The organism is Pseudoduganella sp. GW821-FHT11H04, assembly GCF_058807935.1.
Map to the genome: position 1 here is coordinate 390445 of NZ_JBXARE010000003.1, position 57671 is coordinate 448115.

Here is a 57671-nt window from a genome sequence, read left to right on the forward strand (position 1 = left end):
GATGCGCAGGTCGGCCGGGTTGATATGGACGTCTTCCACTTCATCCGCTTCCGGCATCACCGCCACGGTGCAGGCGGAGGTGTGGATGCGGCCTTGGGTCTCGGTGGCCGGCACGCGCTGCACGCGGTGGCCGCCCGATTCGAATTTCAGCTTGGAGTAGGCGCCATTGCCGATAATGCGCGCGATTACCTCACGGTAGCCGCCAAGGTCGCTCTCGGAGGCCGACACAATCTCCACCTGCCAGCGCGAACGCTCGGCGAAGCGGGTGTACATGCGCAGCAGGTCGCCAGCGAACAGCGCCGATTCATCGCCGCCGGTACCGGCGCGGATTTCGAGGAAGATATTACGCTCGTCGTTTTCATCTTTCGGCAGCAGCATCTTCTGCAGGTCCAGCTCCAGGCCGGCCAGGCGCGACTTGCCGCCTTCGATTTCTTCCTGCGCGAATTCCTTCATGTCCGGATCGGACAGCATGGCTTGCGCTTCGTCGATATCGCTCAGCGTCTGCTGGTAATCCTTGTACAGCGCCACCAGCGGCTGCAGCTCGCTGTGCTCGCGCGTCATCTTGCGGTAGCTGTCCATATTCGACGTGGCGCCTTCGGACATCAGCAGTTCGTCCAGTTCGACCAGGCGGTTCGCGAGTTGGTCCAGCTTGGCCAGCATTGATGGTTTCATACGTTCCTGTATTCGGGGGATAGCACGGGTAGCCGCGCGGTGCGGCAGGAGAAGGTGTGGCGCCGCTAACGGCGGCCGCGGAACAATTGTGGCAGCAGCTCGGCCAGTTGGGCGCGCTCGTCGCCCTGTGCGCGGTGCAGTGCTTGCTGCGGGCCGTGCATGAATTTCGCGGTCAGGCCTTTGGACAAAGCCTCCAGCACCGCATCAATCGGCTCGCCCTTGGCCAGCAGCTTGCGCGCGCGTTCCAGTTCCAGCAGGCGAATCACTTCGCTGTTCTCTTGCAGGCCCTGGATCACCGGTACCACGGCGCGGTCGTCGATCCAGTGCATGAAGGACTGCACTCGGGTTTCGATAATCGCTTCCGCCTGCGCCACGGCGGCCTGGCGGTTTTCCATGCCGGTCTGCACCACCTTGCCCAGGTCGTCCACGGTATAAAGGAAGACGTCGTTCAGGCGGCCCACTTCCGGCTCGATATCGCGCGGCACGGCCAGGTCGACCATGAACATCGGCTTGTGGCGGCGTGCCTTGATGGCGCGTTCCACCATGCCCAGTCCAATCAGCGGCAGCGAAGAAGCGGTGCAGGAAATGACGATATCGTATTGCTGAAGCTGGGAGCCCAATTCGGCCAGGCGCATGGCCTTGCCGTTGAAGCGGTGCGCCAGCGCCTCGCCGCGTTCCATGGTGCGGTTGGCCACCGTGATCGATTTCGGATTCTGCGCCGCGAAGTGCGTGGCGCAAAGCTCGATCATTTCACCGGCGCCGATGAAGAGCACATTCTGTTCGGAGATCTTGTCGAAGATGCGCTGCGACAGCCGCACGGCAGCAGCCGCCATCGACACGCTGTGCGCGCCGATTTCGGTGGTGCTGCGCACTTCCTTGGCAACGGCGAAGCTGCGCTGGAACAGCTGGTGCAGGTAGGTGCCAAGGCCGCCCGCTTCGTCGGCGGTACGGATCGCATCCTTGATCTGGCCAAGGATCTGGGTCTCTCCCAGCACCATCGAATCCAGGCCGGAAGCGACGCGGAAGGTATGGCGCACTGCATCGTGCTGCGGCAGCATATACAGGTGCGGGCGCAGCTCGGCGTAATTCAGTTTGTGGAAATCGGCCAGGAATTGCGCGCCGGCGTCGAGCGGATTGGCGGCATTGCTGGCCGCGTACAGCTCGGTTCGGTTGCAGGTGGACAGGATGGCCGCTTCGTCTCCGCCCTTGGAATTGGCGCAGGCAAACCAGTTGCGCGCCGCCGCGACTGCCGTACCCAGCTGCTCAGGCGCGAACGCCAGCCGTTCGCGCAAGGCGACAGGCGCAGTGGTGTGGTTGAGGCCGACGGCGAGAAGTTGCATTTCGGTATAGGCGGACGATTCCAGACGCCATTATACCTTGCTGTGGTTTCCCTCTCAGGAACCCAGCTTTTCCAGGCGGTAGCCGTAGCTGTAAACAGGCACCAGGCGGAAGCCATTTTCTGGCTTTAATTGCAATTTATTGCGGACGCGGGAAACGTGGGTGTCCATCGTGCGCGATGGGATCTCGGTTTCACGGATCCACACCGCTTCGTGGATGTAGGCGCGCGACAGCGGGCGGCCAATGTTGCGGAAAAACAGCAAGGCCAGGTAGAACTCTTTGTGGGTGACGTCCAGGACTTGGCCGTCCATCAGCAGGCGGCCAGGGCGGGTTTCAAAGACGTATTGGCCGAATTGCAATTGCTCGGCGCCATTCTGGCTTGGATAGGCGCGCCGCAGTTGCGCTTGCACGCGGGCAACCAATTCGGAACGGCGCAGGGGCTTGACCAGGTAGTCTTCGGCGCCGACCGCCAGGCCAGTTACGATATCGTCTTCGCCGGAACTGGTGGTGAGGAAGATGACCGGGCCATTTTCCGGCAATTTCTCGCGGGCCTTGCGAATCACTTCGCCCGGGTCCATATCAGTTACCTGCCAGTCGAGGATCAGCATATCGACGCTGTCCTTGCGCATATTGGCCAGCAAATCCTTGGCTGTCTGGTAGCCGTGACAGGCATGGCCAGCGGAAGTCAGGACCTGGCAGATCAGGTCTGCCTGGCTTCGGTCAGCATCAAGGACAACGATTCTCATGTTCTTTACAGCAAAATGTTAAGAAGCAGTCACACGAATATAACAGAGATTTACAAGAAATAGTTACCAATTTGATCAAATATTGCCAGAAAGTACTAATTTCTGTGTCTCGCGCGAGGCTGTTCCTTGATCACAAGGTACACTGCTTGTGGGGCTAGCACAATGGAACAGATGGTGTCTGGCGGCCCTTTGGGAGAGCGAAAACATGAGAAATGAGTGGACTGTATTGCCCTCAAATGAGGCCGATATCGATGCGGTTCGCGAGCGCTGCCGGCGCCTGGTGCGTCGTCGCGCGGCGGTATCGGCGGGTGTTGCTGCTGTGCCAATTCCGGGCGTGGACTTGCTGTCGGATTTGCGTTTGTTCACCCAGTTGATTGATGAGGTGAACCATGAGTTCGGCCTTTCACCGGCTCAAATCGAGCGGATGCAGCCGAAATTGAAGATGATCGCGTACGAGGCTGTGGTAAGCCTGGGCGGGATGCTGGTGGGAAAGGTGGTGACGCGGGAGTTGGTGACGGTGGTGCTCAAGCGCAGCGCGGGGAAGGTCGCGGCCAAGCAGGCGGGTAAGCTGGTGCCAATTGCCGGTCAAATTGCCTCAGCTACTATTGGTTTCTTTGCGTTTAGGCAGATTGGGTATCAGCACGTGGACGCTTGCGCGAAGGTGGCAAGGCAGGTGCTGGCGGGCCAGAACCGGTAATTCGGTGTCTGACCCGCAGGGTCAGACACCTGGCCTGCGGCAGCCGCGTAAAGGTGTCAGACCCTGTGGGTCTGACACAGGTTTACCGGGTTTAGGCGTCCGGCAAAACCACGTTAACGTCGAGAACTTCCAGATTCCCCTGGCGATCCAGGGAAATCTTGATATCGTCCGCCGACACCTTGGTGTACTTCGAAATCACATCAATCAGCTCTTTGTGCAGCGCCGGCAGGAAATCCGGTCCAGCACGGCCATTGCGCTCGCGCGCAATGATGATCTGCAAGCGCTCTTTCGCCGCACTGGCCGTTTTCGGCTTGTTAGGGAACAGGAAAGAAAGCAGGGCCATTATTTAGCTCCAAAGATACGCTTCAGGAAACCAGGCTTTTCATAGTCGGTAAACTTCAGCTCAACTTCTTCGCCCAGGAAGCGCGACACCACGTCGGTGTAGGCTTCGGCCACATCAGTACCGGTGAAGTGGATTGCCGGGTTACCCTGGTTGGAAGCATGCAGTACCTGCTCCGACTCAGGGATGATGCCGATCAAAGGAATGCGCAGGATTTCCTGAACGTCTTCAAACGACAGCATTTCGCCCGCTTCTACGCGCTTTGGCGAGTAGCGGGTGATCAGCAGGTGTTCCTTGACCGCTTCGCCGCCGGACTGGGCGCGGCGCGACTTGGCCTGGATGATGCCCAGGATGCGGTCGGAGTCACGCACCGACGACACTTCCGGGTTGGTCACGATCAGGGCTTCGTCGGCGAAGGTCAGCGCCATCAGGGCGCCGTGTTCGATACCGGCCGGCGAGTCGCAGATGATGAAGTCGAACTCCATCTTGATCAGCTCGGCGAGGACGGCTTCCACCCCGTCTTCAGTCAGCGCATCCTTGTCGCGGGTCTGGGACGCCGGCAGGATGTACAGGTTTTCGCAGTGCTTGTCCTTGATCAGGGCCTGGTTCAGGGTCGCTTCTTTATGCACCACGTTGATCAGGTCATACACAACGCGTCGTTCGCAACCCATGATCAGGTCCAGGTTACGCAGGCCGACGTCAAAGTCGATGACGACGGTTTTATGGCCGCGCATGGCGAGGCCGGTGGAGAAACTGGCGCTGGAAGTCGTTTTGCCGACACCGCCCTTGCCGGACGTAACTACAATAATTCGTGCCACAAAGAATCCTTTACTGAACTGTTATTTTGCGGAATTGACAGATTGTATATCCAGACTCTCGCCGTTTAACCGGATTTGTACCGGTTTGCGTGCGTTTTCGGTCGGGAAACCATCTTCAAAAGTACGATAAACACCTGCGATCGAGACCAGTTCAGGGCTCATCGACAGAGCGAAAATGCGGGCCGAGGCGTCGCCGGAGGCGCCGGCCAGGGCACGGCCATTCAAAGTGTTGTAAACGTGAATACTGCCATCCGCGATGATCTCGGCGCCGTTGTTGACGACGGCCATCACGATCAGGTCGCCGCCGCGCGCGTAAATGCGCTGGCCGGCCCGGACCGGGGTGTCGATGATCATGGTACCGCTGAAAGCTGGTGCCGCCGGGGCCGCTGTGGGAGCCGGGGCCGGCGCTGAGGCCGGAGCTGGCGCTGGCTTTTTGGCAACGGCAGGCGCCTCTTCGCGCTTGCCGCTGTCCAGTTGCAGGCCGTGTTGCTGGATTTCTTCCACCATGTCCGGCGTGGCGTTGCGCACGGCCACCGGATTCAGGCGGTATTTTTTCAGGAGGGCGATGGTTGCCGCCCAGTCGATTCGTCCGCAGCCTGGCGCCAGGTCACCCACATCGATGACCGCCAGGTCACCTTCAAAGAAATCGGAAACGCCGCCAGTCATCTCATGCATGGCGGCGTCGAGGGCGACGAGGTCGCTCGTGTACATGATGGCGGACACGGCAACGACGGTGGAAATCTTGATTTCGATAGGCTTTTGGAAGGTGCTCTTCGGCATAACAATCGCAAAGTAACGGGCATGGCCCAGGCTGGTTGCATTGTACTTTGCTTAAGCTTGCTTGGGGAGGCTTGTCCCAGCGTTTATGCGGGTCCGCGGACTGGTTGCCAGGAAATGTTGCCGTGATAAAATTTCAAGAAAATTAACTAAAACAGATGATATGGGCTCGAAGATCAAAATTGGCGATGTTGTCTTTGTGGTTCCTGCGGGCAGTTCGGCTTCGGCGCCTCCGGCGGACGATACGCCGCCCCAGGCCAGCAAATCAGATACGCCTGAGCCGCTGGAAGAGACGCCATATGTCTATCGCCCGAATGACGCCTTTCAATCGGCAGTGGACGAGGCCAGGGCAATTGCGAGCATCAGTTCGGAACAGAAGCCCTGGGTGATTAAGACGTGGTTCGTCCTGTTCGTCCTCGGCCCGTTGATCTATGGGCAGCTGTTCGCGCTGGCGCTTGCTCAGCATGAACATGGCTGGACCTGGATTCGCACTATTGCTGGCGTTAACTTGCTGATTCTGCCGCTTTGGTCCATTTACTACGGCATCTGGCAGCGCAAGGTGAAGAAAGAAGCCGCGCCGATGCTGACGGCCTTACTCATCGCGTTAGTCCTTGCGTGCGGAGCGATCTTACTGTTCGCCAAGAACGAGCCGAAAACGGCCACTCCCGATTATTCAGACTCGCACGCTGTCGCACAACTAGAGGAAGCTGGTTCCAATATTTCCAAGATCCACAATATCGCTTTCTACATGAATTTTCCAACGTCCGCCGGCGCATGGCGGACGTTCGACCAGTTGAAGGCGATGAAATACGAGGTCGAAATGAGGCTGCCCCAGGAAGGCAATCCGCAATGGCAGGTGGTCGTCACCCGCAACATGATTCCCAATGTCAAAGAACTGGAAAGCCTGCGGGCCTTGTTCGATGACAACGCAGCTTCCCATGGCGGCGCGTATGACGGATGGGATATGGAGATCGTGAAATGAAGGCGCGTTTTTAATCATGGCGCTCCAGATCGAACTGGTGCAGCTCACGCTCGAGGAATTGCGCGGACTGACTGAATCAAGGCCGGACGAACGGTTCGGATGCACAGAGGAGGGGGCGCTTCCGCCGCCGCATGTCGCAGGCCGCGCAATGGCGCAGGTGGAAGCTGGTATGCCTGCTTATTGGTGTGTGCCGTTCCTGATTGTCGCCAAGCCAGAAGGCTCGGTTCTCGGAGGATGTACTTTCAAAGGCTCGCCTTCAAATGGCGCGGTCGAAATCGCATATGGGGTCGCCAAGTCGGCTCGTGGGCGGGGCATCGGCAGCGCCGCCGTAGGCCAGCTGTTGAAGCTGGCAGCGGCGGATCACGCCGTACGGCGGGTAGTTGCCGAGATACTGCCCTCCAACATCGCGTCTACAAAAGTCGTTGCGCGCCTGGGCTTCACAGAGCGCGAAACTTTTGTCGACGCGGACGGCGAAACAGTGGTGCGTTGGATCTATTCAGTCAATTAATACAGCCCAAATAGTCGGCCAGTCATGCCGACGATTAGTATCGTCAGCCCAACAAAGCCCGCCACCTCTGCTTCGACGTTTGTAATGCAACGTCGGACGGGATGGCTTATGAAAGTTCCATTTCCCCGCGAAGTTTTTGGGCGGCGGCGACCATGTTTTCCAGCGCGGCTGCAGTTTCCGGCCAGCCGCGTGTTTTCAGGCCGCAGTCCGGGTTGACCCAAAGCTGGGCGGGGGGCACGACGCGGGCTGCTTTGCGTAGCAGCTCCGCCATTTCCTCGCTGCCGGGCACGCGCGGGGAGTGGATATCGTACACGCCTGGGCCGATCTCGTTCGGGTAGCGGAAGCTGGCGAAGCCGCCCAGCAATTCCATGGCGGAGCGGCTGGATTCGATGGTGATCACGTCGGCATCCAGCGCAGCGATTGCCGGCAGGATGTCATTGAACTCGGCGTAGCACATATGGGTGTGGATCTGCGTCGCATCGGCCGCAACGGCAGCGCTGATGCGGAAGGCTTTCGTTGCCCAGGCCAGGTAAGCATCCCAGCGGCTGCGGCGCAGCGGCAAGCCTTCGCGCAGGGCAGGTTCGTCGATCTGGATGACGGCGATGCCGGCGTTTTCCAGGTCGTGCACTTCATCGCGAATTGCCGCAGCAATTTGCAGCGCAGTTTCGGCGCGCGGCTGGTCGTCGCGCACGAAGGACCATTGCAGGATGGTGACAGGGCCGGTCAGCATGCCTTTCATCGGCTTGTCTGTCAGGCTCTGCGCGTACACAGTCCATTCGACTGTCATTGCCTGCGGGCGCTGCACATCGCCATAAATGATGGGCGGCTTCACACAGCGCGAACCATAGGATTGCACCCAACCGTTAGCCGTGAATGCGAAGCCGTCGAGCTGTTCGCCGAAATATTCGACCATGTCGTTGCGTTCGGCTTCACCGTGCACCAGGACATCCAGGCCTAGCGCTTCCTGGCGGCGGATGGCGTGCTCGATTTCTTCACGCATCGCTTGCTGGTAGTTCAGCGCCGGCAGTTCACCGCGTCTAAAGGCCGCGCGCGCGGTGCGGATTTGCTGCGTTTGCGGGAAGGAGCCGATTGTCGTGGTCGGGAAGACCGGCAGTTTGAGGCGAGCCTGCTGCTGGCGCTGGCGTTCCGCAAACACGGAGCAGCGACGGTCGGCGGCGCTGTCGGAAGCAAGCGCCGCCATGCGTGCTTTGGTTTCAGCATGGTGGGCACGAGCACTGGACCGGCGTGTTTCGTGCGCTGCACGTGCGGCAGCGAAGCCGCGGGCCACTTGCCCGGATACGCGCTCGTCGGCCGAAAGGGCAGCTTTGAGCAGGTTGAGCTCCGCCAGTTTTTCTTCCGCAAACGTCAGCCATGAACGCAGTTCTTCGTCGAGGATTGGCTCTGCAGCGAGGCTGTACGGGACGTGCAGCAGCGAGCAGGAGGTGGAAAGCCAGACTGGGCCGCTGCGCTTGGCGAGCACCGGCAGCAGCGTTGCGAGGATCGCATCGAGATCCGCGCGCCAGATGTTGCGGCCATCGATCACGCCGATGGACAAGACCTTATGCGCCGGCAGCCAATCAGCAACGCTAGTCAGTTCGCTGGCGGCGCGTACCGCATCGACGTGCAGGCCGGCGACCGGAAGGCGGCAGGCCAGGCTGACGTTTTCTTCCAGTGGCGAAAAATAGGTAGCCACCATAAGTTGCGCACCAGCCTGGTTAAGCAGCCAGTAGGCAGGCTCGAAAGCATTACGCCACGCATTCGGCAAGTCGAGGCCAAGGATCGGTTCATCCAGCTGTACCCATTCGGCGCCAGCGGTACGCAACTGCATCAGCAGACGGCTGTATTGCGGCAACAGGTTTTCAAGCAGGTCGAGTCGATTAAAACCACTCGCCGCGTCGCGCTCCTTGCCCAGCCAGAGGAAGGTGAGGGGACCCAGCAGGACAGCCTTGACTGGATGGCCGGCGGCGCGCGCTTCGGCAACTTCATCAAGCAGGTGTTGGCTGTTCAGCTCGAAGGCGGTGGACTCGTTGAATTCCGGCACAAGGTAGTGGTAGTTGGTGTCGAACCACTTGGTCATCTCGAGCGCTGCACCACTATGGCCACAGCCGCACGCTTCATGTGCATGGTCGCCGCGCGCCATGGCGAAGTAATGCGCCAGCGGCGATTCCTCGCCCGAGAATTCAAAGCGCGCCGGCTCGCAACCGAGCAGCTGGATATGGTTCGCTACATGGTCGTACAGGGCGAAATCGCCCACAGTGACGTAGTCGAGGCCATGTTGGCGCTGGGTCTCCCAATGCCGGGCACGGAGATTGCTGGCTATGTCTTGCAGCGCTGCTTCGGACGATTCGCCGCGCCAAAAGCGCTCCAAAGCGAACTTCAGTTCGCGCGCCGCGCCGATGCGCGGAAATCCCGGGATATGAGTTTGTACTAGTTTCATTTTTGTCATGCGTTAGAAATATTCGTGAAGTACAGTTTGCGGCATGGCGGCATATAATAAAAACGAAACTTTTTATGCATTCACTTGAAAACTTTTCATACATGCTCGAGATTCGTCACCTGCGCACGCTGTCTGCGCTTCGCTCATCCGGTAGCCTGGTCAAGGCAGCACAGTTGCTGAACCTGACCCAGTCGGCTTTGTCCCATCAAATCAAATTGCTGGAAGATCGCTACGGTACGCCGCTGTTCGAGCGTAAATCGATGCCGATCGGCTTCACGGCGACGGGCGAGAGGCTGTTAAAACTGGCCGATACCCTGCTGCCCGAAGTGGAGCGGGCCGAGCGCGACATGCTGCGCCTGTCGCAAGGCGACACCGGCCAGCTGCGCGTCGCGCTTGAATGCCATACATGCTTCGACTGGCTGATGCCGGTGATGGATGCCTTCCGCACTCGCTGGCCGGATGTGGAAATCGACCTCGTTTCCGGATTCCACAGCGAGCCAGCAGACTTGCTGCGTCATGGACAGGCCGACCTGGTGATCGGCTCCGATTACAGCGCCGACTATTCGACTTTCCCGCTGTTCCGTTTCGAAATCCTGACCGTGATGGCGCAAAAGCACCGCCTCGCAGCGCAGCGCCGACTGGCGGCCCAGGACTTTGAAGGCGAAACCTTAATCACCTACCCGGTGCCCGAAACACGCATCGACCTGATCCGCGAGGTGTTGCGTCCCGCCGGCGTCGAATTCCAGCGCCGCACCGCTGAACTGACGGTCGCCATTCTGCAATTAGTTGCAAGCCGCCGCGGCTTGGCTGCCCTTCCGAACTGGGCAATCAAGAATTATGTGGACTACGACTACGTTATTGCACGTCCAATTGGCGAGACCGGCCTGTGGAGCGACTTGTTCGTTTCGGTGCCGCCCGCCCTACAGCACAAGGCTTACGTGGCCGACTTCGTCAACGTGATACGCGAGCAGTGCGCATCCACACTGGACGGTATCAAGTTATTGTCGTGACATCGTTAAGGGTTTTATGCAAAATGAAAGCGTCCTTGATGTTTATCAAACGTATCGCAGGAATCGCGCACTAACATGAGAAGTCTTGAGGTATCTCAGCCACTAAACTGATCGAAGGAGCATGGCATGTACGCGTTCAATGACGAATTTTCTCGCGCCGCTCAGGCGGCTTTCGACGCGCAACTCGCTAGCTTCGCCAGTATTTGTGATTGGCATCGCGATACCGCATTGGCTTCTCTTGCTGCCATGACCGCAGCTTCCAATGAATTCCTGGCCATCCAGCATCCACAAGATCTGCTGCAAATGGCAACCGACCAAGGCAAGCACGCTATTGACCGTGCGCAAGCATTTGGCCGTGAGGCAACAGATGTGGCCTTAAATAAGCCACTGTTCCGGTAGGTCATTGCTGGCAGCACGTATGACACTTAGCTAGAATGCATTGAAAGATTTTCATACCACTTCCGGAGAAGCAGAATGGATGACGTAGTAATCGTTGCAGCAGGCCGAACCGCAGTAGGCAAATTTGGTGGTTCCCTGGCCAAGACCCCGGCAGCAGAGCTGGGCGCCCACGTAATCAAGGGCCTGCTGGCCCAAACCGGCATCGACCCTAACCTGGTGAGTGAAGTCATCATGGGCCAAGTGCTCACCGCTGGCGTTGGCCAGAATCCTGCACGCCAGGCCGTGATCAAGTCGGGCCTGCCAAACGCCATCCCTGGCTACACCATCAACAAGGTTTGCGGCAGCGGCCTGAAGGCCACCCACCTGGCGGCGCAGGCGATCAAATGCGGCGACGCCGGCATCATCATCGCGGGCGGCCAGGAAAACATGAGCGCTTCGCCGCACGTGCTGAACGGTTCGCGCGACGGCTTCCGCATGGGCGACGCCAAGATGGTCGACACCATGATCGTTGACGGCCTGTGGGACGTGTACAACCAGTACCACATGGGCATCACTGCCGAAAACGTTGCGAAAAAATACGATATCTCGCGCAGCCAGCAAGATGAATTCGCCCTGCAGTCGCAACTGAAAGCAGAAGCGGCACAGAAAGCCGGCAAGTTCAAGGACGAGATCCTCCCGCTGGAAATCGTGCAGAAGAAAGGCAGCATCTTCTTCGACCAGGACGAGTACATCAAGCCGGGTTCCACCCTGGATGCGCTGTCCGGCCTGCGCCCAGCCTTCGACAAAGCGGGTTCCGTCACCGCTGGTAATGCTTCCGGCCTCAACGATGGCGCCGCGGCCGTGATGATGATGTCCGCCAAGCAGGCCAAGGAACTGGGCCTGAAACCGCTGGCGCGCATCAAGGCCTACGCTTCGTCTGGCCTGGATCCTGCTTACATGGGTATGGGCCCGGTACCGGCTTCGCAGCTGTGCCTGAAAAAGGCCGGCTGGTCGCCACAGGACCTGGACCTGCTGGAGATTAACGAAGCCTTCGCTGCGCAAGCCTGCGCAGTGAACAAGGAAATGGGCTGGGACACCAGCAAGATCAACGTCAACGGCGGCGCGATTGCAATCGGCCACCCGATCGGCGCTTCCGGCGCGCGCATCCTGGTGACCCTGCTGCATGAAATGGTTCGTCGTGACGCGAAGAAAGGCCTGGCCTCGCTATGCATCGGCGGCGGCATGGGCGTAGCACTGGCAGTAGAGCGGGAATAAGCAATCGTTTAAATTAACAGGGGAACATAAATGGCACGAGTTGCATTAGTAACGGGCGGCATGGGTGGTCTGGGTGAAGCGATCTGCATCAAGATGGTCGCGCTGGGCTACAAAGTGGTTACCACGTATTCCCCGAGCAATAAGACGCATGAGTCGTGGCTGGCCACGATGAAGGACCAGGGCTACAACTTCACCGCCTATCCTTGCGATGTGTCGGACTATGATTCGGCGGCAACCTGCATCGCCGCGATCGAGCGCGATATCGGCCCGGTGGACGTGCTGGTGAATAACGCTGGTATCACCCGCGACATGACCTTCAAGAAGATGGACAAGGTCAATTGGGATGCAGTGATGAAGACCAACCTGGACTCCGTGTTCAACATGACCAAGCCGGTAACGGATGGCATGGTGGACCGTGGCTGGGGCCGCGTCATCAACATCTCCTCGGTGAACGGCCAGAAAGGTGCTTTCGGCCAGACCAACTACTCCGCGGCCAAGGCCGGCGTGCACGGCTTCACCAAAGCGCTGGCGCTGGAAGTGGCGCGCAAGGGCGTCACCGTCAACACCATCTCGCCAGGCTACATCGGCACCAAGATGGTGATGGAAATCCCGAAAGACGTGCTGGATTCGAAGATCATCCCGCAAATCCCGATGGCCCGCCTGGGCAAGCCGGAAGAAGTGGCAGGCCTGGTGGCCTACCTGGCTTCCGACGAAGCGGCGTTCCTGACCGGTGCCAACATCGCCATTAACGGCGGCCAGCACATGTCCTGATCGCAGTAAAGAGCAACGCAACACCCAAACGCCGTCTGGTCCTCGTGCCGGTCGGCGTTTGTTCGTTTGGAGACCTCATGAAAAAATTACTGCCCCTGTTGCTGCTCGCCGCCTGCAGCCGCGACATCCCGCAAGACAAGCTGCTCGACATCCTCAACCAGCGCGCGCCGCTGGTGGACCATATCGGCCAGGTTACCAAGGTCGAAGTGCTGAGCACCGCCAAAGCCGCCGCTGGCAATGACAGCGAGCGCCACAGCTGCGAAGTGCGCCTGATGCACGTCACCGGCAAGAAAGGCTCGACCTTTGTCAGCTTCCTGCGTCGGGAGACCTCGGGTGACACCGTTTCCGCACTGACCTGGGCCGACGACCGGCATGCTGCGACCGGCAAGATGGGTGAAATGCTTTCCGAGCATTGCAAGCAGTGATATCGTTCCTCCTCAACAATAAAACACTGGGGAGACAACGATGCAGATGTGGGACATGAATTACTGGGCGGTTCTATTGGCGGCGGTTTCAAGCTTCATGCTGGGCGGCCTGTGGTATTCGCCGGTCCTGTTCGGAAAAATGTGGAACGACGAAAATGGCGGCGTCAAACAAGGCAGCCACCCGGCCAAGGTCTTTGGCATAGCCTTCCTGTTCTCGCTGCTCGCCGCAGTCGTCTTCGCCCGCTGGATCGGCCCTGCGCCGGAACTCGCATACGCGATCAAGCACGGCATCATGGCCGGCTTTGGCATTGTGGCCGCCTGCTTCGGCATCAACTACCAGTTCGCCAATCGCAGCTTCAATCTATGGCTGATCGACGGCGGCTACCACACCGCACAATTCCTTGTTTTCGGCCTTATTCTGGGCCTTTGGCATTAATGAAGCGCGCATTTTTCTTTTTCTTTGCAGCTCTGCTGCTAGGCTGCTCACGTTCACCCGAACCGCTATCGCAAGTCGAAGTAAGCAAACCCACGGCGTCCAAACAGATCACCGAAAGCCAGGCCGTCGACTTGCTCATGACTGCACTTAAGCAGCACAAGGTCGCTGATTTGGACTGCCTCTCTTTTGCGGCGGAAAGTGATCCTCAAATCGCCAAGGCAGAAAAGTGGGAGTTCGCCGCTCGCGAAATCCACAACGCAAAATGTGGAGGCGACCCAGACGTATCGCACGTGCGCGATCGCTACGAAGTTAGTTCGTCGGGTACGATCAGAGTCTACGATGTCGTCAATGCCGACTTCACCAATCTCTAAACGTTCTAAATACGGCACCCTCGCAGGCGACGATGAGTTTGCCGCGAGGGTTCTGAAAGTCAATCACGCCGGCGAGAACGGGGCAGTAAACATCTACGCCGGTCAGATTTTTCTCGCTCGACTTACCGCCCCAGGCATGGTTGCGCACCTGAGCGAATTCAAGTCTCACGAAGAGCGGCACCGAGAGATTTTCTGGGTTGAGCTTCGGCGTCGTAAGCGTCCTCGCTGCCGTGGCTATTGGCTTTGCGGCATCGGCGGATTCACTCTTGGTTTAGTAACGTCCGTCTTGGGTCGTACAGCCATCGCAGCAACGACCGTGGCGGTGGAGCGCGTAGTTCTTCGCCATCTGGAGCAACAGCTTAAAGAATTGGGCGATAAGGATGAGGCTGCCGTAAAAGCCATTGAGTCAATCGTTATCGAGGAACGGCAGCATCATGATCAGTCAGCCTCGCTAATCGCAGTTAATGGATTCTGGAATAAAGTCCTGTCCTCGGTGGTCTCGGCATCCACCGAGGCAGTCATTTGGATCGGGATGCGAGCATGAGCTCAAGAGGCGAGACTTCGCTGCTCGCCGTTCGCTAAGTCTTCGTCATGCAGCCGCTGCAGGTTTGACCATAGTTCAGGGCTGGTACCTAAGGCCTCCCCAATGGCCGAAATGCTTGCTTCCGTTATCCGGGAGCCATCGAGGATTGACTGGATCTGTGCTTCGCTTAAGCCGGATTGCTTGGCAAATTGTCCTACGGATCATCCGCGCTCCGCTAATTCCTCTCGTAGAAGTTCGCCTGGTGGGTAGTAGTCACCGCTAGACATTGTCGGCTCCTCAAAAGCTAATGATAGTCTTCTATTTTCTTGGCGACCTCATGCGGAAATCCGTGGAAATACCTTAGATCGATCTCCCAGCGATAATACGCCTGATTTTGGAACAATACCTGCATCGGGCGCCTCCCGTTCAGCATGATCGAGGTGTCATTCTTTATCGTTCGATCGATTGAGGCATTGAGAAAAATCTATCGGACGTCATGCTCCCTTGGCTGCACACCAGGCCGCGATGGGGCGGCAGCCTCGCCTAGTATGACCTTGTACGCTACTATGGCTGTTACCGCTCCTTTTCGCAAAACGACGCCATGCTCTCCCTGCCCGAACTTGATGAACAAACCCTGCTACCAGGTGTAAAAGGCCTGCCAATTGTTGAGCCGCTGCGGCAGCACATGATCGGTGCTCAGCATTGGAATGTGCTGGCGGCTGATACCAGCCTGCCGGTGGCGTTGCTGAAGGCTTCGGCTTTGCAGCACAACCTGGCCTGGATGAAGGCTTTTTGCGAACGCCATGGCGTGCTGCTTGCGCCGCACGGCAAGACGACGATGAGCCCGCACCTGTTCGCGGCGCAGATCGAGAACGGTGCCTGGGGCATTACGCTGGCCACCATCCCGCAGGTGCAGATTGCAGTGCGCTTTGGTGTGCGGCGTGTGATCCTGGCCAATGAGCTGGTGGCGCCTGCCGATATCCGCGCTGTGCTGCATCTGATGCAAGAAGATGCCAACTTCGAATTCTTCGCGCTGGTCGATTCGCTGCAAGGCGTCGAGCGCTTGTCGCGTGAGGTGCAAGCGTTTGGCCTTGCGCGGCCTTTGCCGTTGCTGGTGGAGTTGGGCATGAAGGGTAAGCGTGCCGGTTGCCGCGATCCGGAGGAGGTAATGGCGGTGGCGCGCGCGGTGGCTGCCGCGCCGGGCTTGCAGCTGGCCGGCATCGAAGGCTATGAAGGGCTGGTCGTCACCGACAACCGTGCGGCAGACGTGGAAGTAGTGAACGGCTTCCTGCAACGCATGGGGGAAATGCTGCGGGCTGCGGCGGCGGAAGGTTTGTTCGGCGGCGAGCAGGTCATCATTTCGGCAGGCGGCTCGGCGTATTTCGACCGCGTGGCGCGCGAATTCGCAGGGCTGGCGGTGCAAGGCAAGAAGGTGCTGCCGATCCTGCGCAGCGGCTGCTATGTCACCAATGACCATGGCTACTACGGTGGACTGACCAGCGAGCTGGCGGCGCGCGAGGGCAAGGTCGCTGGCGAAGGACTGCGGCCGGCGCTGGAGATCTGGACCACCGTGTTGTCGCGGCCCGAGCCGAACCTGGCGATCCTGGCCATGGGCAAGCGCGACGCATCGCACGACCTGGGACTGCCGCTGCCGATCGCGGCGCATCGTCCGGGCGAGGGCGGGGCGGCGCTGCAGCTGCCAAAGGGCGCCGTGATCGACAAGATGAACGACCAGCATGCTTACCTGCGCTGGCCGGAAGGCATAAAAGCGGACCTGCAAGTGGGCGACCTGGTGGGCTGCGGCATCTCCCACCCCTGCACGACATTCGACAAATGGCCCCTGATGCTGCTTGTGGATGACACGTACAACGTCCTGCAAGCCATCAATACCTTCTTCTGAGCGGTTACAATCTTGGCTTCACGCACAGAGGAAAACCATGCCTGACGCCCTGCCACACCTGTTCCCGCCTATCCAGCCCCGCAATAGCGGCATGCTGGCGGTCGATGACATCCATACAATTTATTGGGAAGAAGTGGGCAACCCGAACGGCATCCCGGTGGTCTTCCTGCACGGCGGCCCGGGCGCCGGCATGTCGCCGCAGCACCGTCGCTTCTTCAATCCGGACCACTACCGTGTCATCCTGTTCGACCAGCGCGGCGCCGGCAAATCGACCCCGCTGGGCGATGTGCGCAATAACACCACCCAGCTCCTGATCGAAGACATTGAACGCCTGCGCGAGCTGTTCGGCATCGATAAGTGGCTGGTATTCGGCGGCTCCTGGGGTTCCACCCTGGCGCTAGCATACGGCCAGGCCCACCCTGAACGCTGCCTGGGCTTCGTCCTGCGCGGCATCTTCCTCTGCACGCAGAAGGAAATCGACTGGTTCCTGCAAGGCTCCGAATGGTTCCATCCGGAGGTGTACGACGAGTTCATCGCCCCCATCCCGGCGGAAGAACGCGGCAACCTGCTGCAAGCCTACGTCAAGCGCATCATGGACCCGAATCCGGATGTGCATTGGCCCGCCGTGCGCGCCTGGAGCAAATTCGAAGGCCGCCGCGTATTCCTGCTGCCGCAGCCGGATGAACCGCCATCGGACACGCTGGACCTGGGCGTCGGCCGCATGGAATCGCATTACATGGCCAACCTGGGCTTCTTCACCGACGGCCAGCTGCTTGCCAACACCTCGCGTATCGCCCACCTGCCGGCCGTGATCGTGCAGGGCCGCTATGACGTGATCTGCCCGCCGGTATCGGCCGCCCGCCTGCAGCAAGCCTGGGGCGCCAACGCCGTGATGAAGATGATCCCCGATGCCGGCCATGGCGCCATGGAGCAGGGCATCAGCCGCGCCCTGGTCAACGCCACCGAGCAATTCCGCCAGCAAGGACGGTTCGCATGAACATGAATATCCAGCTTGGCGACATCGGCCACATCATCCAGCTGGCGATTGCGCCGGTGTTCATGCTGTCCACCGTCTGCACCAACCTGCTGGTGCTGCTGAACCGCCTGGCGCGTATCATCGACCGCTCTCGCGTCCTGGAAGAACGGCTTGATGTAGCCTATAACGACACATACATGAACGAGCTGGACGTGCTGTACCGCCGCTCGCACCTGATCAACGTTGCGATTGCGCTGTGCACGGCCTGTGGCCTGTTCGTCTGCCTGGTGGTGGGTCTGCTGTTCGTCGGCGACGCTGCCAACGTCGCCTTGGACAAGTACATCGCCGGCCTGTTCATCGCCGCGATGATCTGCCTGATCGGCAATTTCGGCTACCTGCTGCGAGAAATCTTCATCGCCTCGACATTTATGCGTGCCCACCGCCATATGCGGCACATTGAAAGAACCCCGAACTAAGAATCATCATGCACGATTACAAACGCCCACCTACGCTGCACCGCTACGGCCCGCGCAGCGAACTCGAACAAGCCCTGAAAGACGGCCAGTTCGTTCTGCGCCCTGTGGGCAGCTTCCTGACCCTGAGCTTCTCGCAAGCCTGGAACCGCGATCTGTTTGAACACTTCGGCGCCGAAAGCTGCCTGGTGATCCACAATACCGAGGAATTTGGTGAGCGCGTCCACCGCGCCGTACAACGCAGCTTGCCAAATTGGGCGGGTATCGACGGCGCCGTGGAATACGGCGGCCGCGCCGCCCTGGGCGCTGCCTTCACCAAGACGCGTGAGGATGCAATTGAGAAAGAATGGCAATTCGCCTGGCGCTCCATGCAGACCGCTTCCACCATGAACCCGGTGGTGATCCGTATCGGCAGCCTGGAAAACTTCGCGGAAGTGCGCGACCGCGACCACTACACGGCCTAAGCCGAATTATGGGATGCTGGGCACCCCGCCCAGCCCGCGCGCCAGCTCGGACTGTTTTGGCAGGGCAGGCTGGCGCTCAAGGTGGGCCAGCACGGCGATCATCATGCGCTGGATATCGCCGCGGATGATATTGGTACCCAGCAGGCCAGGCACGTAGAAGTTCGGCATCAGGCGGCCGCTGTAGACCACGCGGGTGCCGCCGGTTTCCGGAATCGGTATCAGTTCCCAGCGCGCCTCGTAATGTTTCATATCGCCCGAGACCAGGGCAATGTCGATCGACGACATCGGCTGCTCCGTCGCGCGCACTACCAGATGGATGGAGCGCGACATGAACAGGAAGCGGGCCGTACCAAATTGCTCAATAATGACTTCATTGCCATTACGCGAGAGCACCCGGCACGAGGCCAGGTCGGGTACGAAGTCCTCCATGCTGTCGTAGGAGGTGAGGGTGCGCCAGACTGTTGGCAGCGATGCATGTACCGTGCCGCTGGCGTTCACTTCATAGAGCTGCTGCGCGTCTGCTGTCACCCGGTTGACGGTCACTTCCAGCTTGGGAATCTCCAATCGTGCCGTCTGCCCCGCCCCGAATACAGGCGCGGTAAAACCGAGGAACAATACTAATAACAGTCGCTTCATCCTCCCAGCGTAAGGTAACTGGTGGCAGAATACAAGCGCCGCGCGCTTCCATCGTTAGACAGCGCACTGAACTCCCGCCTGACCGCTATGACCACCAATTTTCCGCATCTCCTTTCGCCCCTCGACCTGGGTTTTACCACCCTGCGCAACCGCGTCATCATGGGTTCCATGCACACCGGGTTGGAAGATCGTTTCTTCAACTATGACAAGCTGGCAGCGTTCTACCGTGAGCGCGCCAAGGGCGGCGTAGGGATGATCGTCACCGGCGGCATCTCGCCGAACCGCCAGGGCTGGCTGCTGCCCTTCGGCGGCACCATGAACTTTATCGGCGACGTCTTCAACCACCGCAAGCTGACCCGCGCCGTGCACGAGGAAGGCGGCAAGATCCTGATGCAGATCCTGCACGCGGGACGCTATGGCTACCAGCCTTTCGCCGTGTCGGCCTCGGACAAGAAATCGCCGATTTCGCCCTTCAAGCCGAAGGCCCTGACGGAAGGCGGCATCGAATCGACCATCAAAGCCTATATACGCGCCGCCAGGCTGGCGCAGAAGGCCGGCTATGACGGCGTTGAGGTGATGGGCAGCGAAGGCTACCTGCTGAACCAGTTCCTGTGCGCCCGCACCAACCATCGCCAGGATCGCTGGGGCGGAAGCATCGAGAACCGCATGCGCCTGCCGGTGGAAATCGTGCGCCGCATGCGCGAGGCTGTGGGCCGCGACTTCATCATCATGTACCGCCACTCCCTGCTGGACCTGGTGGACGGCGGTAATACCTGGGAAGAGGTGGTCACCGTCGCCAAGGCCTTGCAGCATGCAGGCGCAACTATCCTGAACACCGGCATTGGCTGGCACGAGGCGCGTGTGCCGACCATCGTCACCTCGGTGCCGCGCGCCGCCTTCGCCGAAGTGGCGGGCCGCCTGCGCAAGGAAGTGACCATCCCCGTGGTGGCCTCCAACCGTATCAATATGCCGGCGGACGCGGAAGACATCCTGCGCCGCGGCGATGCCGACATGGTCTCGATGGCGCGTCCCTTCCTGGCGGATGCGGAATTCGTCAACAAGGCGGCCGCCAACCGCGCTGACGAAATCAATACTTGCATCGGTTGCAACCAGGCTTGTCTTGATCACACCTTCCAGAACAAACGTGCCAGCTGCCTGGTGAACCCGCGCGCCTGCCATGAGACGGAACTGGTGTACCGCAAGGCCACAGCACGCCGTAAGGTCGCTGTGGTGGGAGCTGGCCCTGCCGGCCTGTCGGCAGCCACGGTGGCGGCGGAGTGCGGCCATGATGTGACCCTGTTTGATTCGGGCGACCGCATTGGCGGCCAGTTCAACATCGCCAAACAGATCCCGGGCAAGGAAGAATTCAACGAGACCCTGCGCTACTTTGGCCGCAAGATTGAGCTGACCGGCGTCAAGCTGCGGCTGAACCACCGCGTCACGCGGGAAGAATTGCTGGCCGGCGGCTATGACGACGTGATCGTCGCCACCGGCATCCGCACGCGCAAGCCGAAGATCGACGGTATCGATCACCCGAAAGTGCTGTCCTACCTCGATGTACTGCGCGACAAGAAGCCGGTAGGCAAGCGCGTGGCGATCATCGGCGCCGGCGGTATCGGCTTCGATGTGGGCGAATACCTGCTGCACAACCCAGAGCATGAACTGCCGCTGGCGAAAGAACATTGGACGGCCGAATGGGGCGTCGACCTGCACGCCAATACCGGCGGCGGCCTGGTGCCGGCCAAGGCGGCGGAACCGGTGCGCCAGCTTTATCTGCTGCAGCGCAAAACCAGCAAGCTGGGTGCAGGCCTGGGCAAGACTTCGGGCTGGGTGCACCGTGCGGTGCTGGCGCGTAATGGCGTGGTGATGATCCCCGGCGTGCAGTACAAGCTGATCGACGATCATGGCCTGCACATCCAGGTCGGCGAGGAAGAGCGCCTGCTGGCAGTGGACAACGTGGTGATTTGCGCCGGCCAGGAAAGCCTGACCGAGCTGATGCCGCCGGAAGGCGAGGCCGCAGCACCGGGCGCGCCGCGCTTCCACAAGATCGGCGGCGCCGCACTGGCAGCCGAACTTGACGCCAAGCGCGCCATCAAGGAAGGCGCGGAACTCGCCGCCAGCCTGTAAAAATGTCCACCTTGGGGTCAGGAACTGGAGTGGACATTTCGCGGCCTTAAGCGATTTCCTTCGCGATATGCGCCGCCATTGATTTGGCCAGCTCCTGCTCGCCGATGAAAATGACACCGGCGCGCGCGCTGCGCAGCAAGGCCGCCTCTTCTTCGCTGTGCGTGCGCACGGCGATCTTGATGTCCGGATTCAGCGCCCGCGCAGTTTCGATCATGGCCCGCACGTGGAAGGTATCGGGCGTCGCCACCACCAGCATGCGCGCCTTGTGGATGTGGGCTTGGATCAGCACCGCTGGCTCGCCCGCGTTGCCCGCAACGGCTGGAATGCCTTGCTGGCGCAGCTGGTCGACCAGCTCGCGGTTCTGCTCGGCCACCACATAGTCGATGCCCTGCGCCGCAAGCGCTTCGGCGATATTGCGGCCCACGCGGCCATAGCCCACCAGCACGACTTGGCCTTCCAGCTTGGAATGCGCGGTCGTCATCGGCAGTTCCGCCAATGGATCGGCAGTGCGGGCGTACTGCGCTGCCAGCGCTTTGTTCTTGCCCAGCAGACGCTCGAGTGGCCCCGCCAGCAAGAACATCAGCGGATTCAATGCGATCGACAGGATGGCGCCAGCCAGGATCAGGCTCTGACCCTCGTGCGGCAGCAGGCCCAGTGAAATGCCCAGCGCGGCCAGGATGAAGGAGAACTCGCCGATCTGCGCCAGGCTGGCAGACACCATCAGCGCGGTGCCGACTGGATAGCGCAGGAGCACCACCAGCGCGAAAGCGGCGATTGATTTACCGAAAAGGATGATGGCTACCACGGCCAGCAAGCGCAGTGGCTGTTCGACCAGGATCGATGGCTCGAACAACATCCCGACTGAAACAAAGAACAGCACCGCGAACGCATCGCGCAGGGGCAGCGATTCATGCGCTGCGCGGTGGCTCAGTTCCGACTCGCGCAGCACCATCCCGGCGAAGAACGCGCCCAGCGCGAAGGAGATGCCGAACAATTTGGTCGCGGCGTAGGCAATACCTACCGCTGCCGCGATCACGCACAGGGTGAACAGTTCGCGCGAGTTGGTGCGCGCAACCTGCCATAAGATCCAGGGGAATAGCTTGCGGCCCACTAGCAGCATGAAGGCGACGAACAGCGCTACCTGACCGAGCGTTAGGGCGAGAGCCTTCCAGATGCTGCCTTCGACGGGCGCCGCGGCATGGCCGATTGCGCCAGCGTCGCCTCCCAGCGCGCCGGCGAGCGCCGGCAGCAGTACCAGGACCAGCACGGTGACCAGGTCTTCCACTACCAGCCATCCGACAGCAATGCGGCCGTTGAAGGAATCGAGCGTGCCGCGCTCCTCCAGCGCCCGCAGCAGCACCACGGTGCTGGCCACCGACAGCGCCAGGCCGAATACCAGTCCGCCGCCAAGGCTCCAGCCCCAGAAGTGGGCCAGCGCCATGCCCATGCCGGTCGCCGCAGCGATCTGCAGGATGGCGCCGGGCAGGGCGACCTTGCGCACCTCCCACAGGTCATCAAGCGAGAAATGCAGGCCGACGCCGAACATCATCAGCATCACGCCGATTTCAGCCAACTGGCCAGCGAGCGCGCTGTCAGCGACAAAACCTGGGGTAGCGGGGCCAATCAGAATGCCGGCTGCGAGATAGCCGACGAGGGCGGGGAGTTTAAGGCGGACGGCAATAAAGCCGAAGATGAGGCCGAACCCTAAGGCTGCGGCGATGGTCGTAATCAGGCTGACGTCATGGGGCATGCAGGACTCCTTTCGCAAGGAATATAGCACGCCCCAAAATGTCCGTTTTGGGGTCAGGAAGAGAAGTGGACAATGTCCACCTTTCTTCCTGACCCCAAGGTGGACATTTAGGCTTTGCGGACGACGACGGAGCCGATGGAGTAGCCGGCGCCGAAGCTGCAGATCACACCGTAGGCGCCGGACGGCAGGTCGTCCTGGTGCTTGTGGAAGGCGATGATGGAGCCGGCCGACGAGGTGTTGGCGTAGGTGTCGAGGATCACCGGTGCTTCCAGCGCTTCAGCATCGCGGCCAAGGATGGTGCGCGAGATCAGCTGGTTCATGCTCAGGTTGGCCTGGTGCAGCCAGAAGCGGCTCATTTGCTCAACTTTCAGGCCGGCGCGGTCGATCGAGTCCTTGATCATCTGCGCTGCCATCGGGCAAACGTCCTTGAAGACTTTGCGGCCTTGCTGCTTGAACAGCTTGTCCGGTGCGCCGATGCCGTCTTCGTCGAAGCGGTTCATGAAGCCGAAGTTGTTGCGGATGTTGTTGGAGAAGCTGGTCTTCAGCTTGGTGTCCAGGATGTCCCATTGGTGCTTCGACACAGCGCCTTCCTTAGCTTCCACGATGATCGCGGTGCAGGCGTCGCCGAAGATGAAGTGGCTGTCGCGGTCGCGGTAGTCCAGGTGGCCGGAGGTGATTTCCGGATTCAGGATCAGCACAGCGCGCGCCTGGCCGCTCTGTACCGCGCCCACGGCGGTCTGGATGCCGAAGGTGGCCGAGGAGCAGGCTACGTTCATGTCGAAGCCGAAGCCGTCGATCCCCAGCGCCTGCTGCACTTCCACAGCCATGGCCGGGTAGGCGCGCTGCATATTCGAGCAAGCCACCAGCACCATATCGATGTCGGCCGGGCTGCGGCCGGCGCGGTCCATTGCCTGGCGCGCGGCTGCCACACAGATCTCGGCTTGCAGCGACAGTTCGTCGTTGCTGCGCTCAGGGATGCGCGGGGTCATGCGCTTTGGATCGAGGATGCCGGTCTTTTCCATCACGAAGCGCGATTTGATGCCCGACGCTTTTTCAATGAAGGCGGCGCTGGATGGCTCGATAGCGGTCATGGCGCCAGCGGCGATCGCGGCGGCGTTTTCCGCGTTGAACAGCTCAGCGTAAGCATTGAACGCGGTGACCAGCTCTTCGTTGCTGATCGAGTTCGATGGGGTAAAGAGGCCGGTTCCGCTGATGACGGCTTGTTTCATGATCAATATTTCTTTCTTAGAATGGGTCAGGCGACCGGTAGTCGGCCGATTTTACCGCATCTGCAACGAAAAACGGCGCCCCAGGGGGGCGCCGCCTTGATCTTTACCACGTTATTTCTTGGGTGGCGGGTCCAGTTTCACCAGCTTGGATTCCGCCTTGGCCATCTGCACCGGAACGCCTTGCAGGTGGTTCAACGCCTGTTTCAGCTGGAAGTCCTCGCCGCTGCCGTATTCCAGCGGTTTGCGTTTCTTCTCGGACGCCAGGATGCGCATTTGCTCTTCCAGTTCGTCGCGTTGGGCCTTGCCGGCTTCCTGCTCGCGGTCGTTGGTCAAGTGCTTGGCCAGGTCGGCCTCACGCATGCGCAAGCTGTTCAAGCCGTCGCCGTCCTCGTTCTCGTCCACCGCCAGGTCGGGCGCAATACCCTTGGCCTGGATCGAGCGGCCGTGCGGCGTGTAGTAGCGCGCGGTGGTCAGCTTGACGGCGGTATCTGCGGTCAGCTGGCGGATCGTCTGCACCGAGCCTTTGCCGAAGGTTTGCGAACCGATGATGGTGGCGCGCTTGTAATCCTGCAGGGCGCCAGCCACGATTTCCGAAGCGGAGGCGGAGCCGGTATTCACCAGCACGGCCATCGGCACATGCTTGACCGCTTCCGGCAGCTTGGCCAGCGGGTCGCCATCGCCGCGCAGCGAGTAGTATTCGGCGCGGCCGTAGTAGATTTGCTTCGAGTCCGGCAGCTGGCCATTGGTCGAGACGATAGGCGTGTCCTTCGGCAGGAAGGCAGCCGCGACGCCGATGGCGCCTTGCAGCACGCCGCCCGGGTCGTTGCGCAGGTCCAGCACCAGGCCTTTCAGGTTCGGGTCCTGGCGGTACAGCTCGGTAATCTTGGCGGCCAGGTCGTCCACTGTCGGTTCCTGGAATTGCGAGATGCGCAGCCAGGCATAGCCCGGCGAGACCATCTTGGCCTTCACGCTCTTCTGGTGGATTTCTTCGCGGTTCAAGGTGAACTGCAGTGGTTGCGCCTCATCCTTGCGCATGATGGTCAGGGTCACCTTGGTGCCTGGCTCGCCGCGCATTTTCTTGACCGACTCGTCCAGGCTTAAGCCTTTCAGCGAAGTCGTGTCGAGGCGGGTGATCATATCGCCGGGCTTGATGCCGGCGCGATAGGCGGGCGAATCCTCGATCGGCGCCACAATCTTGATATAGCCTTCGTCGCTCTGGGCGATTTCAATGCCGAGGCCGACAAACTTGCCTTGCGAGCCTTCGCGCAGCTCGGCGTAGGCTTTCTTGTCCAAGTAGGCGGAGTGCGGGTCGAGCGAAGCGACCATGCCGGCGATGGCTTCGGTCAGCAGCTTCTTGTCTTCCACTGACTCCACGTAGTCGGATTTGATCAGGCCGTAGACATCGGCGAGCTGCTTGAGCTCTTCGAGTGGCAAGCCAGGGTCGGCCTGTTTTTGCGCCATCGCGGAAAACTGAAGGGATACTGCAACCCCCGCAACGACGCCGAGCCCGATAAGGCCGGCGTTTTTGAGTTTCTTGCCCATGTGTCACCTGTTCCAGATACAGCGGATAACTCGTCCGCTATTGGAATTCAGTATAAACCTGATTTCCAGCAATCGTAGCTGCCTTATGGAATAAAAAGCGTTTGAAAGCCACGATAAATTCGCAACTTTATACTTGTTTGCCAATGTGTTTACCGGAGTAAGTATTTGTAAGAAAGGCAGAACCAGGAGCGTCCGACCCCTAAACTGGTTTTCGCTATTTCTCTCTACCCTAAAGTAGCTTCATGCCTGCGGCACCCTCCGTGGGCATCTTTTTTTCCGGAGCAAGAATATGAAACTCATCCGCACTGCCCGTGCCGCCTGGCTATTGCTGGCCATGGCTGTCGCGCCGGCTTTTGCCGTGCCGGTCATGGATATGCGCGCTGAAGACCTGGTGCCCATGGCCAGCGAGTTCCGCAAATCCCTCAACCTGAACGCCAACCAGCAAACCTTGTGGGCCAAGGTGGAAAGCCAGAGCAAGGCGTTGCTGCGTGAGCGCAAGGCCCGCCGTGAGCGCCTGCAGGAAGCCACCCGCCATAGCCTGGAAGCCCAAAATGTCGAGCTGCGCGAATTGCAGGCGGGATTGGAAGCGGAGCAGGCCACCACGGCGGCGGAAGACCGCCAGATGCGCGAATGGTGGCTCGGCATCAACGATGCCCTGGACGACGGGCAGCGTCAGGCTGCGGCCAAATTCCTGCTGGACCAGTTGATCCGCATGGAAGAAGGGCCAGGCGGCAACCATGGCGAGAAACCTTCGGGCGGCGAGGGCGGACACCACAGCGGCCGGGGCGGTCGCAGCGGCATGGGCGGCCCCGGGGGGGCTGGCGGCGGGGGCCGCGGCATGTAAGTATCTTTAAGTAACAAAGGCGGCAGGCCTGTTCCAGCCGGCGGGGCGGCGTTTACAATGCCCAACCTATGAAGAAGCTGATCCCTTTCGCCATGGCAACATTGGGTGTTGCCGCTGGCGCCGCCGCCCAGCAAGAACCCAGCAAGCCTGCCGATAAAGTCGTCCCGCAGGTCACCATCAGTGGCGGCCGCCAGGATGATATGGTCGAGCGCCGTAACTCAACAGCGGGCAAGCAGGTGTATGGTCGCGAGGAACTGGACCGTAACGGGGATAGCAATATTGGCGATGTGCTCAAACGCTTGCCGGGTGTGACCATCGGCGGCCGTGCTGGCCGCGGCGGCGAAGTGCGCATGCGCGGACTGGGCAGCGGTTATACCCAAGTGCTGGTGAACGGCGAGCGCCCGCCAGCGGGTTTTTCGATGGAGTCACTGTCGCCCGACCAGGTCGAGCGCATTGAAGTGATGCGCGGCCCGGTGGCAGAACACAGCACCCGCGCCATCGCCGGCACCATCAATGTCGTGCTGCGTGACGGCTACCAGATGCGCGACATCCAGGTCAAAGCGGGCGATCGCATTGAGCAAGGCCGCCATTCGCCGGAACTGTCGGTGACCGCGCCGGGCAAGGTGGGCGCATTGAGTTACACCTTGTCGGCATCGTTCAACTACAACCGACAGCACGACAGCTCGCTGACCCACAACACGGAAACGGATGCCGCCGGCATTCTGCTCAAGGAACAATTCCTCGACAGCGAAAGCAGTGGTAACAGCAAGGGCGTGCACCTGACGCCGCGCCTGTCGTACAAATTCGAGAACGGCGACACGCTGAATTTCCAGACCTTCCTGATGCACCAGCAGATGCGCAACAATGCGCAGACCAACCTGGCGCAGCCGGTGGGCAGCGTGCCGCCCGAGTACAACTTTGCGCAGCAAAGCAGCGAAGGCGATGTTACTTTCCTGCGCGGCTTTGGTAACTGGCTGCACCGGCTGCAGGGCGCCAGCAAGCTCGATGTGAAATTCGGCTTCGGCCTGGGCAAGCGCAATAGCGATTCGCTGCGCTACCAGTACGACGGCCAGGGCGCGCTGCTGGACCGTTTCACCGATACCGACGACACACGCGACAAGAGCCTGAACACGGGCGGCAAATACACCTCTCCGCTGGGCGCCGGCCATTTGTTGGCGGCAGGCTGGGAGCTGGAAGCGAGCCACCGCGAAGAAGTGCGCGTGTCGTTGAACAAGGACGGCGTCGCGCAGTTTGCCGATTCCGGAGACAGCCTGACTGCCGACACGCGCCGCGCCGCCCTTTACGCACAGGACGAATGGGAAATCACGCCGCAGTGGTCGGCCTATGCCGGCGCGCGCTGGGAAGGCATCCGCACTACTTCCGACCGCAGTGCGGGTGCCGTCAGCAACACCAGTAAGGTATTCAGCCCGCTGCTGCACGCGGTATGGAAAATCCCCGGCCACGAAAAAGACCAGGTGCGCGCCAGCCTGACCAAGAGCTACAAGTCGCCCAATGTGCAGGACCTGATTGCCGCACCATTCCTTTCGCGCCTTAACAGCGCCACCAGCCCTGACCGCGTCGGCAATCCAAACCTGAAGCCGGAACTGGCCACGGGCCTGGACCTGGCGTATGAGCATTACCTGGGCCGCAACGGCATCATTAGCGTCAGTGGTTTTGTGCGCGATATCGACAACCTGATTCGCCGCGAACTTACGCAGCGGCAGACCGATCTCGGCCTGCGCTGGGTTTCGTCGCCGGCCAATGTCGGCCACGCGCGCACCAGCGGCATCGAACTGGAAGCCAAGTTCACGCTGGCCGAGTTGATGGACAACGCGCCGCAAATCGACTTCCGCAGCAACTACAGCCACTTCTGGTCGCGGGTCGACGGCATCCCGGGTCCGGACAACCGCCTTGACCAGCAAGCCAAGCAGACGGCCAACCTGGGCATGGACTACCGCCTGAAAGACATTCCACTCACGTTGGGCGCAAGCTACAACTGGACGCCGGCCATCCGCACCCAGACCAGCGACAAGCAAGTAGTGGAAACCAGCCGCAAACGCGTGCTGGACCTGTATGCGCTGTGGCGTTTCGACGCCCGCACGCAAATCCGCATCAGCGCGAACAATGTGCTGGCGGAAGACGCCACCGGGTACAACCTGGTGTACGCTAATGGCCTTGCTGCACAAGCGGCCTCGCTGAACCCCACTTATACCCAGTGGAGTGTTCGACTTGAAACTAAATTCTAAAGGGACAACGAGAGTGAAACGACACATCCTGAGCACCATCACCTTGAGCCTGATGGCGGCATTCGCCCATGCAGGCGGTCACGAAGGCCACGAGCACGCGTCGACCCCGGTATCCGGCATCGACAAGCAATACATCGACAACAGCGTACGTGCGCAGGACGATTTCTTCCAGCACCTGAACGGCGAATGGCTGCGCACCACCGAAATCCCGGCCGATAAATCGAGCTGGGGCGCCTTCGCCAAGCTGCGTGACGACACCCTGTTCCAGCTGCGAGACCTGATCCAGGGCCTGCAGGGCCAGAAAGGCCTGAAAGGCGACGACGCCAAGATCGCCGCACTGTACGCTTCCTACATGGATGAAGCCAAGCTGGAAAAGCTGGGCGCCAAACCGCTGGCCGGCGAGCTGTCCAAGATCCGCAGCCTGAAAGACAAGAAGGGCATCCCTGCACTGGTCGCCCACTTCAACAAGACCGGCGTGCCTGCGCCATACGGCGTCTTCGTGAGCCAGGATGCGCGTGACTCGACCCAGTACGCTGCCCACATGGGCCAGTCCGGCCTGGGCCTGCCAGATCGCGATTACTACCTGAAGAAGGACGATGAAAAGTCCGCGGCCATCCTGGCCAAGTACGAACAGCACGTCGCCAAGGTCCTCGGCCTGGCCGGCAACAAGGATGGCGCCGAAAAGGCCAAGGCCATCGTCGCCCTGGAAACCGAACTGGCCAAGGTGCAGTGGTCGCGCGTGGACAACCGCGACCCGGTCAAGCGTTACAACAAGATGGAAATCAGCAAGCTGGCTGAAATCGCACCAGGCTACGACTGGAACGCTGCCCTGGGCGCGACCGGCATCGCCGCCAAGACCAAGAACGTGATCGTGTCCCAGCCTAGCTATATGACCGAATTCGCCAAGCTGGTGGAAGGCACCCCGCTGGAATCCTGGAAGGCCTACTTCGAATGGCAGCTGCTGCGCGACGCATCGCCTTACCTGTCGAAAGATTTTGACGACGCCAATTTCTCCTTCTACGGCACCGTGCTGACCGGCGTGACCGAGCAGCAGCCACGTTGGAAGCGCGGCGTGGGCGTGGTGGAAGGCGCCATTGGCGAAGGCATGGGCAAGCTGTACGTAGCCAAGCACTTCCCGGCCGAACGCAAGGCGCGCATGGAAGAACTGGTGAAGAACTTGCTGGTGGCTTACAAGCAGAGCATCGACGGCATCGACTGGATGGGACCTGAGACCAAGAAGCAAGCGCAGGAAAAGCTGGCCAAGTTCACCCCGAAAATCGGCTACCCGAACAAGTGGCGCGATTACAGCAAGCTGGAATTCAAGTCCGGTGACCTGATCGGCAACCTGGGCCGCGCTACCGAATTCGCCTACAACCGCAATATCGACAAGCTGGGCAAGCCGATCGACAAGGACGAATGGGGCATGACTCCTCAGACGATCAATGCCTACTACCGTCCAACCGCCAATGAGATCGTGTTCCCGGCCGCCATCCTGCAGCCGCCGTTCTTCGACATGAAGGCTGACGACGCGGTCAATTACGGCGCGATCGGCGCCGTGATCGGCCACGAAATCTCGCACGGCTTCGACGACTCCGGCTCGCAGTACGACGGCGACGGCAACCTGCGCGACTGGTGGACCAAGGACGACCGCGAAAAGTTCAAGGTCAAGGCAGACGCCATGGTCAAGCAATACAGCTCCTACGAGCCGGTAGCTGGCTACAACATCAACGGCAAGCTGACCCTGGGCGAGAACATCGCCGATAACTCGGGCCTGGCCATCGCCTACAAGGCTTACAAGATTTCCCTGGGCGGCAAGACTTCCCCGGTGATCGACGGCCTGATCGGCGAACAGCGCGTGTTCATGGGCTTCGGCCAGGTATGGCGCACCAAGATGCGCGACCAGCAGGCGATCGTGCAGATCAAGACCGACCCGCACTCCGCCGGCCGCTTCCGCGCCAACGGCACGGTGGTCAACCAGCCGGCCTTCTATGAAGCGTTTGGTGTGAAGGAAGGCGACAAAATGTACGTTAAGCCGGAAGATCGCATCATCATCTGGTAAAACTAGTTTTGGGAAAAAAGCCACGCAAATGCGTGGCTTTTCTTTTAACGTCACCCTGCAACGTGCTAGAGTCGCGCGGTACCGTCACATCTACCTTGGAGGGTAACCTTGAAACGTAAGATCCTGAGCGCCGTTATCGTCGGCCTCTTCGCCACCAGCGCTGCCATCGCAGCAGGCAACAAAGCACCACAGAAATCCGGTATCGAAACCACCGCCATGGACAAGGCTGTCCGTGCACAGGATGATTTCTACCTGCACCAGAACGGCACCTGGATGAAGAACACCGAAATCCCGGCCGACCGCTCCTCCTGGGGTACCTTCGTACAGCTGTCCGAAACCGTGCAGCCGCAGCTGCGCGCACTGATCGAAGAAGCCGCCGCCAAGGGCGGCAATGCCGACGCCAAGCGCGTAGGCGATATGTTCGCTTCCATGATGGACGAGGCCCGCGCCGAGCAGCTGGGCATCACCCCGTTGAATGGCGAGCGCGCACGCATCTCCGCCATCACCGACAAGAAGCAGCTGGCCGCCCAGTTCGCGCACTTCTCGCGCATCGGCGTGAGCAGCCCGTTCGATGTCGGCGTCCACCAGGACAACAAGGATTCGACCCGCTACGTGGCCGACCTGGGCCAGTCCGGCCTGTCGATGCCTGACCGCGACTACTACCTGAAAAAAGACGACGCCAAGCTGGCCGACACCCTGGCCAAGTTTGAAGCCCACGTCGCCCGCATGATGGCGCTGGCCGGCGATGCCAATTCCGCCGCCACCGCTAAATCCGTGATCAACGTCGAGACCCGCCTGGCGCAAATCCAGTGGACCAAGGTCGAACTGCGCGATCCGGTCAAGGCTTACAACAAATACGAACTGGCCAAGCTGAAAGAGCTGATGCCAAGCTTCGACTTCGACAGCTGGCTGGAAGGCGTACTCCTGACCGGCAAGGTCAAGGACGTGAACGTTGGCCAGCCAACCTACTTCCAGGCGCTGGACAAGGTGCTGGCGGAAGTGTCGCTGGAAGACTGGAAGGCGTACATGAACTACCGCCTGATGGCCACCTTCTCGCCGGAGCTGTCCAAGTCCTTCGTTGACGAAAACTTCTCCTTCTACGGCACCACCCTGAGCGGCGCCACCGAACAGCGTCCACGCTGGAAGCGCGCCGTGTCGCTGACCGAAGGCACCATGGGCGAAGCTGTCGGCAAGCTGTACGTGGCCAAGCACTTCTCGCCAGAAGCCAAGGCGCGCATGGAAAAGCTGGTGAAAAACCTGCTGCAAGCCTTCAACCAGAGCATCGACACCCTGGAGTGGATGAGCCCTGCAACCCGCAAGGAAGCCCACGCCAAGCTGGCCAAGTTCACAACCAAGATCGGCTACCCGAACAAGTGGCGCGACTACAGCGCGCTGGAAGTCAAGCGTGACGACCTGGTTGGCAACGTAATGCGCGCAAGCGATTTCGAACACCACCGCAATATCAATAAGCTGGGCAAGCCGATCGACCGCGACGAGTGGCTGATGCCGCCGCAGGCGATCAATGCCTACTACAACCCGGAAATGAACGAGATCGTGTTCCCGGCCGCTATCCTGCAGCCGCCGTTCTTCGACATGAAGGCTGACGACGCGGTCAACTACGGCGGCATCGGCGCCGTGATCGGCCACGAAATCTCGCACGGCTTCGACGACCAGGGTTCGCAGTACGACGGCGACGGCAACCTGCGCAACTGGTGGACCGAAGAAGACGGCAAGCGCTTCAAGGAACGCACCTCGATCCTGGTCAAGCAGTACAGCGAATTCGAAGCGCTGCCTGGCTACAAGGTCAACGGCGAGCTGACCCTGGGTGAGAACATCGGCGACAACTCCGGCCTGGCCGTGGCCTACAAAGCCTACAAGCTGTCGCTGAAGGGCAAAAAGGCTCCTGTGATCGACGGCTTCAGCGGCGACCAGCGCTTCTACATGGGCTGGGCCCAGGTATGGCGTACCAAGTTCCGCGATGCAGCCCTGATCGCGCGCGTGAAGACCGACCCGCACTCGCCGGGCCCATTCCGCGCCAACGGCACGCTGCGTAACCAGCCTGGCTTCTACGAGGCCTTCGGCCTGAAAGAGGGCGACAAGCTGTACCTGTCGCCAAAAGAGCGCGCGATTATCTGGTAAACCGGTAATTCAGTGTCTGACCCGCAGGGTCAGACACTGGGCCCGCGACCGCCGCATATCGGTGCCCGACCCTGCGGGTCAGGCACCGGGTTACCGGTTCTAAAGGATCTCCCATGAAAAAACACCTCATCGCCGCTGCCGCCGCAGCGCTGCTGGCGACCATGGCCAACGCCACCGAAAAATCCGGCATCGAACTGCAATATGTCGACCCAGCCGTCCGCGCCCAGGACGACTTTTTCAAGCACCTGAATGGCAAGTGGCTGGCCACCGCCGAAATCCCTGCTGAAATGTCCAGCTGGGGCGTGTTCGAAAAACTGTTCGAAGACATCCAGCCGCAGCTGCGCACGATCATCGAGGATTCCGCCAAGAACGCGGATAGCGCCGACAAAAAACGCATCGGCGACTTCTACGCCTCCTTCATGGACGAAGCCCGCCTCGAGCAACTTGGCATCGCCCCGATCCAGCCCGAGCTGGCCCGCATCGCTGCCCTGAGCGACAAGAAGCAGTTGCCAGCCCTGTTCGCGTACCACAACCGTCACAACTTCGCGGCGCCGATGGACATGGGCATCCACCAGGACAACAAGGACTCCACCAAGTATGTGATCGACTTCGTGCAGTCCGGCCTGGGCATGCCTGACCGCGACTACTATCTGAAAAAAGACGACGCCAAGATGGCCGAGACGCTGGCCAAATACCAGGCCACCGTTGAAAAAATGCTGGCGCTGGCTGGCGACAAGAACGCCGCCGCCAACGCCAAAGCCGTCGTCGCCTTTGAAACCAAGATCGCGCAACTGCACTGGACCAAAGTAGAACTGCGCGACCCGGTCAAGGCCTACAACAAGGTGCCGGTCGCCAAGCTGGGCGAACTGATGCCGGGCTATGACTGGAACGCCTATTTGAATGGCCTGGGCGTTGCCGGCAAAGTCGATTACGTTATCGTCAGCCAGCCGACTTACCTGAAAGCGCTGGACAAGCTGCTGGCCGAAACCCCGCTCGAAACCCTCAAGCCTTACTTCACCTGGAACGTCGTGCGCGCCAATGCGCCGTTCCTGGGCAAGGACTTCGTGGCAGCCAACTTTGAGTTCTACGGCAAGCAGCTGGGCGGCGCCACCGAAATGCGCCCACGCTGGAAGCGCGGCGTTTCCGCCACCGAGAACGCACTGGGCGAGAGCATCGGCAAGGTCTATGTGGAGCAGCACTTCCCGGCCGCGAACAAAGCCCGCATGGAAGAACTGGTGAAGAACCTGCTGGTGGCCTACAAAGACAGCATCGACAAGCTGCCTTGGATGAGCCCTCAGACCAAAAAGGAAGCGCAAGCCAAGCTGGCCAAGTTCACGCCGAAGATCGGCTACCCGAACAAATGGCGCGACTACAGCAAGCTGTCCATCGACCGCAACGACCTGGTTGGCAACGTGACGCGCGCGACCGAGTTCGCCGTGCAGAAGGAGCTGGATAAGCTGGGCAAGCCGATCGACCGTGACGAATGGGGCATGACGCCGCAAACCGTCAACGCTTACTACAACCCTGAGTTGAACGAGATCGTATTCCCGGCCGCCATCTTGCAGCCACCGTTCTTCGATGCCAACTCGGATGATGCGGTCAACTACGGCGCCATCGGCGCTGTGATCGGCCACGAAATTTCGCACGGCTTCGACGACCAGGGCGCGCAGTACGACGGCGACGGCAACCTGCGCGACTGGTGGACCAAGCGCGATCACGCCAACTTCAAGGCCAAGACGCAGATGCTGGTTAAGCAGTACGGCGCGTTCAGCCCGGTCAAAGGCTACAAGGTTAATGGCGAGCTGACACTGGGTGAGAACATCGCCGACAACTCGGGTTTGGCGATTGCGTACAAGGCCTACAAGCTGTCGCTGGGCGGCAAGCCAGCGCCGGTGATTGACGGCTTTACCGGCGAGCAGCGTTTCTACCAAGGCTGGGCGCAGGCATGGCGCGCCAAGTCGCGCGATGCGGCGCTGATTCGCCAGGTCACCACGGACCCGCATTCGCCGGAAGAGTTCCGCGCCAATGGTTCGCTGCGCAACCAGCCGGGCTTTTACGACGCGTTTGGGGTGAAGAAGGGCGACAAGATGTACCTGGCGCCTAAAGACCGCGTGATCATTTGGTAAAACCCGTAAGGCGGGGTCTGACCCACAGGGTCAGACCCCCAACGGTTTTGAGGCCGCGGGTTGGGGTGTGCGCCTTTGACTTTCGCAATAAGTCAAAAGCCCAGACCCAACACCACTAGCCGCGCCGCAGACAGGGTCTGACCCTGCGGGTCAGACCCTGGTTTACCGGGTTAAGAAAGGCAAAAAAAAACCGCTCATCCGAGCGGTTTTTTTTATCTGCGCAGCCAGCTGATTACTTAGCAGCCTCAGCAGCAGGCGCCGGAGCTGCCTGCTTCACTTCAGGCTCCTTGAATTTGCCGCCAGCCTTGTTCACCATGTACACCACAGCGCGCGCCACTTCCACATCATCCAGATCTGGATTGCCGCCCTTGGCAGGCATAGCACGCAGGCCTTCCAGCGCATGCTTCACTACTGCGTCCTGACCCTGGGCAATACGAGCACCCCATGCGCCCGCTTCGGCGAACTTAGGAGCACCGGCAGCGCCGGAACCGTGGCAAGCCGCGCAAGTTGCGGTGTACACGGCTTCGCCGGTTTGCAGCACTTTAGGAGCGTTGACGTCTTTGAGGGTGAAACCATTATCAGCTACCGGCTTCAGGCGGGCAGCAACGGCTTCCGCACTTTGGCTTTCCGAACCCGCGCCAGTCAGTTTTTCCTGGGTCACAAATTGCACCAGCAAAACAATACCGATGATAGTGACGGCGAAGAAACCTACAACAGCAGCGACCAGCTGCTTAGGCGTTCTGATAGCGGATTCGTGGCTCATGATTTCCTTAGGACAGTTTTTCGAAGCTGTGTTGAAGGGTTATGTTTTTGGCATTTTTAACGCCGAACCCTCGTCAAACCTGCGATTATAGACGGAAAGCCCTAGCTATGGAATGGATTTCCGGCTATCCTTCGTGTCTCTTCAGCATGACGACTGCGGCTGTAGCTCAGTGGATAGAGTATCGGCCTCCGAAGCCGAGGGTCGCGCGTTCGATTCGCGCCAGCCGCACCAAATTCATGCAGTGATTAGGGCATGAATTCGTCGAAATACGACGTAATGGAAGAGTTTTGGGGAAAAATTTGGGGAAAAAAAATCGATTCCCCAAGCGATTTCTCAGCAAATATGCAGGGTTTCTCACCCTATACCGTGACTCCTACACCTTTTGGAGTTACGCAATGTCAAAAAAGCAATATTACAGGCTCGAGCAGCATATCTACGTTGAGAAACGTAGCAGAGCCTTCCGCTTCCAAGTCAAAGTACATCCTCTTTCCGACTCCGGTACCTTCTCAACAGAAGCTGAGGGATTGCGTTGGGGACGTAAAAGGCGAATCGAGTTGCTGGACGAGCGAGACGGGCTTGCAAAGGCATCTCAACCTTCCGAGGTCGTCCTGCAGCATGCCGCAGTGAGTATCCTTCCATCGAGTCCAATTGCCGCCTTAGCTGATGTCAAATTGTCAGATGTATTTGACTGGTTCGAGAAAAATGAACTCCCTAGGCTAGCAGGAAAAGCGACCGAAGCTTCCCGCCTGGCCCTATTGCGCAAATGTTTCGGGGAGCTGACGATTGCCCAGATAGACGATGACGTGCTTACGAAATGGCAGTACGACCGGTTCTCAGGAAAGTATGGTACTGGACGGGCGCCTAATCGTACTGTCGCCATGACCGCTCAGAACGGTAAGGAAGTTCTTACTAAACATCAGCGCTACTATCGAACTCATAGAGACGTTAAAGAAGCACGTGTAAACGGGCCGACGGTGACGGTCTATCCCATTAGTTCACAGACCGTGCGCCATGAACTTGTTCTTTTTCGTCGCGCAGTAACGAAGTACCTCAAGAAAAAGAAGCTGTGGGCCAACTTGGGAGCGTTGTGGTTGGTCCATGACTTGATGGAATGGGAACTTCCTGGGGCGGCAGACGCACGAAAACGACGCATAACCGATGAGGAACTTTTGGCAATTATTAGTCATATTGACGACATGGTTCTGAAAGCGGCCATCCTTTTCGCGGTACTAACTTCGTTGCGGCGCGGAGAAATCGTCTCTTTGAAATGGGAAGATGTCGATTTCAAGAATAGGGTCGTTAAACTCAATGAACCTGGATTCGTAAAGTCTAAAGTCCATAAGAGAGATGTGCCTTTGCTTCCCGGCGCAATTAAAGTTCTTCAGGACCTGCGACCAAAAAAGCACGGGTTTATCTTCCCGATATTGGCATCTGACTTTAGCGTTGCGTGGCGAAATGCTGCGGATGCTGCTGAACTTTATGACGTGCGCCTGCATGACTGCAGGCGTGAAGCAATTTCGCGGCTTGCTCAAGAGTGTCGTTTGACTGTGAATGAACTTGTCCTGTTTTCCGGGCATACCGACATTCGCACCTTGGAAAAGCACTATTTGTGCTTGGACTCTGGGGTGATGGCGTCACGCCTGGCGGAACTACCTGCTGCCATCAACTTGGTACCGTCGTTGTAACCTTCATTACACAACCTTGCTCCTATACTCTCCTTTAAGGAGAAGGTATGTATCTGAAGAAGAAGGAAGTGGCGGAAATGTTACGCGTGTCGATTCGTACAATCACTACATATATGCAGCAAGGCGCGATTGCTAGCCCGCGAAAGGTCGGCCGGACACTGCTCTGGGATGAGGAAGAATTAAGGCGCAGCTTGGCATTTTCTGCATACAGTGAGCCAGTTCCGGAAACTGTTAAGCGGGGTCGCCCACGCAAGATTAGGCTGGGCTAAAGAGGGCGCCCTAGTGCCGTGTCCGACTCGGACACGGCACTAGCCTTAGCTCCGACCGGTCAAAATCACCACTGTGTCCGAGTCGGACGCGGCAAAATTGCTGCAATCGATATAGCCGGCAACACGTTATTCGTCATGCCGGAGCAAGTCCCGGCAACCCTGACAGAAGGCTTCGAACGTATTACTGCTCTTGCTGACCCAGTGGCGCGAGCGCTGATGACCATGTTCGTGGTATCGGAAGTCCATCCGTTCCAGGATGGAAACTGACGCACAGCAAGGCTGGCAATGAACTGCGTGCTTAGCAATGCTGGCATTTGCCGAATCATTATTCCCACCGTCTATCGCGAGGACTATCTCCTGCCTCTAAAACGGTTGTCGAATGACCGTGACGCCGGTCCTTATATTCGGAGCATGAAACGCATCCACGAATGGACCTCACACTTTGATTACGGTCAGCCATTGCATGCTGTTCAGACAGCGCTCATGAGGTGCAATGCCTTCCAGGAAGACCTGCGAAATTACCGCCTAATCTTTCCCGAACCAGCGGCTCGGTGAAAAGGTTCCTAGTTACAACCCAAAGATATTCCCTTTGCTTCGAAAGGCTGTGCGGGGATATGTCGCCGGCAAACTCAGCAGGCAGGCATTGGTGGCCGTGGGCCAGCGCACCCTGCTTTGCTACATCGCAAACAAAGGTTCAGAGGACGAACTTGTTGAGGATTTGTGTGGCTACTTCCGGGCCAAGCCAAGCAACGATTTGCACGAAGTAGTTGCTGGAATGCTATCGCGTGGAAGTGCAGCCGAAGCTGGGCCTGAACCGCGACATGGCTCGCTCAACAAAACGCAGCACCGACAGCGGAAACCTGCTCCCGTTAAATTCTCAGAGAGAACGGCTACGACATCCACGGGTGTAGTCTTTAGGTTAGTGAGGTAGCCACTAGCTCAATCCCTTTCTGTGTTCAGAGGGGGTATCCAACTGACGCCACGGCTTAACAGGAAGTTCATACTTCCGCCTCATCCATGGTGTGCACCTACTGTAGCACCAGCAACACTGCAGCATCCTGCTGGTTCAGTGGTTGCTTCGTTTCCGGCTTACTGCTGCGGAACCGCCAAATCATAACGATGCCTGTTAGGCAACTTTCCTTGGCAGCCAACCCGTTGCTTGGATTGACCTCGTGCTCGTGATATCCAAGCATTGCATCCGCAACTTGAACCCTGGATGATTTTTTAAGTATCCTGGATGATTGAAAATTTAATCCAGGATTGTCATTGACTTTTCCCAGGATTTTATTAAAATACACCTGGATGATGTGAAAATGAATCCTGGATATCAACCAAATTATGCCTGGAGAAGAAATGTACCCTGCTGCTAACGATGGAATGCCTACACCGATTTCTAGTCTCGACGACCTTCTTGAGGATACGGATACGTCAGTTCGCCCTGAAAAAGTCTTTATCGGACACAATCTTGGAAGTCGGACTTTTTTGGCCTTCATTCCAATGAAGGATTTTTATTCGATGTCAAAAGTGGCGAATGAGCGGCAACCTGACGGTACGCCAGCAACCCAACGTCCGCTCAACGAGCAGCATGCCACCAACCTTGCCAAATACATCTTGAAAGGTTTAATTTCGGCTGCTATCGAAGCGCGCAAGAATTTCAAGAAACCCGAATCGCCAGCGCTGGCCGAACTACAAAAGGAAATGGGTTCCCAAGCATATTTGTCGTTACAACCCATCGTCGCAAATCTGCGAACCTGTTCACCTGGCGGCGTCGGTCAGGGTGGAATCAACGGTCAACGCATGGCCGCCGCGGATGGCGAGACGGCGGCATTCAAAATCTTCCTCCGCCAGCAGGACATGCTTTACGTTGTTGATGGGCAGCATCGTCGCTATGCCATGGACATGGTTTTCGAGTTCCTCAACGAGGTACGCTCGAATCGTAAGTACCCAAAGAAGCCGAAGCTGTTTTCAAGTACTGACAAGCTGGCCATTGCTCCAGAGGTGCTTATCGCATGGGATGAGTGTGATGAAGTTGCAAGGTCGTTTTGTAAGGTTGCTGTGGAGATTCATCTCGGCCTAGACGCGCGACAAGAACAACAGCTGTTCCATGACCTCAATAATCTCTCTAAGCGTGTAGAAAAAAGCCTTGCCCTAAAATTTGATTCAGCAAACCCAATTAATCAGTTCATCCAGGACGATTTGATGGGTGTCCTAGGATGGAGTGACGTTGTAGATAGCGATTCCACCGACTGGCATCAAGATACAGGAGTGTGGACGTTTAAGGACTTAGCTGCAGTTAATGCAATCTTGTTCTTAAATAAGACGAATATTTCGACTGCAACTCCTGCGGACGTTGAATCGAAGAAACCAATTGCTCGGCATTTTTGGGGGGCTATTTCTGCGATTCCTGGTTTTGCTGAGGCCGAAGCCAGAACAAAAACTGTTGCAGCTCAACCTGTTGTTATTAAAGCACTAGCTAAGCTTATCTATGATTTTGCCTTTAGCAAACGTAAAGAGGCTGACAGTGAGCAGCACCTTGAGACTTTGCTTGAAGGTGTTGTAAACATCGACTTTTCGCACTCAAATCCATGTTGGCGATACTATTCGCTTTCCGATTCGGAAAGGGTCACCCATAAGCTCGAATCGTTGAAGGCATTTTTACCACCGGACGATGGTTCGAACAGGGACCTAGGCGGCTACGATGCCACAAACAATTGGATGCGTTTTGGTTCGAAGCACAACGATATTTACCCAATACTGGGTGACATGATTCGATGGAACCTTGGTTTGCCGTCTCGCCACGCTTAACACCTCGAAGTATCGCCGCCGCGACTTGTTGCTTTCGAGTACGCGGCGGCGCGCCAACTGCAACCACTGTCAGATAAGTGGGAAACACGTGTAGCCTCGAAGACTAACAATTTTGGAAGCGAATTCATTTATGGCTCCTTTAGTACTTATGTCCGATATCAGCTATATGCTTGGTATTATTGGCTCGGAAGAGCACCTCGAAAGACTAAAGATTGCAGATTGGTTGTTATTTGATAACAGTGAGATTTCAGACCCGCGTCGACCGATTATAGACATCTCAGATGTCCCGCATGAGAAAGTCGACGAAATTAATCAACGTGGTAGTAACACGATTTTAACGAAATACGACTCTGACGAAAACGGACCATTTTGGCCTAAACTTGTTTTACTAAATCGATGGCACTTTACCATTGGAGATGCAGACTGCGTGCCTTCAGTTCCCCATGGTCATAAGGATTCCAAAACGCAAGGCTGGCCGAAACTTAATCCATATACAGGAAAAGTTTATAGTGACATAGGTGTCGAAGATGTGTCTTTACGGCTGGATAGGCAGGATTTAAGAAATATATGGACAAATGAAAAATTTCTGATGGAGTGCCGAAAGCAAGTTATTTGGTATTCAGAAAACTTTAAATCCTATCGGTTCCCCAACGCACGGAGGGGAATGCTAAAGTTCCCGCGCTGGTAATTCTTAGAGGGGTTTACGCAGAGCCGTTGATTTCTGATTTAAGAAGACCCAGCTATCGACCAGCGCGACGCGCCAGTCTCCTCCTTACCAGGCTGACAAACGATTTCGCATCTTTAAGGTCATGTTCCCATACTCTCAATACACTCCATCCAGCGCTCCGCAGCAACTGAGTTGCTCGTTTGTCCCTAGTCACGTTGGCTTGAAATTTGGGCTCCCAGAATGAACGATTATTTTCTGGTAGCTTGAAGTGCAACGGGCAGCAATGCCAGAAACAACCATCGACGAAAATGGCGATTCGCGCTTTTTTAAAGATGAAATCTGGGCATACCCTGATGATTTCAGGTATCACTGTTGCGGGCGTACCTGTTGGCGCTCGCACGCGAAAAGAGATGGTTACATGGCGTCGCCAACCTGTAATTTTGGCAGCTCGAAAGCTGCGCACAACTACCATCTCAGTCGAGCTGTTGCCCTTTCCGCGAATCTTCGCCATCACGTCCGAGCGCTTCGCGCGGTCGAAAACGTCTGTCATGATTCATTGATTGATGAAATCTTTCAAGAGCAATTCTGCAGCGCTTTGCGTAGCTGCCACAAGCCAAGGTGCAGCAGCATCGAGATGGAGTTCGTAACTGACTTTTGTCACACCTGGAGGGAGTCCATCCACGATTGAGTCCGGCACCAGCCGTGGAAAGCCCGCTTGCACTCGATATAGTCCCTCGGAACGAATTCTGAGAACTAGCTTACCGTATTCGCTAGCTCGCTGGTCCTCATATCCTGCTGCATAAAGCATGGACTCAAATACCGCCAGAGCAGCAAAGTCTTCGGATAGTTGTTCGCGTATTTCTTGGACCAATTTAGGAAGGGATTCAGCGCCACTGGACTCGTCTCGAACAGATAAGCAAAATAACAGCAGCACGCCATTTGCAGGTTCAAGAAGTTGCTCCAACCCATGAATTGAATAGGCCGCGTCGAGCTTCCCAGAAGTCTTCACCTCAATTCCAAGGCCTGTCCTCTCAAAGTCGTTTCGGGCGCCTACTGGACCACGCCATAGCTGAGCCGCTTTAGCTGCTCCAACGCAGGGAGCCAGCCACCTAGACAGAAACCAAAGCTCGCCGAACAATCCAATTTGCTGTTCTTTCGACAGGATACCTTGTTCAACGCCGGACCAGAATCGGCGCCATTTTGCGAGTACATTTTGGACTAATCGAACTCGGCCGATGCTTGCTCCAGCGTTTAATGCCTGTACAAGTTCGTGGACTACGACATCGAGAGCAGCATGCCCTTGCACATCAAGACAGGCAATTTCGACAAAGAAGGATACTGTTCCTTCCTCAGCGGTCATCACAACTGTCTGAACAGCGATGCCTTTGCTAATACGCTCGGCTAACTCGTGAGGTTCGCCAAATGGCACACCAACTAATATGCAGCGGCGCCCCCCTGCATCCACAGCAATGAACACATCATCTCGGACATCTGGAAAGGCCAACCGCGCTGTGAGACGCTGCCCGCTAGGAATCGCCCCTTCGAGCATGTCCCAGCGAAGTAACGAGTCGCCCATCTTCATAGAACTGGGCGCCAGCGTGAAGTTCCTTCGAGATATGCCTCTGAAGGACCTGCCTTGGTTGTCCGCGGTAGCGACAGAGCTAAACCAATGAGGTCACGGGCTGTCGGGCTCTCAGGATTATCGAACAAGGGCTCCCGCGCTTTTCCAAGAGGTGCATCATCTCGGCCGGAATACTTGCTGATAGGATAGAGAATTAGCAAGCCACATTTAGATGAGCGTGACAAGCGTGCCGCACGATTGCGGTCCTTTTCAACTCCATCGACGAGAGTCTTCTCCATCGCCTTCACCTCGTCCGAAGTCAACCCAAATGCTTCATCACCGGAAGTGGTGATAACGCCCAATGAGTTCGTACCTTTAAGTCGAGTACGTCCAATGTTCCATACTGGTGGCGTACCGTCAGGCAACCATGTGGCCGCACCGAGCGTGTCGTTTTCCTTGTCTCGGCCGCGTACCACAACGGTCCAGTTAACTAAGTCTCCGACCGTGTTTTGTCGTTCAATCCATGCGGCGATGAGCTCAGTTGAAAGGCTATTAATCTCGACATCTACTGCAAAAGACCGGAGGAAGTTGACCACGTCTGCAGCAGAAACATCAGACCACAGCGGTCCGAAACCAGTTGTTACCGCACTTTCCCCTAAGCTAGTAAGGAAGTTTCGCGTAGTCTGCCGATTTCTCTCGCACAATATGGCTAAGCGGTCCTCGGCTTGGAGCGGGAATTTGAAGGTCTGCTCCAATTGCTCAGAGTATGATTGAGTGATAATGCTTGAACTCGTAAAACGGCGTTTGAGAGCACTTGTCACCTGCATCGATGGATGTTGCAGAATTCTCATGCCCACATCGCTGGGCCTTAAATCAGGCCTATGCTCGTAAACCTGCAAATCTTGGCGAAGGCGATGCTCGACCAGCGCCAAGTCGGAGAACCAGTCCGCAAGTTCTCTGGTTGTGTAGATGCGAGTCAAGTCTTCGTATCCACCTCGGTATCCGTACCAACGCGCCATTTGGAGCAATGTATCGTATTGGGGCGAACGCCGGGCGAAGTAACTAACTAAAAGTCCCTCAAGCGTAAGTCCACGCGAAAGACGATTGCCACCGACTGCAATCGCTTTGAGGGATGGTTCGCGCTCATAATCCAATACCTCTCCCTTATCGCTGTTTATTTCTCGCACCACAACAGCTTCAAGGAATGGACCAATGAACGGCTCAAGTTGTTCAAACGTGTGCAGGGGACGACCAGGTATGCTGCTGGTGGTCGGAGCGAAGTCTTTCTTCCACAAATTGGCTAGTCGCGTGCGAATGCCACTCTTCCGGCTATAGCGCCAGTCATCCCGAAGTTCTCGGAATCGCTCCTCCACCAACAGTTTGGTTGGTTCTTGGTCGGCAATACGTTGGCTCGTATGAACAAGCATTGTGCAAGGTGCATCGGGCTTCCCCCTCAACGCTCGTGCGGCGCCCCCGAGAATAAATGCGTGCAATGCTTGGTCAACACTAGGCGTCAATTCATTGTTCTGTACAAAGTCAACCACCTCTTCGGGAGAAACAATTCGAAGGACATCTAGCCCATCCACCTCGGATTCGTCGACTGGGTCAAAGCGTCCGAAAAATTCATCAGTACCAAAGTATCCACGGGGCTTTGGTAGGTCAATGAAGAAGTCTTTCGGATACAGGTCTGCTCCTGCAGTAGCATCATATGTGTCATGCGGAATAAGTATGTTCGAGAAAGGGGTGGCTGTATATGCCACATACGCCCTTCGGCTGAACATTCCTATAAGCGTCCGAATGAGACCATTGATTACTGCGGGCGGTTCGTAGTCTGGGTGGTCTGCATCGAATTCCTCCTGGGTCTGGTAGCTGCCGCGCGAATCGACGCTAGCTTGGTCCGCTTCGTCGTCAATGAATAACGCCGGCAGTGTAGCCCGGACATCCTCAGGCGCGGACTGGAACCAGTTTTGCAGGCGCCTAAGCACAGGACCATTCTTTTTAACCACCAGTAGGACCGGCTGCGACCCTTGGAGGGCGGCATGATTTGCGCGACCTGCGTGGAAGTCTCCCTGGAGTTCGTCGGTAGTAAATTGATGCCATTGCTTGCCAACTGGGGGCATCCTAACTGCACCAGGCGGATTGGACGGATATCCGGTCAGCTCACGATTAAGACGAATTTGGGTTTGGCGACGTAAACCGTTGTCGATACCGGAAAAAACGACTACCAAGCGATAGCCGGCATCAGCGGCTTTGGCAATGAGTGCCGTGAAGTTGGCTGTCTTGCCGCTTTGTACATAACCAAGTACTAAGCCACGAACATCGAACTCATTGGTCGACGGTGGCCTAAGTTCTCGCAAGATGCGGTCGGACGCGTCATCCAGCGAAGCGACCGTATCCTTTGGCCACCCCTTGATACCAAGTAGGTACGCGCGGAGGGTTGGCCAATAATACCACTCGCTACGGTCGACGCCTGACAGCCAATCAGTTGACTCTTCTCCCACAGAAATGACACGAGCACGTTCGAACGTTCGATTTGCCTCCTCATCAAGCCGTTCTTCAACCCACTGTCGAAGGTCCACAGGGATGAGTGGGTTAGAAAGGACATCCACCTTGGAATGCCCTAGGTCCATTAGAAACCTTGCGGTCTTGAGCGCTTGTTCCTGTTGTAAGGACAGCTGTGCCATGGGTTACTCCGCAAAGGTTTGCTTGGCGCGTGCGACTACGCGCCGCACGACTGGCCATTCTTCCGGCCTAGCGACACGCTCAAGAAGAGATTCCACATGGTCCAAGTCAATATTCATATCGACCCTGTTATTAGAGCTCCCATTGCGTCCGGCCGCAGCGGCAGGCCCTGGGGTAGGGGGCTGTGCTGGAGATGGAGCCGGTGGATTCCGCTCTCCACTAGGCGTCGGAGCCGGTGGGCGAGGAGGTGTGCTACCGCCCCCATTTCCTTTTACCCCTGCTCGATATGCAGCGTTTGCCAGTTTCACCACTGGACCAATAGCTTTCATTACATCGTCTTTAATCTCCGCGGGCAGTGCCACCCTCATTTTCGGTACGTTGATTTTGAATTCTTCATCTACCTTTGGACTGAAGAAGAGAGCAACGCGGGCCAGCTTATTATGCTCGTCAAGCGTGCGAAGTTTGCTCCAACCGCCACTCTGAATCATGCGGTCAGCTCGATAAATATAAAAGCCTTGTTGACGATTCCACTTGTTGGGACCAGAGGCACGGTTAAAGGCGTCAGGCGTAGAAAACTTGGCTTGCGCAGGAAGGACATAAGGTTCCAGAACCACATCGGATTTCCCCTTTTCCTGCTCGATGCGCAGAACCACTGGCTCGAGCCGCTGCGTATTGGCCTCACCCCGAGCAAACGGGTCCCATGGCACTACCTTGTTTCCGTTCAGATAAATCGCAAGGCGCTTACCGCGAACCGCACCTTCCAGGAAACGATGAAATACCATTGCCAAGTGCTCCTCTAAGTCCCGGCACATGGCGTTTAATTGTTTGCGAGCAGATTCCCCGTCTGGACGCTTGAATCCTAGGATGCGGTCGAGCCGCTCCCAGATAACTACTGTTCCAGGAGTCTCCTTGAGATGTTGCCTTGCTCCAGATTGCAGGTCGGCTGACTTCACAGGAAGTATTTCCCAGCGGTTTGTTGCCTCGATATGCCCTAGGTCCCAGCTGTAGGCGTTGATGTCGACACGATTCACGTTTTGGCGAGACGCGACTGTAAGCCTCATGCATTGGCTCAACGAAGCTGTTTTGAGTCCGAGACCGAACTTGCCGAGGTCTTCACTGTCATAGTCACGTTCAGCGCCAAACCTAAGTGCCTCCCGGAGCTCCTGTGCTGACATGCCGCTACCGTTATCGGCAATCATGACACAGGAGTCTTCTCCATTCCATTCAACATCGACGCGTACATTATTTGCGCCTGCCTCAATGGAGTTATCTATAAGGTCGGCGATAGCAGCCTCAAACTCATAACCCATGTCCCGCAGAGAGCGAATCAATCGCTTTGCGCCCGGAATACTCTCAACGCCCTTAACACTCATCCTAGCTCCCTAACTTATCCTTGAATGACCATCTACTCAGACATATTGTGGCTTACTGCACCTGCCATGACGGCCGCGGAGCAGTAATATTCGTCCTCGGAAAGCGTTCCCTCATTGAAGCGCCTTCGTGCCTCGCACGCAATTGGTACTAGCTCAACCGGCCATCCACTTCGGACGAAAACAGGCTCAATTACGAAACTCACACCACGCTTCGGTCCGGGACTAAGCGATTTACCGTTGTCCCGCGCGGCATCTGGATGCAAGTTGGGGTGCAAGAATCCCACTGCCCACCATGCAGAGAGGAATTCATCCTTTGAAAGCTGCGCTAACGGTCGAAGACTAGTGGCCCCAACGAAGGACTCGAGTTGTTCAATTGCTGCGTCTCTGCCATCGGGCAGTTGCACGCCCACGCGAGGCGCTGCGATATCTCCGTTGTCGGCATTGCTTAGGTACTCAATAATAGCCATACCCATGGCCTTCCCTACCAATGGCGGCACTGCATTCCCAATTTGGGCGAACGAGTTGGTTCTTGCTTCTGGTAACCAAAAAGTATCTGGGAAACTCTGCACCCTAGCCGCTTCGCGCGGAGTAAGTGACCTCGTCTGCGTCGGATGAATGAACATTAGCCCGTCTTTTTTTAGGTGGGCAACGATGGTCGAGCAAAGCTGATTGCGATGCTGCCGCGTATACCGGTCCTTGAAATTGTCGCGGTCGTACGGAAACTCCATCTCGACACCACGAGCCAATGCCTGTTTACTGTTCTCGCCTTCGTCAAGTCTAGCGAAGTCGCGCAAGTCTCGAAGGCTGTGTGGTCGGGCCGAATGGGCGGTCAGCCTTTCCACTTGATTCGCCTTCAGTACATCGTGGATGTATCGAGTTCCATACTTCTTGATATGCGCTTGTCGCAACGTGCTTTTGTAGGAGCGTTCATATAGTTCATCGCCCGCTGCAATCTCTGGAAGGTCGCCAATGGCTTCACCAAGTGAGACGAACGGTTGCAGTCCTTCACTATTGCTGATGTTGGCGGGGTCAGTGTGAGTCTGGCGAATGTACTTATCAGGGATAAATAATGGCAGCTCACGCCGCGTTCCGATAATTAGCTGACGGACGCGCTTCTGGGGAACTCCAAAACGCCAAGCCTCGACCTCGTATGGGATGACCCTGTACCCCAGCTCCCGACTCTCAACTTGGAGCTTAGTAAAAAACTCTCCCCCTGCCGCTGACTTGATGCCGGGTACGTTCTCCATTACGAAGACCGACGGCTGGTAGTACTTTACAAATCGAAGAAAGTCTTTATAAAGGAAGCGACGTGGGTCATGCACCAGCCGCTCACCATGATTTGAGCCATCGACTGTCCGAGCCTTGGAGAAGCCTTGGCAGGGCGGACCGCCAACAATGACATTGATGCGCACTGCGCCGCCCAATTCTTTGTCCAAGTCTTTCGGGCTAAACTTAGTCAGGTCTCGTACTAAACCTAGCGTTCCACTGTTGTGATTGGCTTTAAAGGTTTCGATTGCGGCGTCATTGAAGTCAACTGCAGCTTTACAAACCATGCCTGCATCTTCGAGTCCAATTGAAAAACCACCGCATCCCGAGAAAAGGTCGAGAAAAGTGAGAGGCGCTTGAACCTCGTCATTGTTCCCTGCTGCATTTCCTCTTGTTTTTTTACTCATTGTATTTCTGCAAACTTTCTAATCTGCTTGCGTTGCGTATAGAACTATACTTGAACGCAAAACGCTATATTTGGCAACATTTTACAGTAACAGTAGGGCGAAAAAAGTGGCTCACCCACTCATCTTTTCGACCGCCCCCGGTACACGCAACTTATCTCCGCGCTCCAGCCTCACTATCTCCGAAATACCTTTGGAGTAGTCAAAACTTGAACACAATGCAACATGCTCGCCATTGCGATTCGGAGTTCCCCTTCCACGTGCCGTGTTTGGCAAGGTTGTGAAGGCCCGCGTACCATCAATTCGCCACGGGAAGTATGAGGCGAACTAGGGGCACGCCCAAGAGGAGGTCACTCAACTCTCCCCCGAACCCGCTAGGCTGCTGCCGTCGGTCCTGACGTCGCCACCTGCCATGCTAAGAACTGCAGTGAAGACGCCCCAGCGGAGGCAGCTCATTCGAGCGACATTGCTCCCCCAGGCAATTGCTGACGAGGAGCTAAATCGCAAGTTGACAGAGAAAAAAGTCGTGAGTGAAACGCCGCCGACGGAAGTCCAAAAAAGGCTGGCTGTGTGGCGCGCCACCTTGAATACATGGTTTACCCAGACTCTCGACTCGGGGATGGGTTGCAAATGACGCTTGGAACCCGATGCAGCCGTAACGCTTTGCGCCTCTTCGGTGTTGTGCCACAAGCTGACGCCACGCCAAGCTTGATATGAAGTCGCTAGGTAGTTTACTGGAGCATAGTTTGCATGACTTCCAGGGGTATCGTGCGCAGTAGTGGCGCTCACCCTGGATGCGTCGAATTTTCTATGTAGCCTTGCGTTACGCAGCCCAAAATGGAAACTTGCGATATTTTGAGGTCATTGCCCGAGGCGATTGGCCGAACACCAACGCGGCCCTGCGGCGCCGCAATGGATTGGGCAACTAGGTTCGCTAGTTTATCGGCTCTCAGGGGTAGCGCGTCATACGCTTTTGGAGAGCGTGTAATGTGTGATAAGCGTCAGACATCGCATATGCGGTGTGAGTTGAAAACCCACGCTTGTTACCTTATAGGCTCTCAAGGTTTTTCAAAGAAGCCTCCCGCGTGTTTGTCATCTGTCCTTAAAAGTAGATTAATGGGACAAATTACATTGAAATCCACAATTGCCAACGAGCCTAGTGTTGTACTTCGCCGTTGGAAGGGACGCGCAACCAGGTGGCTGGTGTGCTGTCCTCGTCGGACTGATTCTTAATGCATCACATCAGTATGCAAGCGGCTCCAGCATTTATGGTGCACATGATAGGCGTGATGGAGTTTTGCTGTTTCCCCTGATTTCTCTGCAGGGCCGTGACCTGCAACTTGCGACCCAAAACATCGCCCCTTAAAGCATCATCAATATTGTTCTTCGTCTCCATCATTTGCGATGTCCAGAAGCAAATTCCGAAATCGAAGTTCGGTTGTTTTCTTGGAATGCTTCATTAAGAGGGCGGGTTGTTAAGTAAATTATCTACAGCTTAGCTGTTCAGGGGCCGGGGCCCTTTCGAGTCTTGAAATCGACATTGGCCCACCTGGTTGCGGCCTCGCTTCCATGGCGCAGACTTCACTTTCCCTTGCGCGTGATGTCGCCGGAACCAATGCGAGGGCGAGCGATGAAAAGAGCGGATTCACGTTGTCGCAGAGATAAGAATCCGAGCTTGCGGATTCGACTAAAATGCCTAGAACATTACTACAGCGACTAGGCCACGTATATCCACACGAGAATTTCGCTGAAATTAAGCCTATTTTTCTCACTTTATCAGTTCAATTGCGATGTGTAAGTCAAGTTTTTGTGATGTGCAAGTCAAGTAATTGAGATGTAGAGGTCAAGTTTTCGCGATGTGGAGGTCAAATGTATATCAAACTGCGTCGGCCACTCGGATTGGTCGATAGCGCGTCTATACTTAGGTTCCGTGCTAGTTCGCGCGACTATTTGCCAGCTTTTTAGATTGAATATTAAGTCAGCCAGATGACGAATACTAAGCAAGATTACAGTGACCGTCTACGTGTCCTCTCAATGAATACCGCTGAAGCGGCCTTAACCGCAGCACCACACAGCCAGTTGACGATATTGGCGGCAGCGGAGGAGCTGGAGCGAATCCAAAGGAACATTGACCGTAAATCTAAACGTGGTAGCACTGAGGTACCTATCGCGACGGTCCCGGATAACGCTACAGAGGAAGAGTTCAAGGAGGTGCGGCGACGCCAGTCTGTTCGACGTGGAAACGTCGTGTACCTTCCAAGTTGGTCCGCCATGGCTCAAGCATTTCCAAATGCATTTCTGAGGTCTGCACTATTTTCCTCGAGCTCCAGTATTCAGGCTGATAGCCCAAAGGTACTCGAAGGTGATTGTTCACCTTTGGTGGCAGCAAAGGAAATCGGCTCCTTTGAAAACATGACAATCCTACTGAGCGGATACGAATTGTGCCAGTTCGACAGACGCATCTATTCGACGTGCCTGGAGTATTACCGCGACCAGCCGCTGTCGCAGGAGGGTTTTTACGTCAGCACTTCGTTCTATCAGTTCGCAGCTCGAGCCGGAATTTCATACGGCCTGCAGACTCACAAGGCAATTCGTGCAAGCTTGCTTCGCCTCAGCTTAGCGCAAGTCCGGATTCGGTTTAATCGGATGAACTTGGAGATGCCGAAGCTTCTCGCCGTATCCTTCCAAGATGGTGCTGTGGCAGGCGACTACAAGGGAAGTGATGCATTGCTCTTAAGTGTCCCCGAGCGAGTAGCTGAAATGTTTGGGCCGGCCAGTTGGACCGCGGTCGATAAGTCGGCCGTCACTTTGGATGGCTTGCTCGGATGGCTTTCAAACTTTTACGCTACGCACTCGAAAGGGCATTGGCTACCACTTGAGACGCTTCGCCATCTGTCCGGGTACGAGTCACACATTCGGAATTTTCGCGCCAGCCTTATTCGTGCGCTAGAAAGATTGATGGGCGAAGAAGTTCCACTTTCCAGCAGGGTTAGCAGTTACAAATTGTCTGAAGACGGGAAGAACGTCTGGGTGACGCGCACCGCATGGAACGTATCTAAATGAAATGGCTGCACTCTAGCGTAGAAACGCCTTGCGAGGCCGATGGTCATCGAGCAAGGCGTTTGGTGTACCTGTGCGACTGGTTGAACAGGAATTGCTTGGCCGAATAGAACTCCTCCAGCCAGCCGACAACTTGGGCACTTCAGACTACACGTTAGATGTGAGCTATCCCGCATGGAGAGAGGCTGGCCCAACCATGCAGGCCCAAATTCGGCGTTGGGGCCACAATGGACAAAAGTCGTCGTCAGAGAACATTGCAGGGATGACGGGTGGTTTTCTCCCAATTCCAGACAAAAAGGTGGTCCTGACAGTCTAGGATTCAATGCGCTGAAGGTCGCGAACTCAATGACCTTCAGCGTCAGCGGATTAGGCCCCGATTACCGTCGCCAGCTTGCCACGATAGCTGCCCTGAGAAGCACTGTAGCCGCAACTCAGTGCTGCGACGCAGTAGTTACATACGATTGAATTGTGGACCTAGCAGCCGTGCCATATCGCGAGAGCCATCGTTACTCGTCAGGCCATCGTAGTGCTTTTCCACTGTCGCGACCCGGTCGTTGAGAACGTTGGCTGCAATTCTATGGGTTCCTCCTGGTGCCTTTAGGATGGATGATGCAACGATGTGCCGGAATGCGTGTGGGCCGAACCCGGGTGAACGAACAACATACTTATTCGTTGCGCTTCGAATCATCGCGCCTAGCCCTGTCCAAGGCTGATGAATCGTTTTGTTTCCCAACAGTCTGGTTAAGAAAACCAAATCAGTGGGTGACCTTTGCAGAGTAGGGCGATAAACAAATAGATAGCGTTCAATAGCCGGCCAAGCGAAGGACTGAACCTCGCAATCATATTGTTTGTCCCCTGCAGCGCCTTTTCTATTCTTGAACTTGTGCTTAGGAATCCTAATCCACCAAGACCCGTCGCCTCGCTGATAGAGCTCGCCCGAATTATCTGGGCGCCAGGTCAAATGCGAAATGTTGGCTTTGCGAAGCGGATTGGACAACAGGAGCTTGATGAGTGCGATGTCGCGTCCCCACAATGCTTCGACTGTAGCAGCTCGGCCGATGGGGCGGTCGGCCTGCATACGTTGCAGCATGTCGGCGACCGCCTCCATAGGTTGTGGCAACTCGACAATCTCGCGAATCGGCTCGAACGAATCTCGTGAAACCACAGTCTCCGAGGTCATGGCAGAGGTAAGGTTCTCTTGGGTTTCGAATTGGTACTCGCACAGGCCCTGCCAGTCGCTATTCGCAAATTGTTTTGGCAAGGTCTTTTGCAATTCGGGGCTTTGCCACAAATAGCCTTGGCGGGGGCGGACCATCGACGCGATTTGCGCCAGGAACTGTATTGTTCCTTGGTTGTGATGTCCGATTCGAGCCTTGCTCCAGTCGAGATATTCTTCAAGGTAGTCTGGTACTGCCAACCAAGCCAAGGTCTCGACTTTGTCGCGCGCTATTCCTTTTCCTCCTTCGCTTCGTGGGAGAGCTAACCAACCCAAATAGGAGGCAAACTTTGCCCATGCCATCCTCGCTGCAGCAACTTCTTTCCCGTTGAGGAAACCCCACCAGTTCGTCTCCGTTCTCGCCATTTGCGGGCATGGAGAAAACGACCATTTTCCCCTTTTGGTCCGCTTCTTTTCAGGGTTGGCCGAGGTCTTGTATTTGAGGAAATCAGCCCACTGACTGCGCAGTTGCGAGCCTGGTTTAGGCCTGCACCAATATTGTTTTCTCGAGAGGGCAGAGACGGTTCGGTTGTATTCGATTTGCGGCGGACTTCCCCCGAGCTGAACTCGATGTCCTCGGGAATTGATGCCGGCCAGATGCACAAGGCTCGACTGCTCCAGACCAAAGAATCCTTCGATTCGATTCAAGAATTTGACGCTAGAAGGGCGAGGCTGTTTCCCTAACAGCCAACCACGCAGCATGTCTGGCGGCACCCCTGCAAGTTTGGCGACGCGTTTTAGTGGTGAATTTGCCATGACACCCTTGATGGCTTGAACGAAAGGTGTGCCTTTTTGAAGTGCGATTGCAACCTGCGTGTCATGTTCGACGACCGCATCCTTCCATGGCCGGAATGCTGCGCGGGTATTCGAAATGGAGCGAGGCGACTTGTCATTGGACTGCAGCATATGGACAAAGCGTTCGATTGCTTCGGGATGCCTGAGCCGCATTTCGTCGCCGACTACATCGCCTACGTGCAGCTTGTTAGCTGCGAGGAATTGCCGGAGCGCAGTCGCCCGATTGCGCGCCGTTTGTTCGTTCAGGGTTTTCAGTTGTACAGCTTTGGTCTGTTCGTCCAACAGGTATTGATAAGTGAGGGGCTCCAAATGCCATCCTTTCGCCCGCACTTTCTTCGCTTTCGGCGCCTGCGATGCAGTTATAGGCGACGGAGTGAAATACCTGCGAATGCTGTAACCATCTGATTTATCGACGGTTTCCTTGCTCACGTAGTGCCCCCTTTGAAATTTGAAGGGGCGGGGAGTGCAGGTATGGCTCAGTGAAAAAAATGTTGGCAGATTTCTGCTCGCTATCGGTATAGCGCGAAAGGCGGTGATGCCTGCGGATGGCGCGTATTGCAAATCAATCGTGGGTATAGAACACGTTATCCTGAAATCGCTTCGATGCGAGACGATTTGCGGAACAAGTCTTTTGGCGTGCATTCGGTAGAAGACATTGAAAGTAAGAAGCGTAGCTACCTAAGCGCTCGCCTAGTTAGTGCTGAAACCGGTCATGCACCGCTGGCAACAAAGTGTCCTACTAGAACACCCTGCAGTTGAAATGGCTCCGCTGCGGGAACGAGCCTCGTGTCCTAGTAGGACACGCCCCCTCCAAGTCGCCGTCATCAGCTGGAGATGGCGCCGCGTGCCGGCCGAAGTGCGCCATGCCCGGGTAGTTCAGCATCGTGTCCGAGTCGGACACGGCAATCAAACTGAGCTCGCGAGGGTATGTTGCAGGTACCGAACCTTCGTGTCCTAGTAGGACACGCTCCCTCCAAGTCACCGTCATCAGCTTGAGATGGTGGTACGCGGTGGCTGGAGCGGCGCCGTGCCCGGATGGTTCAGTACCGTGTCCGAGTCGGACACGGCAATCAAACTGAGCTCGCGAGGGTATGTTGCAGGTACCGAGCCTTCGTGTCCTAGTAGGACACGCCCCTTCTAGGTCACCGTCATCAGCTTGAGATGGTGCCATGCGCCGGCTGGAGTGGCGCCGTGCCCGGATGGTTCAGTACCGTGTCCGAGTCGGACACGGTAAGCAAACTGAGTTCGCGAGGGTATGTCACGGGCACCTAGCCTTTGGTCAGCCTTATTATGCTGGCCTGCTCGCAGCAGAAGCGGAACACGGCTCTCTGAAGCGAAGATTTGGGTACTGCGTCGACATATGGCCAACGGGACAGGCGGACGGGTGGTAGGGACCTGTGTCAGGCTGGGGGCATGGATTCGAGCTTGCGCGCGGCTGCGAGAAGACCACCCAGAACCTTGTCGGCGACTTTTTCCGAGAATCCTGCAGGCAGTTCGCCGCGGACCTTGTCAACCACCGCCGGCGTACGTGCGATGAAATCGAGCAGCAGCGGTTCCGCGTTCGCACCGTAGCCGACCTCCTTCGCGGTGCTATTGAAGTGTCGACGCTGGATGGTATGCGCTAGATAGTGCCGGTTGTTGCCTAGTAGCGCCATCGCTAATTTGAGCTTACGTTCCGCCCACTGGTTCGGTCCGGGGCCTATCACGGGGTAGGCGGACATCACGTCGTAGATTGGAGTCATCTTGAAACGTCCCTCACCAGCGAGAAGTTGAATGCTGAAGTTTTTTGCGTGACCATCGGGAGCACTCAACATCCAGAAGAGCAGTTGGGAGGCCATGAGCGTGTGCATGTCAGCTGCAGCCTGCTGTGATTGCTGCAAGAGGGCGAACATCTGCGTCAGGCCTGGCCCGCCTTCATTTTCGTATTTCAATAGCGGAGAGGTTCCAGTTGCCTGACAAAAGTCCTCCTGGACAAGCCGGAACACCTGGTTACCATCTCTGGATAGCACGCGGTCGAAGCGTTCGACAATGAGCACTCGTTGCGAACCGAACGTCGCAATTTCGGCATTCGCCGTGGGGAGCCCGTACTCCTTGAATAGCCGCAGGCATAGCCACTCGTTATCGACCGACGTGGAGAAGTCGGCCTTTTTTCCGCCAACCATTCCAATTGGGAGCTTGAAGATGTGCGTTGTTGGCGTAGTTCCAAGTGGCTTCATCCATTTACCATCCCACCGCAAGAAGGCGTGTTTTTCTTGCGCTCCAGCCAGCGAAATTCGAAAGTCGTCATCGGGGTCTTCTGGGGCACCGTGCCGCTCTACATTCATTACTTCAAGCAGATGCCGCTCGATGTCATCCTCATCAACGACTACGCCATTAACTTTAGCAATTCCTTCGGGGGCAATGCCCTCAGGCAAGAGTTGCAATGCGCCGACGCAATCCCGGCCGATAGCCGCCAGCAGGTCGAAAGCTTCAAGAGAACCCGTCTTAAAGCGGGCCGCTACACGTTTTCGAATGATGTCGCTGTCTGGTAGCAAGCCCTCGAAATAGTTCGAGACGTTGACTCCTTTGAGCGGCTCGTTATGAAAGTTGAACGGTAACGACAGGGAAATTGGGCGCCCAAGTTTGGAGGCGCGCCAGGCTTCGTCATATACCAGCTCAGAGTCCCCGTTGGCTTTGACTGTCCAACGTCCGACGTAATCGCCATTGGCCCAGAGATGGAGGGTTTGGCTGTGCGAGCGGCGCCCCATGATTACCACTCCGCCGAAGTGCTTGCAGCTGAAGTATCTCTCTCTCCAAGTCGCAGTTCCAGTTCAAGTGCTGAGCACCAGCTGAGCAGCTGCCTGACGCTGATTTCGTCGGGATTTTTTTCCAAATGGGAGATGCGATTTTGGCTCAGTCCTACGCGGCTCGCTACCGCGGCTTGCGTGAGCTTATGCCGTTTGCGGGTCGATACGAGAAGTTGACCGAGTTGTGGCGCGGTGAGGAGCAGAAGGGAGGTCGGTGCGAAGGACATGTTCGAAGTATCCGATATTCAGATAAAACCATTTTAGCTGAAATTCGGATAAGGTCAACATAGCCGAATATCAGATAAATCCGAAATACTCGAATATCAGATATATCGAATATAGCTGAATTCCAGATAATTTTAATGTGAAAAGGCTTGACGCTAAGCTTAGCGCGTCAGAGGTAGCGGAAGCTGCCCGCCATCGGACAGTTAGCTGGCCGATGGCCCCTACCAGTAGGGTAGGCGTAAACGGCACAACGGCCGCCTAAGCGACCGTTGCGTGCGGGATTCTCTTAACCACTCCAGGTGGGACCTAAGCGAAAGGACTGTTAGGTGGCGCTACGTTTTACACACCCGCTCATTACGTAGCTTTTGAATGTGATGATGGTAGAGCAGATACTTCGATTTTTCAATCGCTAGTAGGTCAAATTTGACCCAGCATATGCTGAAGCCTTCATGAGTTCGGTCGGATGCAAAATCGAAAGAACCTTGCGAATCCTACGCCTCCACAGTTATCTTCAGAAACTTGCGACTGAACACTTCATCCCGAGCGACGACGTTGATGTCTTCGTCCAACCCCAACACGCGCAATGCTCGTAGGTAAATTCCGATAGAGATGGTGGGGTCCCCCTTTTCCAGTCGCCTTAACGTCTCGCGAGATACGCCCATCCTCTCGGCAAATAGCCGTCAGAGGATTCAGCAGCGCGCATTGCAAAGAGACGAACGAAGGGGAATTCAAGAGCACTCGATACAGAGAGAGGGACGTTCTCCGCCGGATAATCCAATGGTAGAAGGTGATGGACATGTGGGCGACGCAAGAGGAGTGGAGCGCACACGGGCACGGCGGAACCGGGGTGCGGACGGGGCTGAGGAGCAGTGGACCCAATTGGGAAAAATCACCGGCCCCTTCCATCTACCAAAAGATTTAATTCTGCCATTACAAGTTGTTTCGGCGCAGCAATCTCCTATAAAATCAGAAAGCCTCCAATCGCCCGCTCCGCCTTTGGCGACTTACCGCCGAGGTGACCGGTTGGATGGTTTAAGGAACGAACAGCAAGTAAGATTTTCACTGTCGGCGTTTTACATTTCGCAGCTCTGAATCTAAG

General features: G+C 57.1%; 48 protein-coding genes and 1 tRNA gene (1 of these 49 running past the window's edge). 28 read left to right on the forward strand and 21 right to left on the reverse strand.

All coding sequences use genetic code 11. The annotated features are described in order from the left end of the window. From prfA to AC1RTP_RS08920, 3 genes are all read right to left on the reverse strand, one after another. Nucleotides 1-672: the 5' portion of a peptide chain release factor 1 gene (gene prfA / locus AC1RTP_RS08910; RefSeq protein ID WP_498606572.1), read on the reverse strand. The gene continues 405 nt to the left of window position 1, outside the view; the window shows 672 of its 1077 coding nt (coding positions 1-672); the start codon lies at nt 670-672; its stop codon lies beyond the left edge, outside the window. Between the two features lie 65 nt (nt 673-737). Continuing rightward, the gene (gene hemA / locus AC1RTP_RS08915; RefSeq protein WP_498606575.1) at nt 738-2012 is read right to left on the reverse strand and encodes a glutamyl-tRNA reductase; all 1275 of its coding nucleotides are present in this window, start codon (nt 2010-2012) and stop codon (nt 738-740) included. A 54-nt stretch (nt 2013-2066) separates the two neighbouring features. Further along, nucleotides 2067-2756, reverse strand: coding sequence for a response regulator transcription factor (locus AC1RTP_RS08920; protein WP_498606579.1), 690 nt, complete (start codon nt 2754-2756; stop codon nt 2067-2069). A 205-nt stretch (nt 2757-2961) separates the two neighbouring features. On the opposite strand from AC1RTP_RS08920, the gene AC1RTP_RS08925 reads away from it, so the two are divergent. Then, nucleotides 2962-3453, forward strand: coding sequence for a hypothetical protein (locus tag AC1RTP_RS08925; protein ID WP_498606582.1), 492 nt, complete (start codon nt 2962-2964; stop codon nt 3451-3453). 91 nt (nt 3454-3544) lie between these two features. Here the strand turns inward: AC1RTP_RS08925 and minE are convergent, their stop codons facing one another. Genes minE through minC form a run of 3 tightly spaced genes read right to left on the reverse strand, consistent with a single transcriptional unit; the run spans nt 3545 to nt 5391 of the window. Beyond that, nucleotides 3545-3796, reverse strand: a complete 252-nt coding sequence (gene minE, locus AC1RTP_RS08930; protein ID WP_498606587.1) for a cell division topological specificity factor MinE — start codon at nt 3794-3796, stop codon at nt 3545-3547. Further along, nucleotides 3796-4611, reverse strand: a complete 816-nt coding sequence (minD, locus tag AC1RTP_RS08935; RefSeq protein ID WP_498606589.1) for a septum site-determining protein MinD — start codon at nt 4609-4611, stop codon at nt 3796-3798. Before minD ends, minE begins: the two co-directional genes overlap by 1 nt. A gap of 21 nt (nt 4612-4632) precedes the next feature. After that, entirely contained in the window at nt 4633-5391 is a 759-nt protein-coding gene (minC, locus tag AC1RTP_RS08940) for a septum site-determining protein MinC (RefSeq protein WP_498606593.1), read from the reverse strand. Nucleotides 5392-5551: 160 nt separating this feature from the next. Between minC and AC1RTP_RS08945 the strand changes: the two genes are divergently transcribed. Continuing rightward, nucleotides 5552-6370 (forward strand): ribonuclease E inhibitor RraB, encoded by an 819-nt coding sequence (locus AC1RTP_RS08945; protein ID WP_498606596.1) that lies wholly within the window; start codon nt 5552-5554, stop codon nt 6368-6370. Between the two features lie 16 nt (nt 6371-6386). Beyond that, nucleotides 6387-6878, forward strand: a complete 492-nt coding sequence (locus AC1RTP_RS08950) for a GNAT family N-acetyltransferase (RefSeq protein WP_498606599.1) — start codon at nt 6387-6389, stop codon at nt 6876-6878. A gap of 106 nt (nt 6879-6984) precedes the next feature. Here AC1RTP_RS08950 and metE read toward each other — a convergent pair whose 3' ends face one another. Further along, entirely contained in the window at nt 6985-9315 is a 2331-nt protein-coding gene (gene metE, locus AC1RTP_RS08955) for a 5-methyltetrahydropteroyltriglutamate--homocysteine S-methyltransferase (protein WP_498606602.1), read from the reverse strand. Between the two features lie 101 nt (nt 9316-9416). Between metE and AC1RTP_RS08960 the strand changes: the two genes are divergently transcribed. The 12 genes from AC1RTP_RS08960 to AC1RTP_RS09015 all read left to right on the forward strand — a co-directional run bounded on the left by AC1RTP_RS08960 (nt 9417) and on the right by AC1RTP_RS09015 (nt 18317). Beyond that, nucleotides 9417-10325, forward strand: coding sequence for a LysR family transcriptional regulator (locus AC1RTP_RS08960; protein WP_498606607.1), 909 nt, complete (start codon nt 9417-9419; stop codon nt 10323-10325). A 126-nt stretch (nt 10326-10451) separates the two neighbouring features. Beyond that, on the forward strand, nt 10452-10724 hold the full coding sequence (locus tag AC1RTP_RS08965; RefSeq protein WP_498606609.1) for a hypothetical protein: 273 nt from the start codon (nt 10452-10454) through the stop codon (nt 10722-10724). A gap of 75 nt (nt 10725-10799) precedes the next feature. After that, on the forward strand, nt 10800-11978 hold the full coding sequence (locus tag AC1RTP_RS08970) for an acetyl-CoA C-acetyltransferase (protein WP_498606611.1): 1179 nt from the start codon (nt 10800-10802) through the stop codon (nt 11976-11978). 30 nt (nt 11979-12008) lie between these two features. Next, nucleotides 12009-12749 carry an acetoacetyl-CoA reductase gene (gene phbB, locus AC1RTP_RS08975; protein WP_498606615.1) on the forward strand — a complete coding sequence of 247 codons (741 nt, stop codon included), beginning with the start codon at nt 12009-12011 and terminating at the stop codon, nt 12747-12749. Nucleotides 12750-12826: 77 nt separating this feature from the next. Continuing rightward, entirely contained in the window at nt 12827-13174 is a 348-nt protein-coding gene (locus AC1RTP_RS08980; RefSeq protein WP_498606619.1) for a hypothetical protein, read from the forward strand. A 40-nt stretch (nt 13175-13214) separates the two neighbouring features. Beyond that, nucleotides 13215-13610 (forward strand): DUF1761 domain-containing protein, encoded by a 396-nt coding sequence (locus tag AC1RTP_RS08985; protein WP_498606621.1) that lies wholly within the window; start codon nt 13215-13217, stop codon nt 13608-13610. After that, on the forward strand, nt 13610-13981 hold the full coding sequence (locus tag AC1RTP_RS08990) for a hypothetical protein (protein WP_498606624.1): 372 nt from the start codon (nt 13610-13612) through the stop codon (nt 13979-13981). Before AC1RTP_RS08985 ends, AC1RTP_RS08990 begins: the two co-directional genes overlap by 1 nt. Next, entirely contained in the window at nt 13959-14525 is a 567-nt protein-coding gene (locus AC1RTP_RS08995; protein ID WP_498606626.1) for a demethoxyubiquinone hydroxylase family protein, read from the forward strand. Before AC1RTP_RS08990 ends, AC1RTP_RS08995 begins: the two co-directional genes overlap by 23 nt. A gap of 580 nt (nt 14526-15105) precedes the next feature. Continuing rightward, a complete protein-coding gene (locus AC1RTP_RS09000) occupies nt 15106-16404 on the forward strand; it encodes an amino acid deaminase (RefSeq protein WP_498606629.1) in 1299 nt (432 codons plus the stop codon). Between the two features lie 37 nt (nt 16405-16441). Then, complete coding sequence (gene pip, locus AC1RTP_RS09005; RefSeq protein WP_498606630.1) at nt 16442-17401, forward strand: prolyl aminopeptidase; 960 nt, start codon at nt 16442-16444, stop codon at nt 17399-17401. 2 nt (nt 17402-17403) lie between these two features. Beyond that, nucleotides 17404-17856 (forward strand): DUF2721 domain-containing protein, encoded by a 453-nt coding sequence (locus tag AC1RTP_RS09010; protein ID WP_498607152.1) that lies wholly within the window; start codon nt 17404-17406, stop codon nt 17854-17856. 8 nt (nt 17857-17864) lie between these two features. After that, on the forward strand, nt 17865-18317 hold the full coding sequence (locus tag AC1RTP_RS09015; RefSeq protein ID WP_498606633.1) for a hypothetical protein: 453 nt from the start codon (nt 17865-17867) through the stop codon (nt 18315-18317). A gap of 6 nt (nt 18318-18323) precedes the next feature. Here AC1RTP_RS09015 and AC1RTP_RS09020 read toward each other — a convergent pair whose 3' ends face one another. Beyond that, nucleotides 18324-18953, reverse strand: a complete 630-nt coding sequence (locus tag AC1RTP_RS09020; protein WP_498606635.1) for an SRPBCC family protein — start codon at nt 18951-18953, stop codon at nt 18324-18326. A gap of 87 nt (nt 18954-19040) precedes the next feature. On the opposite strand from AC1RTP_RS09020, the gene AC1RTP_RS09025 reads away from it, so the two are divergent. After that, a complete protein-coding gene (locus tag AC1RTP_RS09025) occupies nt 19041-21080 on the forward strand; it encodes a 2,4-dienoyl-CoA reductase FMN-binding domain-containing protein (RefSeq protein ID WP_498606637.1) in 2040 nt (679 codons plus the stop codon). A 46-nt stretch (nt 21081-21126) separates the two neighbouring features. Here the strand turns inward: AC1RTP_RS09025 and AC1RTP_RS09030 are convergent, their stop codons facing one another. The 3 genes from AC1RTP_RS09030 to AC1RTP_RS09040 form a co-directional block, all read right to left on the reverse strand. After that, nucleotides 21127-22830 carry a cation:proton antiporter domain-containing protein gene (locus tag AC1RTP_RS09030; RefSeq protein WP_498606640.1) on the reverse strand — a complete coding sequence of 568 codons (1704 nt, stop codon included), beginning with the start codon at nt 22828-22830 and terminating at the stop codon, nt 21127-21129. Between the two features lie 107 nt (nt 22831-22937). Beyond that, nucleotides 22938-24059: a beta-ketoacyl-ACP synthase III gene (locus tag AC1RTP_RS09035; protein WP_498606643.1), complete on the reverse strand. Its 1122-nt coding sequence runs from the start codon at nt 24057-24059 to the stop codon at nt 22938-22940. Between the two features lie 111 nt (nt 24060-24170). Continuing rightward, complete coding sequence (locus tag AC1RTP_RS09040; RefSeq protein ID WP_498606646.1) at nt 24171-25601, reverse strand: S41 family peptidase; 1431 nt, start codon at nt 25599-25601, stop codon at nt 24171-24173. Between the two features lie 289 nt (nt 25602-25890). Between AC1RTP_RS09040 and AC1RTP_RS09045 the strand changes: the two genes are divergently transcribed. From AC1RTP_RS09045 to AC1RTP_RS09065, 5 genes are all read left to right on the forward strand, one after another. Beyond that, on the forward strand, nt 25891-26445 hold the full coding sequence (locus tag AC1RTP_RS09045) for a hypothetical protein (RefSeq protein ID WP_498606648.1): 555 nt from the start codon (nt 25891-25893) through the stop codon (nt 26443-26445). Nucleotides 26446-26513: 68 nt separating this feature from the next. Beyond that, entirely contained in the window at nt 26514-28691 is a 2178-nt protein-coding gene (locus AC1RTP_RS09050; protein WP_498606650.1) for a TonB-dependent receptor plug domain-containing protein, read from the forward strand. A gap of 52 nt (nt 28692-28743) precedes the next feature. Continuing rightward, nucleotides 28744-30750, forward strand: a complete 2007-nt coding sequence (locus tag AC1RTP_RS09055) for a M13 family metallopeptidase (RefSeq protein WP_498607153.1) — start codon at nt 28744-28746, stop codon at nt 30748-30750. Between the two features lie 108 nt (nt 30751-30858). After that, entirely contained in the window at nt 30859-32889 is a 2031-nt protein-coding gene (locus AC1RTP_RS09060) for a M13 family metallopeptidase (protein ID WP_498606652.1), read from the forward strand. A 113-nt stretch (nt 32890-33002) separates the two neighbouring features. Beyond that, the gene (locus AC1RTP_RS09065; RefSeq protein WP_498606654.1) at nt 33003-35015 is read left to right on the forward strand and encodes a M13 family metallopeptidase; all 2013 of its coding nucleotides are present in this window, start codon (nt 33003-33005) and stop codon (nt 35013-35015) included. Between the two features lie 232 nt (nt 35016-35247). Here the strand turns inward: AC1RTP_RS09065 and AC1RTP_RS09070 are convergent, their stop codons facing one another. Next, nucleotides 35248-35778, reverse strand: a complete 531-nt coding sequence (locus AC1RTP_RS09070) for a c-type cytochrome (RefSeq protein WP_498606656.1) — start codon at nt 35776-35778, stop codon at nt 35248-35250. Between the two features lie 155 nt (nt 35779-35933). On the opposite strand from AC1RTP_RS09070, the gene AC1RTP_RS09075 reads away from it, so the two are divergent. The 6 genes from AC1RTP_RS09075 to AC1RTP_RS09100 all read left to right on the forward strand — a co-directional run bounded on the left by AC1RTP_RS09075 (nt 35934) and on the right by AC1RTP_RS09100 (nt 41225). Further along, a tRNA-Arg gene (locus tag AC1RTP_RS09075) sits at nt 35934-36009 on the forward strand. 164 nt (nt 36010-36173) lie between these two features. Further along, nucleotides 36174-37463: a site-specific integrase gene (locus AC1RTP_RS09080; RefSeq protein ID WP_498606659.1), complete on the forward strand. Its 1290-nt coding sequence runs from the start codon at nt 36174-36176 to the stop codon at nt 37461-37463. A gap of 47 nt (nt 37464-37510) precedes the next feature. Further along, nucleotides 37511-37732 (forward strand): helix-turn-helix transcriptional regulator, encoded by a 222-nt coding sequence (locus AC1RTP_RS09085; protein ID WP_498606663.1) that lies wholly within the window; start codon nt 37511-37513, stop codon nt 37730-37732. A gap of 18 nt (nt 37733-37750) precedes the next feature. Further along, complete coding sequence (locus AC1RTP_RS09090) at nt 37751-37999, forward strand: Fic family protein (protein ID WP_498606666.1); 249 nt, start codon at nt 37751-37753, stop codon at nt 37997-37999. Nucleotides 38000-39085: 1086 nt separating this feature from the next. Continuing rightward, complete coding sequence (locus AC1RTP_RS09095; RefSeq protein ID WP_498606670.1) at nt 39086-40537, forward strand: DNA sulfur modification protein DndB; 1452 nt, start codon at nt 39086-39088, stop codon at nt 40535-40537. Nucleotides 40538-40685: 148 nt separating this feature from the next. After that, entirely contained in the window at nt 40686-41225 is a 540-nt protein-coding gene (locus AC1RTP_RS09100; RefSeq protein WP_498606673.1) for a hypothetical protein, read from the forward strand. A gap of 52 nt (nt 41226-41277) precedes the next feature. Here AC1RTP_RS09100 and AC1RTP_RS09105 read toward each other — a convergent pair whose 3' ends face one another. The 5 genes from AC1RTP_RS09105 to AC1RTP_RS09125 are packed head-to-tail and all read right to left on the reverse strand — an operon-like array spanning nt 41278 to nt 48493. Next, complete coding sequence (locus AC1RTP_RS09105; RefSeq protein ID WP_498606677.1) at nt 41278-41754, reverse strand: very short patch repair endonuclease; 477 nt, start codon at nt 41752-41754, stop codon at nt 41278-41280. A gap of 3 nt (nt 41755-41757) precedes the next feature. After that, nucleotides 41758-42786 (reverse strand): PD-(D/E)XK motif protein, encoded by a 1029-nt coding sequence (locus AC1RTP_RS09110; RefSeq protein ID WP_498606681.1) that lies wholly within the window; start codon nt 42784-42786, stop codon nt 41758-41760. Beyond that, the gene (locus tag AC1RTP_RS09115) at nt 42783-45449 is read right to left on the reverse strand and encodes a Z1 domain-containing protein (RefSeq protein ID WP_498606685.1); all 2667 of its coding nucleotides are present in this window, start codon (nt 45447-45449) and stop codon (nt 42783-42785) included. Before AC1RTP_RS09115 ends, AC1RTP_RS09110 begins: the two co-directional genes overlap by 4 nt. 3 nt (nt 45450-45452) lie before the next feature. Further along, entirely contained in the window at nt 45453-46820 is a 1368-nt protein-coding gene (locus AC1RTP_RS09120) for an ATP-binding protein (RefSeq protein ID WP_498606687.1), read from the reverse strand. 32 nt (nt 46821-46852) lie between these two features. After that, complete coding sequence (locus tag AC1RTP_RS09125) at nt 46853-48493, reverse strand: DNA cytosine methyltransferase (protein WP_498606692.1); 1641 nt, start codon at nt 48491-48493, stop codon at nt 46853-46855. Nucleotides 48494-50524: 2031 nt separating this feature from the next. Here AC1RTP_RS09125 and AC1RTP_RS09130 point away from each other — a divergent pair. After that, on the forward strand, nt 50525-51553 hold the full coding sequence (locus AC1RTP_RS09130) for a replication initiation protein (RefSeq protein ID WP_498606696.1): 1029 nt from the start codon (nt 50525-50527) through the stop codon (nt 51551-51553). Between the two features lie 448 nt (nt 51554-52001). On the opposite strand, the gene AC1RTP_RS09135 is transcribed toward AC1RTP_RS09130, so the two are convergent. The 4 genes from AC1RTP_RS09135 to AC1RTP_RS09150 all read right to left on the reverse strand — a co-directional run bounded on the left by AC1RTP_RS09135 (nt 52002) and on the right by AC1RTP_RS09150 (nt 57234). Further along, the gene (locus tag AC1RTP_RS09135; protein ID WP_498606699.1) at nt 52002-53990 is read right to left on the reverse strand and encodes a site-specific integrase; all 1989 of its coding nucleotides are present in this window, start codon (nt 53988-53990) and stop codon (nt 52002-52004) included. A 971-nt stretch (nt 53991-54961) separates the two neighbouring features. After that, nucleotides 54962-56308, reverse strand: coding sequence for a type II toxin-antitoxin system HipA family toxin (locus AC1RTP_RS09140; protein ID WP_498606700.1), 1347 nt, complete (start codon nt 56306-56308; stop codon nt 54962-54964). Nucleotides 56309-56310: 2 nt separating this feature from the next. Beyond that, entirely contained in the window at nt 56311-56574 is a 264-nt protein-coding gene (locus AC1RTP_RS09145) for a helix-turn-helix domain-containing protein (RefSeq protein WP_498606701.1), read from the reverse strand. A 489-nt stretch (nt 56575-57063) separates the two neighbouring features. Continuing rightward, nucleotides 57064-57234, reverse strand: a complete 171-nt coding sequence (locus AC1RTP_RS09150) for a helix-turn-helix domain-containing protein (protein WP_498606703.1) — start codon at nt 57232-57234, stop codon at nt 57064-57066. Between the last annotated feature and the right edge of the window lie 437 nt (nt 57235-57671).

Excerpts from the sequence above, each read along its gene's own strand:
- hemA (WP_498606575.1), bottom strand. The coding sequence starts at position 2,012 with ATGCAACTTCTCGCCGTCGGCCTCAACCACACCACTGCGCCTGTCGCC.
- AC1RTP_RS08920 (WP_498606579.1), bottom strand. The coding sequence starts at position 2,756 with ATGAGAATCGTTGTCCTTGATGCTGACCGAAGCCAGGCAGACCTGATC.
- AC1RTP_RS08925 (WP_498606582.1), top strand. The coding sequence starts at position 2,962 with ATGAGAAATGAGTGGACTGTATTGCCCTCAAATGAGGCCGATATCGAT.
- minE (WP_498606587.1), bottom strand. The coding sequence starts at position 3,796 with ATGGCCCTGCTTTCTTTCCTGTTCCCTAACAAGCCGAAAACGGCCAGT.
- minC (WP_498606593.1), bottom strand. The coding sequence starts at position 5,391 with ATGCCGAAGAGCACCTTCCAAAAGCCTATCGAAATCAAGATTTCCACC.
- AC1RTP_RS08945 (WP_498606596.1), top strand. The coding sequence starts at position 5,552 with ATGGGCTCGAAGATCAAAATTGGCGATGTTGTCTTTGTGGTTCCTGCG.
- AC1RTP_RS08950 (WP_498606599.1), top strand. The coding sequence starts at position 6,387 with ATGGCGCTCCAGATCGAACTGGTGCAGCTCACGCTCGAGGAATTGCGC.
- metE (WP_498606602.1), bottom strand. The coding sequence starts at position 9,315 with ATGAAACTAGTACAAACTCATATCCCGGGATTTCCGCGCATCGGCGCG.
- AC1RTP_RS08960 (WP_498606607.1), top strand. The coding sequence starts at position 9,417 with ATGCTCGAGATTCGTCACCTGCGCACGCTGTCTGCGCTTCGCTCATCC.
- AC1RTP_RS08965 (WP_498606609.1), top strand. The coding sequence starts at position 10,452 with ATGTACGCGTTCAATGACGAATTTTCTCGCGCCGCTCAGGCGGCTTTC.
- AC1RTP_RS08970 (WP_498606611.1), top strand. The coding sequence starts at position 10,800 with ATGGATGACGTAGTAATCGTTGCAGCAGGCCGAACCGCAGTAGGCAAA.
- phbB (WP_498606615.1), top strand. The coding sequence starts at position 12,009 with ATGGCACGAGTTGCATTAGTAACGGGCGGCATGGGTGGTCTGGGTGAA.
- AC1RTP_RS08980 (WP_498606619.1), top strand. The coding sequence starts at position 12,827 with ATGAAAAAATTACTGCCCCTGTTGCTGCTCGCCGCCTGCAGCCGCGAC.
- AC1RTP_RS08985 (WP_498606621.1), top strand. The coding sequence starts at position 13,215 with ATGCAGATGTGGGACATGAATTACTGGGCGGTTCTATTGGCGGCGGTT.
- AC1RTP_RS08990 (WP_498606624.1), top strand. The coding sequence starts at position 13,610 with ATGAAGCGCGCATTTTTCTTTTTCTTTGCAGCTCTGCTGCTAGGCTGC.
- AC1RTP_RS08995 (WP_498606626.1), top strand. The coding sequence starts at position 13,959 with ATGCCGACTTCACCAATCTCTAAACGTTCTAAATACGGCACCCTCGCA.
- AC1RTP_RS09000 (WP_498606629.1), top strand. The coding sequence starts at position 15,106 with ATGCTCTCCCTGCCCGAACTTGATGAACAAACCCTGCTACCAGGTGTA.
- pip (WP_498606630.1), top strand. The coding sequence starts at position 16,442 with ATGCCTGACGCCCTGCCACACCTGTTCCCGCCTATCCAGCCCCGCAAT.
- AC1RTP_RS09010 (WP_498607152.1), top strand. The coding sequence starts at position 17,404 with ATGAATATCCAGCTTGGCGACATCGGCCACATCATCCAGCTGGCGATT.
- AC1RTP_RS09015 (WP_498606633.1), top strand. The coding sequence starts at position 17,865 with ATGCACGATTACAAACGCCCACCTACGCTGCACCGCTACGGCCCGCGC.
- AC1RTP_RS09020 (WP_498606635.1), bottom strand. The coding sequence starts at position 18,953 with ATGAAGCGACTGTTATTAGTATTGTTCCTCGGTTTTACCGCGCCTGTA.
- AC1RTP_RS09025 (WP_498606637.1), top strand. The coding sequence starts at position 19,041 with ATGACCACCAATTTTCCGCATCTCCTTTCGCCCCTCGACCTGGGTTTT.
- AC1RTP_RS09030 (WP_498606640.1), bottom strand. The coding sequence starts at position 22,830 with ATGCCCCATGACGTCAGCCTGATTACGACCATCGCCGCAGCCTTAGGG.
- AC1RTP_RS09035 (WP_498606643.1), bottom strand. The coding sequence starts at position 24,059 with ATGAAACAAGCCGTCATCAGCGGAACCGGCCTCTTTACCCCATCGAAC.
- AC1RTP_RS09040 (WP_498606646.1), bottom strand. The coding sequence starts at position 25,601 with ATGGGCAAGAAACTCAAAAACGCCGGCCTTATCGGGCTCGGCGTCGTT.
- AC1RTP_RS09045 (WP_498606648.1), top strand. The coding sequence starts at position 25,891 with ATGAAACTCATCCGCACTGCCCGTGCCGCCTGGCTATTGCTGGCCATG.
- AC1RTP_RS09050 (WP_498606650.1), top strand. The coding sequence starts at position 26,514 with ATGAAGAAGCTGATCCCTTTCGCCATGGCAACATTGGGTGTTGCCGCT.
- AC1RTP_RS09055 (WP_498607153.1), top strand. The coding sequence starts at position 28,744 with ATGGCGGCATTCGCCCATGCAGGCGGTCACGAAGGCCACGAGCACGCG.
- AC1RTP_RS09065 (WP_498606654.1), top strand. The coding sequence starts at position 33,003 with ATGAAAAAACACCTCATCGCCGCTGCCGCCGCAGCGCTGCTGGCGACC.
- AC1RTP_RS09070 (WP_498606656.1), bottom strand. The coding sequence starts at position 35,778 with ATGAGCCACGAATCCGCTATCAGAACGCCTAAGCAGCTGGTCGCTGCT.
- AC1RTP_RS09080 (WP_498606659.1), top strand. The coding sequence starts at position 36,174 with ATGTCAAAAAAGCAATATTACAGGCTCGAGCAGCATATCTACGTTGAG.
- AC1RTP_RS09085 (WP_498606663.1), top strand. The coding sequence starts at position 37,511 with ATGTATCTGAAGAAGAAGGAAGTGGCGGAAATGTTACGCGTGTCGATT.
- AC1RTP_RS09095 (WP_498606670.1), top strand. The coding sequence starts at position 39,086 with ATGTACCCTGCTGCTAACGATGGAATGCCTACACCGATTTCTAGTCTC.
- AC1RTP_RS09100 (WP_498606673.1), top strand. The coding sequence starts at position 40,686 with ATGTCCGATATCAGCTATATGCTTGGTATTATTGGCTCGGAAGAGCAC.
- AC1RTP_RS09105 (WP_498606677.1), bottom strand. The coding sequence starts at position 41,754 with ATGACAGACGTTTTCGACCGCGCGAAGCGCTCGGACGTGATGGCGAAG.
- AC1RTP_RS09110 (WP_498606681.1), bottom strand. The coding sequence starts at position 42,786 with ATGAAGATGGGCGACTCGTTACTTCGCTGGGACATGCTCGAAGGGGCG.
- AC1RTP_RS09115 (WP_498606685.1), bottom strand. The coding sequence starts at position 45,449 with ATGGCACAGCTGTCCTTACAACAGGAACAAGCGCTCAAGACCGCAAGG.
- AC1RTP_RS09120 (WP_498606687.1), bottom strand. The coding sequence starts at position 46,820 with ATGAGTGTTAAGGGCGTTGAGAGTATTCCGGGCGCAAAGCGATTGATT.
- AC1RTP_RS09125 (WP_498606692.1), bottom strand. The coding sequence starts at position 48,493 with ATGAGTAAAAAAACAAGAGGAAATGCAGCAGGGAACAATGACGAGGTT.
- AC1RTP_RS09130 (WP_498606696.1), top strand. The coding sequence starts at position 50,525 with ATGAATACCGCTGAAGCGGCCTTAACCGCAGCACCACACAGCCAGTTG.
- AC1RTP_RS09140 (WP_498606700.1), bottom strand. The coding sequence starts at position 56,308 with ATGGGGCGCCGCTCGCACAGCCAAACCCTCCATCTCTGGGCCAATGGC.
- AC1RTP_RS09145 (WP_498606701.1), bottom strand. The coding sequence starts at position 56,574 with ATGTCCTTCGCACCGACCTCCCTTCTGCTCCTCACCGCGCCACAACTC.
- AC1RTP_RS09150 (WP_498606703.1), bottom strand. The coding sequence starts at position 57,234 with ATGGGCGTATCTCGCGAGACGTTAAGGCGACTGGAAAAGGGGGACCCC.